Source organism: uncultured Paracoccus sp. (genome assembly GCF_937873615.1).
In the GTDB taxonomy this organism is placed as follows: Bacteria; Pseudomonadota; Alphaproteobacteria; order Rhodobacterales; family Rhodobacteraceae; genus Paracoccus.
In genome coordinates this window covers 1-55768 of record NZ_CALMYP010000036.1, presented here as the reverse complement: position 1 = coordinate 55768, position 55768 = coordinate 1, and the positions used below count along the sequence as shown (strand labels likewise).

The following is a 55768-nucleotide window of genomic DNA, read 5'->3' as shown; positions in this document are numbered from 1 at the left end:
TGTGTCGGCTATATCGACCCAGAGTGTTGATGGAGGCAATCCCGCCATGTCGTTCAAATATGTACGACGGATCAGGCGCTTTCCATCGTCGGAAAATCGCAGTTCACCAGTTGCCAACTTCTTTTCGATTGTATCCCTTGACCACCTCCAACCATTTGGTGGGTGCTTGATTGTATGCCCTTGTGGGCTTGTGATGTTGAATTGAAGCGTCGGACGGAGACCCGGATTGTTAACCGGGTTACCATCGAACCACGGCCCGTTTGGATCATTGTCTGGATTCTTGAAGTGCTTTCGTTTGGAAGGATCGTTCAAAAAGTTTGGACGCCAATCTGCACGGTTTGAGAAAACTTGAATGATGTTGTGGTCTTGAGAAAACTTCGTGACATTGTTGTTGCTGTTATCTGAATTGCGCCAGCTGACTTCAGCTACGAAATTTTTCCGTCCAAAAATTTCATCCATTATTACGCGCAGGTAGTGGCCTTCATTGTCATCTATCGTGACCCAAATCGAACCATCCTCGGCCAGCAACTCGCGCAGCAATTCCAGCCGGGGCCACATCATGGCCAGCCATTGGGAATGCTCCAGATTGTCGTCGTAATGCTCAAACGCCGATCCGGTGTTATAGGGCGGGTCGATATAGATGCATTTCACCTGCCCCGCGTAATAGGGCAGCAGCGCCTTCAACGCCTCAAGGTTATCGCCCTGGATCAGCATATTGCCCAGCGAACGGTTGCCATACCCCAGTTCATCGACCTCCTCCAACAGGCGGTAGGGCACCTTTTCAGCGGCGCGCACATCGTCGTCTCGGGTCAACCAGCGTAGGGTGGGCATCTGCTCAGGTCTCTTTCATTCTTGGGCGCGGCGGCGCCGGGTCGTTATCGGTTGCGGGTCAGATAGGCGAATTGCGCCAGCGACAGCAGGACGACAAGCCCGCTGACGGATGCCACCGAGGCAGTCAGCGGATTGGGTGCATGGCCGTTCAAGCTGGCCAGTGCGGCAAGGGCGAAGGCGTAGCCGATGACAGCACAGGCTGCGAGGGCCTGCGCGGTGGGCCAAAACAGCGCGTCGTGGAATGCCGCCCGTGCGTTGGCCCGAACCTCTTCCAACTTCGGCTTGGGCACAATGTTCACGAGGCGCTGATCTCTGGCCGACATCGTTGCAAGCACCTGAGCGCGCTGCCGTTCGAGGGCCTCGCGCATGATCTGTCTCATCTCTTCCGGTGTGGACATAAGCCCCTCGTCAAATCGCCAGCCTGATAATCTCTTCACACTCCGCTGGGTTCAGCTTGCCCGTCTCGGACATCTTGCGGACCAGGTAGCGGACAATCTTCGCCTCTTTTTCCGGCGGTACTTCCAGCCCGTGTTCGGTCAGGAATTCGCGCGTCACCACAACGGCGCTTTCGATGATCTCGTCTGTCATCTTGGTGGTCATGCCCGACCGCCCAAGTAGCAGCCATTCCGCTGACAGGTCGTATTCCCGGCACAGTTTGACCGCGAGGCTGATCGGTAGATCGGTCGCCTCACGTTCATAGTTCTTGTAGGCCGACTGAGAGATTCCGAGTTCCTCCGCAAAGGGGATCTGCGTTTTGCCAAGGCTTTTTCGGAAATGTGCCAATCGCTCCGCAATCGTCATTGGGCTTGCGTCCTGTATCGAATCGTGTACATTGCTTCGGTGGCGATACATTTCAGATCAGATTCGTCTCGCCTTTTGCAGATTGTCTACGATTTTCCAAGGATTCGCCATGCAAAATAATCTGGAGACGCCAAAGGAGTTGGCCCAGCGTCTGGGTTGGCCTGAGCGCCGCGTCCGGTCGCTGATCACAGCGAAGCAGCTTCGTCACGTGAAGATCGGCGGAATGTACTTCGTTCCTCAAGGGGCATTCGATGAATTCTTGAATGCCAACATGGTTGAACCCGACCAACCGCAGGGAGGACGGGGATGATGGCGAACCGTCCTGCAATAGTGACAAAAGTCGAGGTCGCCCGCAGCATCGCTGCTGCAATTGCGGCGGGGCTGAAAATCGGACGGGTGGAGGTGGACCATCGCGCCGGTCTGGTCGTGATCGTGCCCGAGGGCAGCCCAGATGACAGCGGCGGCAACCCTTGTGACCGATTGTTGAAATGAGCCGCAGGAAAGGGAAGAAGTATCCATATGTTCGGAAAAACATTGTGAAAGGGCGGATTTACTGGCGTTTCGAAAAGGGGGATTTCCGAACGAATATACCCGGGCCCTTCGGATCATCGGATTTTGACTCGGCGTATGAAGCAGCGTTAGAACACGTGAAGCTACCAAAGGTGCGCGCGAAGACGGATACGATTGGCTGGTTGATTGAGCAGTTTCTCTCCAGCGACCGCTACAAATACTCATCGCCGATCCGAAAAGAGACCCTGCGCTACCAGTTCGATTGGCTTCGTGAACAAGCGGGTGACCTGCCCTTTGCGCGGATGGAGGTAGAGCATGTTGAAGCGCTAATGGCTAAAAAGGAAGGCCCATCCGCAGCAAATACTGTGAAGAAGAACCTGTCGATGTTGTATAATTTTGCCGCGAAAAAAAAGCGATACAAGGGGCATAACCCGGCAAAGCTGGCGGATCGGCTTAAGGAAAGCAGGGGTGGCTATCACACTTGGACAGACGCCGAAGTTGCGCGGTTCCTGACGCGCCATGGGCCTGGCACCAAGGCAAGGCTGGCGATCCTAATCGCACTTAACACTGGCATGGCACGACAGGACCTTTGTGGGGCGAATAGGGACATGTTGCGCGTCAAAAATGGCAAGCTGCGCATCGAATATGCACGCGGCAAGACAGGGGTGGCGGCAGACCTTCCTGTGATTCCCGAGCTGGCAGAGGAGCTTGAGCGCCTTCCGCCTGAACAGCACATATTTTTGGCAAAGGATGACCTGCGAGAAGCCTATAAAGTCACGTCCTTTGGAAACTGGTTTCGGGACCGCTGCCGAGAGGCAGAGGTTCCGGGGTCAATTCACGGTCTGCGGAAGGCTGGAGCAACGAGGCTCGCTGATGCGGGGGCGTCAGACTGGGAGATCGCCTCCTATTTGGCGCATACTGATACCACACAGGCCTCCGTCTACACGAGGCGTGCAAACCGTTCGAAGCTTGCGGATAGCGGTTTCAAAAAACTTGGGAAATTGTCCAACTCTTCTGACCCGTTGGACAGCGAGAAGGAATAGTCCATGATTAACAATGTTTTACATGAAAAAGTGGCAGCCCGTAGGGGAATCGAACCCCTCTTTCCAGGTTGAAAACCTGGCGTCCTAACCGATAGACGAACGGGCCAGCATTGGCGGCTGCGAGCTTCACTCGCGGCGTGGAGCGGTGTTTAGGTCAGGCTCGCGAAGGCCGCAAGTCGAAAAATTGCCTCGCACGAAATTATTTTCGATTACAGCGCGGAAGCGTCGTCGAGGCGCAGCCGGACCCGGGCGCGGCCGCCCCAATGCGAGAGTTCCAGCTTGCCGGCAACGTGGAAACGGCGCCCGCGCGCGCCCAGAAGCGCGGGACCGAGCGGGCCCTGCATGGCGCCCCAGGCGACGGCCTCCAGCGGCTTCTGGCCAGCCACCCGGAACGCCGCGCGCAGGTGCCCGTCGCCCATGGTCGCGGCGCTGTCGAGGATCAGGTCCGAGAAGGCATAGCGCGGGGCAGGGGCGGCCTGACCAAAGGGGCCGGCTTGCTCGATCATCTCCATCAGCTCGGGGGTGGCGGCGGCAGGCTCCATCAGGCCGGAGATGCGCAGATCGTTCGCGCCGCTGCGGTTCTGCAATTCGGGCGCGATCAGCGCGGCCAGGCGCTCCATCGCGGCGGCGATCATCGATTCGGCGACGGTCAGGCCGGCGGCCATCTTGTGACCGCCGCCCTTCTCGATCAGCCCTTCGGCCGAGAGGCGATGCACGGCGCGGCCCAGATCGACGCCCGGGACCGAGCGGGCCGAGCCCTTGCCGATGCCGCCCTCGACCCCGATCACCACCGAGGGCAGGCCGGTGCGTTCCTTCACCCGGGCGGCAACGATGCCGACCACGCCCGGATGCCAGCCGTCGCCGGCAGCCCAGCTGAGGGCCGCGTCATTGCGCGCCTCGACCTGCGAGAGCGCCTCCTCGCGGACGGCGGCCTCGATGGCGCGGCGGTCGCGGTTCAATTCGTCCAGTTCCTCGGCCAGTTGGCGGGCCTGCGCCGGATCGGTGGCGGACAGGCAGCGCGCGCCCAGATCGGCGCGCCCGACGCGGCCACCGGCATTGACGCGCGGACCGATCATGAAGCCCAGATGAAAACTGCTGGGTGCCGTGTCCATGCGCGAGACATCGGACAGCGCCACCAGCCCGGGCCTTTCGCGCCGCGCCATGATGCTTAGCCCCTGTCGCACGAAGGCGCGGTTGACGCCGATCAGCGGGGCGACATCGGCCACCGTCGCCAGTGCCACCAGATCCAGCATCGGCAGAAGCGGGGGCTCGGTCTGGCCGCGCGCGCGCAGGACCCGGCCGGCCTGCACCAGCGTCAGGAAGACCACGCCCGCAGCACAAAGATGGCCAAGCGCGCCATCCTCGTCCTGGCGGTTGGGGTTCACCACGGCAAGCGCCGGCGGCAGCGTTTCGCCGCCCAGATGGTGGTCGAGCACCAGGATATCGGTGCCGGCACCGGCTGCCAGCGCCTCATGCGAGAGCGTGCCGCAATCGACGCAGACGATCAGGTCGTGATCCTGCGCCAGCGCGGCGATGGCGGGGGCATTGGGGCCATAGCCCTCGTCGATGCGGTCGGGGATATAGAGCGTCGCCTCGCGGCCCTGATGGCGCAGCCAGTCCAGCAGCAGCGCGGCCGAAGCCCCGCCATCGACATCGTAATCGGCGAAGATGGCGATTTTCTGGCCCTTCACCGCCGCCTCGACCAGCCGTTCGGCGGCTAGGCCCATGTCGCGCAGGTCAAGCGGGTCGGGCAGCATCTCGCGCAGGGTGGGCGACAGGAACCCGGGCACATCCGCAGCCTCGATCCCGCGTTCGGCAAGGATGCGGGCGACCGGCAAGGGCAGGTCGGCGGATTGGGTCAGGGCCTCGGCCCGGCGGTTCAGCATGTCGTCGGGACCGACCCAGCGACGACCGCTCAGCGAGGTTTCGACATTCAGGAAAGCGGCGCGATCTGGCATGGCAGGGTTCTGCGCCAGTGCCGCGCCGCTTGCAAGTCCATCAATGGCTGTCAGCGTCCGCTCACCTGATCGGGTTGCGATAGATCATCCGCCGCACCGAGCCGGTTTTCGAGCGCATGAGGATGGTCTCGGTCTCCAGGAATTTCGGTTCGCGCTTCACGCCGCGCACGATGGAACCGTTGGTCACCCCGGTGGCCGAGAAGATCACATCCGCCGTCACCATGTCGTCGCGCGAATAGATGCGGTCGAAATCGGCGATGCCGGCCTTGCGGGCGCGGCCACGTTCGTCGTCATTGCGAAACAGCAGCCTTCCCCACATCTGCCCGCCCATGCATTTGAGCGCCGAGGCCGCCAGAACGCCCTCAGGCGCGCCGCCGGCACCCATATACATGTCGATCCCGGTCAGGTCTGGTTCGGCGCAATGCATGACGCCGGCCACATCGCCATCGGTGATCAGCCGGATTGCGGCGCCGGTGGCGCGGACCTCTGCGATCAGGTCCTCGTGGCGGGGGCGTTCCAGAATGCAGACGGTGATGTCGGTGGCCTTCACGCCACCGGCCCTGGCCAGTGCCGCCACCCGCTCGGTCGGGGTCATGTCGAGGCTGACCACGTCCTTCGCATAGCCCGGCCCGATGGCCAGCTTGTCCATATAGACATCGGGGGCGTGCAGCAGCGTGCCGCGCGGGGCCATGGCGATCACGGTCAGGGCATTGGGCATGTCCTTCGCGGTCAGCGTCGTGCCTTCCAGCGGGTCGAGGGCGATATCGACCTCGGGGCCCGAACCATTGCCGACTTCCTCGCCGATGAACAGCATCGGGGCCTCGTCGCGCTCGCCCTCGCCGATGACGACGACGCCCTTGATATCCAGAAGGTTCAACTGGTCGCGCATGGCGTTCACGGCGGCCTGATCGGCGGCCTTTTCGTCGCCGCGCCCGATCAGCGTGGCCGAGGCATGGGCTGCGGCCTCGGACACGCGGGCGAGGCCCAGCGAGAGCATACGGTCGTTGAAATCCTTGGACGCGGGCATCTTTTCTCTCCGGAAAGGGGTGGTTGCGGCCTGTCTAGGCGGGGTTCGTGACGGCGGCAAGACTGGGGGCGCTAACGGTGGGCTTGGCAGCGGCGGCGCGATGCGATAAGCGATGCCCATGTTCGCACGCCGCATCACCTGCTGCATTATCCGCTGACGCATTTCTGCGGGGCGAGGTGCTGTGACCGGATCCCCGCAAGGGGGAACCATGGTCGAAATCAGCCTGACCAATACGCGCATCCGCAAGAAGGAACGGTTCGACCCCATCGATCCGAAAAATATCCGCGTCTATGCCTGCGGCCCGACTGTCTATGATCGCGCCCATCTGGGCAATGCGCGCCCGGTGGTGGTCTTCGACGTGCTGTTCCGGCTGCTGCGCCATGTTTATGGCGAAGATGCCGTGACTTACGTGCGGAACTTCACCGATGTCGACGACAAGATCAACGCCCGCGCCGCCGAGACCGGGCGGCCCATTCGCGACATCACCGAGGAGACCATCGGCTGGTATCACGACGACATGGACGCGCTTGGCGCGCTGCGACCGACCCATGAGCCGCGCGCGACCGATTACATCGCCCAGATGATCGCCATGATCGAGGATCTGATCGCCAAGGGTTTCGCCTATGCCGCCGAGGGGCATGTCCTGTTCGAGGTCCGCAAGTTCCCGGAATATGGCAGGCTCTCGGGGCGGTCACTGGACGACATGATCGCCGGCGCCCGGGTCGAGGTCGCGCCCTATAAACGCGATCCGATGGATTTCGTGCTGTGGAAACCGTCGAGCGGCGATCAGCCGGGTTGGGACTCGCCCTGGGGTCATGGCCGGCCCGGCTGGCATATCGAATGCTCGGCCATGTCGGCGGAACTGCTGGGCGATGTCTTCGACATCCATGCCGGCGGTATCGACCTGCAATTCCCCCATCACGAGAACGAAATCGCCCAGAGCCGCTGCGCCCATGGCAGCGAGGTGATGGCGAATGTCTGGCTGCATAACGAGATGCTGCAGGTCGAGGGCAAGAAGATGTCCAAGAGCCTCGGCAATTTCTTCACCGTCCGCGACCTGCTCGATCAGGGCATTCCGGGCGAGGTGATCCGCTATGTGCTGCTGATGACGCATTACCGCAAGCCGATGGACTGGACGGCGGAGAAGGTGCGCGAGGCCGAGGCGACATTGCGCAAGTGGCGCGGCCTGACCGAGGGCATCGAGCCCTCTGCCAGCCCGGCCCCCGCTGTGATCGCCGCACTTGCGGATGACCTGAATACGGCGGGGGCGATTGCGGCGCTGCATGATCTGGCGAAGGATGGGGATATTCCTGCGCTGAAAGCTTCGGCAGCACTTGTCGGACTGCTTGACGACAGGCTTGGCGATTGGGTCGCGGGCGGGCCGGACCTTGCAGGCTTTGCGGCGCAACTGGACGCGCTGCGTATTGCGGCCAAGGCCAGCAAGGATTTTTCGGCGGTGGACGCGATGAAGCAAAAGCTGACGGCTGCCGGTGTCGAAATTCGAATGACCGCGACAGGTGTTGAACTGTCCGCCGGTCCCGGGTTCAGCGCAGCGGAGTTGGAGCAGATATGACCGACCGCCTTTACCTCTACGACACCACGCTCCGCGACGGCCAGCAGACGCAGGGCGTGCAGTTCTCGGCTGCCGAGAAGGTGGAAATCGCGCGGATGCTCGACGCGCTTGGTCTCGACTATATCGAAGGCGGCTGGCCGGGTGCGAACCCGACCGACAGCGAGTTCTTCGACAATCCCCCAAAAACCCGCGCCACGCTGACGGCCTTCGGGATGACCAAGCGGGCCGGACGCTCCGCCGGCAATGACGAGGTTCTGGCGGCGGTGCTGAATGCCGGGACCGGCAGCGTCTGTCTGGTCGGCAAGACCCATGATTTCCATGTGCACGAGGCGCTTCGGATCACGCTGGACGAAAACCTCGACAATATCTCGGCCTCGCTGGCGCATATCGTCGGCCTCGGGCGCGAGGCGCTGTTCGATGCCGAACATTTCTTCGACGGCTGGAAGGCGAATCGCGATTATGCGCTGCAATGCCTGCTGGCGGCGCGCGATGCCGGCGCACGCTGGATCGTGCTGTGCGACACCAATGGCGGCACGCTGCCGCATGAGATCGCGCAGATCGTGGCCGAGGTCATTGCCGCCGGCATCCCCGGCGAAAGGCTGGGCATCCACACCCATGACGATACCGGCAATGCGGTGGCGGGCAGCCTCGCCGCGATCCGGGCGGGCGCGCGGCAGGTGCAGGGCACGCTGAACGGATTGGGCGAGCGCTGCGGCAATGCCAATCTGACCACGCTGATGGCGACGCTGGCCCTGAAGCCGGAATTTACCGCGCTCGTGCCGCAGATCACGGCGGATGCGCTGAAATCGCTGCAGAAGACCTCGCGCCGGCTGGACGAGATCCTGAACCGCGCGCCGGCGCCGAACGCGCCCTATGTCGGGGCTTCGGCCTTCGCGCATAAGGCCGGGCTTCATGCCAGCGCCATCGTCAAGAACCCGACGACCTATGAACATGTGCCGCCCGAAAGCGTCGGCAATGCCCGCATCATCCCGATGTCGAACCAGGCCGGGCAATCGAACCTGCGGGCGCGGCTGAAGGATGCGGGGCTTGAGATCCCCGAAGGCGCGGATCTGGCCGCGATCCTGACCGAGGTGAAGGCGCGCGAGGATCAGGGTTATGCCTATGACGTGGCGCAGGCCAGTTTCGAACTGCTGGCGCGCCGCCATCTGGGCCAGCTGCCGCGCTTCTTCGATGTCGAACGCTACCGGGTCATCGTCGAGCGTCGGCGGAATGCGAAGGGCGCGCAGGTCTCGGTTTCCGAAGCGGTGGTGACGGTGCAGATCCACGGCCAGCGGGTCATGTCGGTCAGCGAATCGCATGGCGAGGCCGATCATGACGATCGCGGCCCGGTCAATGCGCTGTGGCGCGCGCTCGGCAAGGATCTGGGTGCCTATCAGGCCAGCATCGACGACATGCGGCTGGCCGATTTCCGCGTCCGCATCACCGGCGGCGGGGTCGAGGCGGTGACCCGCGTCACCATCGACAGCGAGGACGGGCAGGGCAATCGCTGGTCCACCGTCGGCGTGTCCCCGAACATCGTCGATGCCAGTTTTGAGGCCCTGCACGACGCCATCGTCTGGAAGCTGATCCATGACGGGGCGACGGCGTGACGCCGGAACATTGCGCCGAATTGCTGCGCGGGGCCGATCCCGACCGTTTCGCCAGCACCATGGCCGCCGAGCCGCATGACCGGGCGAAGCTGGCCACGCTTTATGCCGCCAATCTGGAGATCGCGCGTGCCGCCATCGCCTCTCTCGAGCCGCTGATCTGCCAGATGCGCCTGCAATGGTGGGCCGATCAGGTCGCGGCCATGGCCGAGGGGCGCGCGCCCACGCCTCACGAGATCGCCTTGCCGCTGTTCGAGGCCTGGGGGCCGGAGATCGCGCCGCTGGCCGGGCTGATCGAGGCGCGCCAGCAGGACAGCTTGCGCGAACCCTTCGCCGGTCAGGCGGCACTTCTGGCCCATATCGACGGCTGCACCGGCACGCTGATGCGGCTGGCGGCGCGGGGCTGCGGGCTGGACGGGTATGACGCCCTGATCGACGAGCAGGCGCGGGGGGCCGGGCTGGCGGCATGGCTTGGCGCCTATCCACGGCTGCGCGCGATGAATATGGGGCTGGCGGGCGATGCGCCCGACGCCTTGGCGGGGCTGGCCGGGACCGGGCTGGCAGCGCTCGATAGGGCGCGCCAAATGGGCCGGGGGCTGCCGCGTCGCGCGGCGCCTGCGCTTTTCGCCGGGGCCGGGGCGCGGCAGGTGCTGCGCGCCGTCGCTGCCGGGCAGAACGCGGCGATATCGGAGTTTCGGCGCAAGCTCTCCTATGCCGCGCTGGCATTCCGGGGGCGCTGGCAGGGCTGAAAGCGCCCGCCCGGTGCGCCGTGACGCGACGAAACTGTGCCGTTCAGTCGACCTGCGACAACCTGCGCCCGGGCAGCGCCGTTGCAGGATAGATGCCGGCAGGTCATAAACTTGACCGGTCAGAATCGATTTCGGATCAGGAAGGTGCGCCCCAGATGCAATATGAAACTCCGGGTCCGGTAGAGCGGGACTGGTCCGACGCGATCTCCAGCATCGAGGAGATCATCGAGGATGCCCGCAATGGCCGCATGTGCGTTCTCGTCGATCACGAGGACCGCGAGAACGAGGGCGATCTGGTCATTCCGGCGCAGATGGCGACGCCCGATGCGATCAACTTCATGGCCACCCATGGCCGCGGGCTGATCTGCCTGTCGCTGCCGGGCAGCCGGATCGACGCGCTTGGCCTGCCGCTGATGTCGCCGAAGAATTCCAGCCGGCACGAGACCGCCTTCACCATGTCGATCGAGGCGCGCGAGGGGGTGACGACCGGGATTTCGGCCCATGACCGCGCCCGCACCGTGGCCGTGGCCATCGACCCGACCAAGGGCGCGGCCGACATCGCCACGCCGGGCCATGTCTTCCCGCTGCGCGCCCGCGAGGGCGGCGTGCTGGTCCGCGCCGGCCATACCGAGGCCGCCGTCGATATCGCCCGGCTGGCCGGGCTGAACGCTTCGGGCGTGATCTGCGAGATCATGAACGAGGACGGCACCATGGCCCGGCTGCCCGACCTGATCGCCTTCGCGCAACGCCACGGGCTGAAGATCGGCACCATCAGCGACCTGATCGCCTATCGGCGGCGTCACGACAACCTGATCTCGGAACGCGCGCAGCGGCCGGTGCAATCGGTCCATGGTGGCGACTGGATGATGCGCATCTTCGCCGACGAGACCCAGGGCGCGGAACATATCGTGCTGTCCAAGGGCGATATCTCGACGCCCGGGCCTGTGATGGTGCGGATGCATGCGCTCGATCCCTTGCATGACGCGCTGGGCATCGCGCGCGCGGGGGCCGGCGATCTGCCCGCCGCCATGCGCATGATCGCCGAGGAGGGCAGGGGCGTCGTGGTGCTGATCCGCGATCTCAGCCAGAAGATCACGGGCGAGGGCGAGGTCAGCCCGCATACGCTGCGCCAATACGGGGTCGGGGCACAGATACTCTCGACGCTCGGCCTGCGGGAGCTAATCCTGCTGACCAATACCGCACCGCTGAAGATCGTCGGGCTGGACGCCTACGGGCTGTCCATCGCCGAGACGCGCGCCATCGAGAGGGGATGAGAATGGCCGGAACCGCGCATGAAGCCCTTCCGCTGCCGCGTTTCGACACGCCGGTCCGGCTGCTGATCGTGGTCGCGCCCTATTACCGGGGCATCGCCGACGGGCTGATCGCCGGTGCCCGCGCCATGGCCGCGCGGGCCGGCGCCGTGGTCGATCTGATCGAGGTGCCGGGCGCGCTCGAAATCCCCACCGCCATCGGCATGGCCGCGCGCAGCGGGCGCTTTGACGGGTTCGTCGCACTTGGTTGCGTGGTCCGGGGCGAGACCACGCATTACGATACCGTCTGCAATGACAGCTCTCGCGGGTTGACGCTGCTGGGGCTGGAAGGCGTCGCCATCGGCAATGGTATCCTGACGGTCGAAAATATCGAGCAGGCAGAGGTCCGTGCCGATCCTCAGGATCAGGACAAGGGCGGCGGCGCCGCAGCGGCGGCCTTGCATCTGGTCGCGTTGTCGCGCAAATACGCGCCCACCCGCGAACGCTCGGCCCCCGATCCCGGGGCGCATGATCCCATCCGCCTCGCGGGCCGACTTGAAGGACCGACCGGCGCATGAGCAGCCCCAGACGACATGACGAACGACGCCAGCGCAGCACCGCCGCGCGCTTCTATGCCGTGCAGGCGCTGTTCCAGATGGAGGCCGCCGGCCAGTCCGCCGACCGCGTCCGGCGCGAGTTCGAGGATTGGCGCATCGGTCACGAGAGCGAGGACGAAATCTCGGCCGAGGCCGACGAGGCGCTGTTCGCCCGCATCCTCGACGATGCCGTGACCTGGCAGGCCAAGGTCGACCAGATGACCGACCGCGCTTTGGTCGCCCGCTGGCCCATCGACCGGATCGACCCGGTGCTGCGGGCGCTGTTTCGTGCCGCCGGTGCGGAACTGACCGCCGCCAAGGCCCCGCCTCGGGTGATCATCAGCGAATATGTCGGCATTGCCGATGCCTTCTTCCCCGATGGGCGCGAGGCGAAATTCGTCAATGCGGTGCTGGACCACATGGCCCGCGAGGCGGCGCCGGAAAAGTTCGACTAGGCGCGCCAGCCGCGCCGGCTCTGTCAGTTTTCACGTCGCGTTGCGGGCATATTCATCGGCAAGCTTTGGTGCTAGACTGAGTCTCGCATTCCGGAGAATTGCCATGCCCAAGCTCATTCGCCTTTATATCGTCAATGTCGCCATCGGCTTCGGCCTTGCGGTGGCCTTTACCGCCATGCTGATCGGTTTCGATATCGCCAACCTTCGGCACCTTGTCTTCGCGGACCGGATGGGCTGGGTCGCCGTGCTGATGCTGGTGGTGTTTCACACCGTGCTTTTCGCCGGCGTCCAGTTCGCCATTGCGGTGATGCGGCTGGCCTCGGACGATCAGAACGGCGGCGGCGGGCGGCGGGTGCGGATCTTCACCGAACGCGCCCGGGTCACTCAGCCGGCGCGGCGCGCGAATCGGCTGCGCTGATCGCCCCACCGGCTGCATCTGCCAAATGAATGTCAAACGAGCGGCGCCAACGGGCGCCGCATTTCGTTAACGCGATGTGGCAACTCGATCACGGTCGATTCACGTTATTTCGGCCTTGGTAACGGAACTGAAACCTCGGCGCCGACGCCGTGAACGCAGCGTGAACAAACTGATATGTTCAGTGCCGCTGGAATCGAATTGATCGCAAACAGGTTTTGGCCGCGAGCGGCAGATTCGGCACCGATTCCGCCATTGGTTTCCTCTCGCGCCGTCACATTTTCGACATCTGGACAACCGCATCCCGGGTCGTGGAAAGCCCGCCGGACGGGGCGTAGGTGATGCAACGGAGACAGCGCGACGCCGAATGTCGCGCCACCATAAAAAGAGGATGGAGACCATGAAAGCAGTTGCTCTTATTGCTGGCGCCACCGCCATCGCAACCACCCTGTCGTTCCCGGCATTCGCCCAGACCGAAATCACGACCGGTGCGAATATCTCGGGCGTTTCGGATGTGAACGATCGCCTCGACGACGTGCAGGACGCGGTCGAAGACGATTTCGCCCGTTCCAACGATGCCGACCGTTTCGGTCCGAACGATCGCCGTCAGGGCCTGTTCGGCGGCGTGTCGCTGACCTATGCCGGTTCGACCGGCAATGACGAGGGCCAGGACTTCGCCCTTGCCGCCCGCATGGCCTATAATCAGGGCCGGTTCGCACAGTCGGTCGGCCTCGGCATCGAATATGGCGAAGATGATGACGGCGACAAGGACAAGGAAGAAGTCTACGCGATCTATGACGCGCAATACTACTTCAACGACCGTTTCTATGCCTTTGCGCTTGGCCGTATCAACAATGACGGCATGGTGCAGGACGATCTTGACGACTATGCCGATGGCACCCTGTCTGCCGATGACATCGACGATCTGCCGGGTCGCAAGAAGCGGGACGCCTTCCTTGGCTTCGGTCCGGGTTATCGCGTCATCAACACGCCGGACACCACCTGGCGCGTTCAGGCCGGTATCGGTGTCCGTTACACCAAGATGGTCGATATGGATGAGCCCGATTACCTGAAATCGGAAACCGAGACGGGCTATATCCTGTCGTCGCGGGTCTATCACCGGATCAACGAAAACCTGTTCATCACCAATGACACCGATTACCTGACCTCGGATTCGGCCGGTGACGAGATCACCAACGAACTGGGCATGAACGTGAAGATGTCGGACACGCTGGCAACCCGCGTGTCGCTGTCGACCGATTACCAGGAAAACCGTGAGATCCGCACCGACAATACGCTGGGCGTGTCTCTGGTTTACGGCTTCTGATCCTTCCCTCGGATCGAGGCCTCTCGGCGAAGGGCGGTCCTTGGGCCGCCCTTCTACCTTACGAGAAAGCCGCCCCCGAAGGGACGGCTTGTGGCGGGAACCGCAGCGACCGTGGGCGCGCAGGTTTTCCCGAAAGCCTGGAGAACCAGGTGGGCGCCGGGTAACATGACCAGGGCCATGACAGAGCCAGCCCCCATCGAGAAATTATAGGCCAGTGGAAAAAGTGGCCCGCACGAGAAGAGCAGAAACCCGCCGAGGATCAGAAATAGGCGCGTTCCTAGCGCCTTTCAAGACCGCCCGACCGGGGCCGAAGCGGGGCAGGGGCTTGCATGATGTTTGTGCTTTGTTCATGATCTGCCCATGCAAATGACCGAGCCGAACCTTCCCGAGCAACCCGGATTCCGCCTGGCGCGGGGCGTGGCACGGCTGCTGCGCAGTCTCGATCACGCGGTGCTGTGTGAATTCGTGCCCTCGCGCGGGCTGCGGGTCGATGTGATCTCGATCACGCCAAAGGGCGAGATCTGGATCGTCGAATGCAAAAGCGGGCGGGCGGATTTCACCGCCGACCGCAAATGGCAGAACTATCTGGAATGGAGCGACCGTTTCTTCTGGGCCGTCGATACCGATTTCCCCGATGATCTGCTGCCGCCCGATACCGGGCTGATCCGCGCCGACGCTTACGGCGCCGAGATCCTGCGCGATTCGCCGCTGACGAAGATGGCCGGGGCGCGGCGCACGCGGCTGACGCGGGACATCGCCCGGACAGCCTCGATCCGGTTGCAGGCCCTGACCGACCCGGTCGCAGGCGGACAGCCGGAACGCGGCACCTAATCTAACGGCGCGGCTTGCCCTTGCCGGATTTTGGGGCGCTCAGATCGCGCGCCGCCTCGGCTGCGGCCAGAAGCTCCTCGGCGATTTCGGCGGCCTCCTCGGGGTCGAAGTCCAGCGGCAGGTCGATGCCGTCGCCCTCGACATAGATCCGCACCATCCCCTGATCGGTCGGCCCGATCTGGATATTCGCGGAGATATCGCTTTCGCTGTTGATGCCCATGGCGCTGTCCTTTTTTTCCGTCCTAACCCGATGGCGAAATTGCGGCAAGTCCGGCCTTGCATCCTGTGCATTGCGGCGGTAAACGACGCCAACCGTGCCGCCTTAGCTCAGTTGGTTAGAGCGCTGGATTGTGGATCCAGAGGTCCCCCGTTCAAGCCGGGGAGGCGGTACCATTTCCCAAATCTGCGAACGCGCGCCCCGGTTGTCAAAGATTTATGGCATCCGCCGGAACGGGTCGCCGCCGGCCCGCGTTTTGCCTTGCAACCCTGAACTCACCTCGGAAGGAAGACTGCCATGCCCCGCAACGATCAGAATGCCGAGACGAAGAAGGAAGAGATCAAGGCCGCCGCCGAAGCCGCCGCCGGAAAGGCGCAGGAGGCTGCCCGTCAGGCGCGCGAAAAGGCCGGGGAATACGCCGAATCCGCGCGCGAGCTGGGCCATGAATATGCCGAGGCCGCCCGCGACGAGACCCGCCGGCTGTACCGTCGCGGTCAGGACGGGGCGCATCAGATCGCCTCTCATGCCGAGGATTACTATGACGATCTGTCGGCGGCGGTGCGCCGCAACCCGGCTCAGGCGCTTGGCATTGCCGCCGGCGTCGGCTTTCTGGTCGGCCTGCTGATCGCGCGTCGCTAAGCGGGCAGGGGTCGGATGTTCGATTACCTCGACCGGCTGCAACTCGCGCTTGGCGACAAGGCGCGCCGGACCGGGATGAAATCCGGTGCCGGTGCCGTGGCCGGGATCGGCGCGGGTTTCCTTCTGGCCGCCTTGTGGAGCTGGCTGACCTGGGGGCTGGATCTTGGCCCGACCGTCGCCTCGCTGATCATCGGCGTGGCCTTCCTGATCGTCGCGCTGATCATCTGGCTGGCCGCGTCAAAGCACAGCCATCCCATGCCCACGGGCGAGGAATTGCGCAGCGAGATCGAGGCCCGGCTGAGCGGCATGGCAGATGCCGCCATCGACAAGGCGAAATCCCGGGCTGAGGCTGCCGTGGACGGGGCCCGAAGCCGGGTCTTTTCGATCTTCGGCTCGGCCGGCGATACGGTAAAGGACACCGAAGCGGCCATGTCCGACATCGCCCGAGAGGGCGGCGAGGCGCTGAAGGATGCGCGCGAGACATTGGACCGCGCCGTCGGGACCAAGGCCGGGCCGGCCATCGGTCTGGCCGGGGCCTTCGCGCTTGGGGTGGTCATCGCCTCAACGTTAGGGCGCAGTCGTGGCAAGGACGACTTTTACTATGACGATTGGGACGAGGACGATTATTACTGATCGCCAGACAGGTCCGCCAGATTGGCGGGCCTTTTCGCATCAGGGGCAGGGTTTGATGGTGATCGCCTCGCCCGGCTCCGCCCCAAGATCGCGGCAATCCTCACCATCGCAGAAACGCCAGGCCGATGGGGTCGCACCCGATGCGGCCAGCACCAGTTCCGGGATCGGTGGCAAGCTCGGGCGCCAGATCCACCAGCCGTTTTCCAGCTTCGCATTCGGCCCCGGTTCCATGCCCGCCCCCGATCCCTTGATCGCGGCCTTGGTCAACTGCAATCCGGCATCATTGACGGTCCATTCCTCGTGCCATTCGACCTTCTCGACCGAATGGGTCCATTCCAGCGAGAATCTGTCGCCCGACAAGGCAAGGGCGACGGCGCCGATCAGAAGGCAGCTCATTCAGGCTTTCTTCTCATCCACCAGACGAAGCCGAAGACCGCCGTCAGCGCCAGCCCGATCTCGTCGGTCAGGGGCAGGGCTGCAACCAGGGTAAAGGCGGCGACCATGGCCAAAGCGCGTTCCCAGATGGCCAGCCGGTGCCCAAGCCAGCCGATCACCGCCACGCCCCAAAGCCCGATGGCGATCACGCATTTCAGCACGATATAGGCCACGGCCAGCGGAAAGCCCACCGCCTCGGCCAGCGGCCCGCCGGTCTGCAGCATCAGGGCGGGCGTATAGACGGCCATATAGGGGATGACGAAGCCTGCGGCGGCGACCTTGATCGCCTCCAGGCTGATCTTGAAGCCCGATTCCCGCGCGATGGGGGCGGCGGCGAAACAGGCAAGCGCCACCGGCGGGGTCAGGTCGGCGAGAATGCCGAAATAGAAGACGAACATATGGCTGACGATCAGCGGCACCCCCAGTTCCAGCAGCGCGGGGGCGGCGATGGAGGAGGTGATGATGTAATTCGGGATCGTCGGGATCCCCATGCCCAGCACGATGCAGGTGATCATGGTCAGCAGCAGCGACAGCAGCAGCGAGTTCTCGCCCACGCTGACGATGAAGATGCCGAAGGTGTTCGCGGCCCCGGTCAGGGTCATGGTGCCGATGATGACGCCCACAAGCGCGCAGGCGACGCCGACGGGCAGGGCGGTCTTGGCCCCCTCGGCCAGGCTGTCGATCACCTGCCAGATGGTCGCCTGCCCGCCATTACTGAGCGTGCTGACAAGCAGCAGCACAGCGACAAGCGCCCAGAGCATCACCTCCTGCTTGCCCTGCAGCAGATAGCCGACCAGAAGCCCAAGCCCGATCCAGAAGATCGCCCGGATCGCCATCGAGGGCAGGCCCAGCATCAGCGAGGCGCCGAGGATCAGCATGATCGTCAGCGCAAGGCCGACCGCACCCGCATAAAGCGGCGTATAGCCGGAGAACAGCAGGAAAACGAGGACTGCCAGCGGCAGGATCAGATACCAGCCCTCGCGCAATGCCTTGCGGGCCGAGGGCAGGTCCTCGACCGCCATGCCGCGCAGATCGCGGCGTCCGGCCTCCAGATGCACCATCCAGAAGGCCGAGGCGAAATAGAGGATTGCCGGGATGATCGCGGCGCGCACCACTTCGACATAGGCGACGCCAAGCGTCTCGGCCATGATGAAGGCCACAGCCCCCATGACCGGCGGCATGATCTGCCCGCCCATCGAGGCGGTGGCCTCGACGCCCCCGGCGAAGGCCGGGCGATAACCGAAGCTTTTCATCAGCGGAATGGTGAACTGCCCGGTGGTGACGACATTGGCGACGCCGGAGCCCGAGATCGTGCCCATCAGACCGGATGACACGACGCTGACCTTGGCCGCGCCGCCCATCTTGTGACCGACCATGCCAAGCGAAACATCGGTGAACAGCTTGATCATCCCGGCTTTCTCAAGAAACGAGCCGAAAAGGATGAACAGGAAGATATAGGTGGCGCTGACATAAAGCGGCGTGCCGTAGATGCCTTCGGTCCCGAAGGCCATCTGCTCGACCACCTGTTCCAGCGAATAGCCGCGGGTCTGCAGCGCGCCGGGGAAATACTGCCCGAACAGCGCATAGATCAGGAAGACGCCGGCCACGACGGGCAGGGCAGGGCCCATGACCACCCAGGCGGCGGCGAAGACGGCGATCAGGGTCAGGATGCCGACCATGGTATCCAGACCGTTGATATCGCCCGCGCGCATCATCAGCGGGACGTATTCGACCCATTGATAGGCGGCGATGCCGACCCCGATCAGCCCCATGACCCAGGACAGCGCCTGCCAGGGCTTTGCGCGCCCGCGTAGCAGCGCCAGCAGCGGAAAGCCCAGAAGCAGCAGGAAGCCCAGATGGATGGCGCGCTGGATCTGGCTGTTGAGGTTCAGCAGATGCGCCGCCGTCGCGATCTGGTACAGCGAGAAGGCGACCGCGATCCAGAACAGCAGCCGGCCTTGCAGATTCTGCGGAAAACTTTCGGCCAGCGGATCGTGCAGGCCGAGATCGGCCGTTTCGGCCGGGTGGGTATCGACGGTCATCTTGGCGCTTTCACTGGCAGGATCGGGCCGGAACGCGGGTTCTCGCGCGCCCCGGCCCGGACAGCATCACTCGGCCTTTACGCCGACCTCGTCATAGTATTTCTGCGCACCGGGATGGACCGGGATCGGCATCCCCTGCAGCGCATTCTGCACGTCGATCGCATTGGCGGCGGCATGGGCGGCCTTCATCTCGTCGAGATTTTCGAACATCGCCTTGGTCATCGCATAGGCGGTGTCGTCGCTGACCGCATCCGAGGTCACCAGATAGTTGCGCACGGCGACGGTGGTGACCGCCTCGTCCTGGCCCTCATAGGTGCCGGCCGGGATTTCGCCGGTGGTATAGGGCGCGCCAAGGGTTTCCGCCACCTCGGCCGGAACCGAAACCACGGTGATCGGGATCGAGGTCGACAGGTCCTTCAGCGAGGCCACGCCCAGACCCGCCGATTGCAGCGTCGCGTCCAGCTGGCGGTTCTTCATCAGTTCGACCGATTCCGCGAAGGGCAGGTATTCGACCTTGCCGAGATCGTCATAGCTCATCCCGGCGGCGGCGAGGATCGCCCGCGCGTTCAGCTCGGTCCCCGATTTCGGCGCCCCGACCGAAACCGACTTGCCCTTCAGATCGGCCAGCGTGGTGATGCCCGAATCCGCACTGGCGACGATCTGGATATAGTTCGGATAGATCGCGGCAATCCCGCGCAGCTTGTCCAGCGGCGCATTGAACCCGGCATCGGCATTGCCTTCCGCCGCCAGCTTCACCGAATCGCCAAGCGAGAAGCCGATCTCGCCCTTGCCCTGCTGCAGCAGGTTCAGGTTCTCGACGCTGGCCTTGGTCGATTGCACCTGGACCTTGGCATCGGGCAGGGCCTCGGAATAGATCTTCGACAGCGCCACACCCATCGGATAATAGACGCCCGAGGTGCCGCCGGTCAGCACATTGATGAAATCCTGAGCCTGCGCCCCAAGCGGCGCGGCGGCGGCCGAAAGACCAAGCAGCATGGCTGCGACGCGGTTGCGAATGGTCATCTGGTTCCTCCCGTTATTGGTTTTGACTGCCGACAGGTTAGGTGCGAATCCGGGCGGCGTCAAAAGCAAAAGCCCCGCATTGCGGCGGGGCTTCACGCGTCGGGAATGCCGAAAAATTATGCCTTCGGATCAGGCGTTTGCTTCGCGGATCTTGTCCGCCGCTTCCTTGTTGAAGACGATGTCCTTCTGCTCGAACAGCTGGTCCAGCTCGCCCGAAAGGGTCATCTCGGTGACGATGTCGCAGCCGCCGATGAACTCTCCCTTGACGTAAAGCTGGGGGATGGTCGGCCAGTCCGAGTAATCCTTGATGCCCTGGCGGATACCGTCATCGGCCAGCACGTTCACGTCGCGATAGGCGACGCCCATATAGTTCAGCACCCCGGCGACGCGGCTGGAAAACCCGCATTGCGGCATTTCCCGGGTGCCCTTCATGAACAGCACCACGTCGTTTTCGTCGAGTGCCTGCTGGATCTGCGCGCGCGCATCTGTCATCGGAATATCCTCAATCGGGGGCTTTGGTGGTCAGGGCGAGCGCGTGAAGCTGGCCCGAGGGCCCGTCCATCTTGCCGTTCAGCGCCGCATAGACTGCGCGCTGCTGCTGGACCCGGTTCTGGCCGCGAAAGGATTCGTCGATCACCTCGGCGGCGAAATGATTGCCGTCGCCGGCCAGATCGCGGATGGTGATCTGCGCATCCGGGAATGCCGCGCGGATCAGGGCTTCGATTTCGTGGGCTTCAATGGCCATGCAGTCGTCCTTCTTTCGTAGAAGATGTAGGCGAAGGGCAGGCGGCTCGCAAGGGCAGGGACGGGTTCCTGCGTCGTTCAGGGGCGCGGCCATTGCCACCAATGGGCCTTGAGCGGCTGGCTGCGGTCGAAGGCTTTCGGGTCGTCTTGCGGCAATTCCCGCATCTGCGGCGCGCCGGGATCGGGCAGGCGGATGTCGTCCTCGGTCAGGCCGGTGCGGTTTCTGTGCCAGTTCCGCGCCAGTTCAGCCGCAGCAAAGCGCCTGCCGACATATTTCTGCCGCGCGGCCTGCTGACTGAGGGCGATGTAATGGCGCAGATTATGCGAGACCGGCGCCACCCGCAGCGGCCCCGACAGGCGATGCCCGGCACTGTCGAGATTGGACAGGCCAAGCCCGTGGCGCCACATGCGGATCAGCCGATAGGGCATCGGCTCGAAGAAATAGTAATGCCGCATTTCCTGTGCGTAATCCTGTCCGCCGTGATCCTCTCCGGGTCGGGGCAGGAAGACAAATTCATTGAAGTTCAGGGCATTATAGCCGTGTCTTTCAGCGTCGCGCGCCATGTCCAGGATGCTTGCGCCGGGATCGCGATGTTCGGGAATCTCGTCGGCATCCATGTTCAGCACCCAACGGGGCGCGTGATGCGCGATCAGTTTCTGTTTCAGACGAAGCTGCGCCTCGACCGAGAAGCTGCCATCATAGGGCAGGTGGTGCAGCTCCGCGATCCCCCGACCGACCAGCCCGGCGGCGATTTCGGCGGAGCCGTCATCCGATCCATTGTCGATATAGATCAGTGGAATGCCTTCGTCAATATATTTTTTAATAAAAACAGATAGATATGAGGAAGCATTGCGCCCACAGACAAAGGCCATGACCGGAGACGAAGCGCGCTGCGTGATCCCCGGCAAGGGCGGCAGAACCACGCCCGGGCTGGCAATACGGGCGTTGCGGATCAGTATCACCGTCGCTTCGGGATCCTCGGTGAGGGCCGAGAACGGCTCTGCTTCAACCGCAGGCAAGGGGGGCAGGTCAGGAATATCCAGATCGACCTCATCGCCGCAATCCACGGTGATCCGGCGCGGTGAAATCCCCCGCAGGGCAGCGTCCAGAATCGTCCTTCCTATCTGAACTTCATGGATCAGGTTATTGAAACGGTTTGCATTCACGGAAATGCGGAACGTTGCCTCATCCGGGATCGGCAGCAACGCATCGACACCTTTTGAGCGCGCTTCGGTCATCCATGCCTCGTTACGCAAGGCGCGCAGGGCTGCGCGTGCCGGGTCGGCGCTGTCGAGCCTGACGATCTGGCTGTCCTGCAATCCCAGCGTCGCGAGCGCTGGCAAGTCGTGCAGGCCTGCCGCCGATAGCAGCACCACGCGATCGGCATCTGCGACAAGCGCCGCCAGACGCTCGGCACGCGCTGCCACATCGTCGATCCCGGCCAGCGGATCGGTGACGATCTGTCTGCCGCTCTGGTGCAGCGTCTGCATCAGGCGCAAGGGCAGAACGATCATGGAGGGCACGGTGATCAGCACCAGCCGGCGGTGAGGCATGAGAACTCCGGTTGTCATGGCGACATTTCGTCCCGAAGCGCCACAGGGGGACAGCCATCGGAACATCGATCCAAAATATTAATAATCGGTATTATGTAACCAACCGGCAACCAGAAACCAGCCAAGCTTGCACGCAGCACCACATTGGCGCATCACGGATGCCTCATAACTATCGAGGCTGACATGGCTGTGACAACACCCGTTTGCGATTACGACGCCGCGATGCCGGATTTCGCGCTGCCGGATCCCGATGGCAGGATCTTCCGGCGTGATGACCTGCGCGGGCCGCGCGGCACGCTGGTGATCTTCATCTGCAATCACTGTCCCTATGTGCAGGCGGTGCTGGACCGGATCGCCCGCGACGCGGCAGAACTGCAGCGCGATCACGGCATCGGCGTGGTCGCGATCTCGGCCAATGACATCGCGGATTATCCGCAGGACGCGCCCGAATTCATGAAGGCCGAAGCCGAGAAGCACGGCTTCAGCTTCCCTTATCTCTACGATGAAAGCCAATCCGTCGCGCGGGCCTATGGGGCCGAATGCACGCCGGATTTCTTCGGCTACAATGCCGAGGGCAAGCTGCAATATCGCGGCAGGCTGGATGCGTCGGGCCGGCAACCGGGACCGCCGGACGCCAAGCGCGAGCTTTTCGAGGCCATGATCCTGATCGCCCGGACCGGTCAGGGTCCGCGTGATCAGACCGCCTCGATGGGCTGTTCGATCAAGTGGAAGGCCTGATCAGGGGTCGATCCCGAAGGCGCGTTTGACATTGGCGGTCCAGCCCAGGAAATGCTGGCCATCATGCTCGATCGCCGGGCGTTTCATCAGCGCGGGCTTGGCAGCCAGCATCGCCACGGGCGCGGCGGCACGTTCCTCTTCGGACATGCCGCGCCAGGTCAGGCTGGCGCGATTGACCAGCTTTTCGCCGAACGCATCCAGCATCCGCGTCCATTCGGCCTTGTCCGGCGTGTCTTCCTTCACATCGCGGAACTCCACCGTCCAGCCGGCCCCTTCCAGCGCCTTGCGCGCCTTCTGGACGGTCGAGCAATAGTCGAGCCCATACATTTTCAGTGTCTTGCTCATGATCAGATCAACGGCACCAGCGGCACATTGCAGGCGGAGAGCGCCAGAATGGCGGCGAGGGCGAGGACGAATTTCATATCTGCTCCTGTGTTTTAAGGGCGTTTATCGCCGCCCTGCCCCGGCGCGTCCAGTCACGAATGATCAATCGCGGCTTTCAGCCGCTTCAGTCCGGTCCAGGCCAGCAGCAGCACGACCGGCACCGCCGCCGCCATCAGCAGCATCTTGTCGACCCCAAGGGATTTCGCGACCGGCGCCAGAACATAGCCCAGAAGACCCAGGGCGTAATAGCTGATCGCGACCACCGACAGCCCTTCGACCGTGTGTTGCAGCCGCAATTGCAGCTCGGCCCGGCGGTCCATGCTTTGCAGCACCTGCTGGTTCTGGGTGCTGCGATCCACCTCGACCCGGGTGCGCAGCAATTCGGCGGCGCGGCCGGTGCGTTCCAGCATCCGCCCAAGCCGCCCCTCGGTCGAGCGCACGGTGCGCATGGCCGGGTCGTAGCGGCGGATCATGAATTCCGAGAATAGCTGGTTTTCCTGAAAACGGTCCTCGCGCAGCGCCCGGATGCGGTCGTTCACGATGGCCTCATAGGCGCGGGTCGCGCCGAAGCGGAAGGCACTTTGCGTCGCCAGCGCCTCCAGCCGGGATGCGACCGACAGAAGCTGCTGCAGCGTGCCTTCGGCGGGGCCGTCCTCCATGTCCTCGACCATGGCGGCCAGTTCCGGCTCCAGCGCGTTCAGGCGCGACGACAGGTCGCGGGCCCGGCCCAGCCCCAGCATCGACATGGCGCGGTAGGTCTCGATCTCGCAGAGCCGCTGGATGATGCGCCCTGTCCGCCCCGATCCGACGCTGTCGCGGACGAAGACGGCGAAACGCATCCAGCCGTCGGGGTCGATGCGGAAATCCGATGCGACCAGTGCCGAGCGTTCGAGCACCCAGCAGGCCGCGAGGCTGTCCTTGCTGAACCATTCGGCCAGGCTGTCATCCACCTGCGAGAGGTCTTCGGGCAGGTGCTCGACCCGGATCATGACGGCGGTGACGCGCTTGCCGAGCGCATCGCGCTGCCAGTCTTCGGCGAAGATGGCGGCTAGGTTGGGATCGAAGGGCTGGCGCGGCACGCCTTCGGCAAGGGCGGTATAGCTGACAAACTCGGTATGGCTTTCCCAGATCACCCGGTGCCGGCCAAGCGTCGCCGAATAATGGCTGTCCCCCAGTGTCGGCTTCGGCGCGCCGTGGCGATCTGCCAGCGCCTGCAAATGCCCGATATCCCGGGCCCGGTCGCGGCCAGCGGTCCCGCCCGGTTCCTTGAAGGCCAGATAGATCGCATGGCAGGGCGCATGAATGCGCGGCGAAGGCCGGGCGTGAAGCTCGTTCACCAGGGTCGTGCGCAGGGGATGATCGAGGCTGCGGTCCATGTCGCGATGCTAGCGAAGCGAAACGGCTTGTGGAACAGCGAGCAGGCGGCGACGTTCAAGCCGACGTGAAGCGTGGCACCATTGCACCGCCCTGCCCCGACGGTCACAATGGACAAAACGCGAATAAGGGCGAGGGACAGCGATGCGGCGGGACTTCCTGAAACTGATGCTGGGCGGGGCCAGCCTTCTGGCCATGGCGGCCTGTTCGGGCACCGATTCCAGGTTCAAGACCTATCGCGGCCCGCGCGTCACGCGGATCGACGTGTTCAAGTCGCGCCGGGTGATGACCTTCTATTCCGGCACAAAGCCGATCAAGAGCTATAATTTCGGCCTTGGCTATGCGCCCATCGGCAACAAGGAATACGAGGGCGACGGCAAGACCCCCGAAGGTCTTTACTATATCGACCGCCGCAATCCGAATTCGCGCTATCACCTCTCGGTCGGGATTTCCTATCCGAACGAGGCCGACAAGGCGCGGGCGCTCTCGCAGGGCGTGCAGGTCGGCAGCGACATCTTCATCCACGGTCAGGGCCCCGAGGGACGGGTGGCGACTAAGCGCGACTGGACCGTCGGCTGCATCGCTGTCACCGACGCCGAGATCGAGGATATCTATGCCATGGTCCCGGACGGCACGCCGATCATGATCTATCCCTGAGCGGATCGGCTGGGCACCGCCCTGCCCCACATCGCTCAGCGCCAGGGCGCGCCGTCTGCCAGCGAAGCCGCCAGATGGTCGATCAGCGCCCGCAACTTGGCCGGCAGCGGCGAAACCGGCGGCCAGACCGCCATGATTGGCAGCGCCCGGGTTTCGACCTGATCCAAAATCTCGACCAGCCGGCCCGCCCGCCTTGCCTCGGCGATGATGAAGCCCGGCAGGATGGCGATGCCGAGGCCGGCGATTGCCATATCCCGGATCGCCTCGCCATTGTTGAAGGTCAGCCGGGCGGCAACATCGGGCGAGACATTGCGGCCGTTCAGCCGGAACTGCCACAGCGCCGAATCGGACAGATGCGCATAGCTGATGATCTGGTGATCGCGCAGCGCCGCTGGGCTTTCGGGGGTGCCATGGCGGGCCAGATAGTCGGGGCTGGCGACGACATATTGTCGATCCTCGCAGAGCTTGCGCGCCATCAGCGCCCCGTCGCGGGCCTTGCCGATCCGGATGCCCAGATCGTAACCCTCGCGGGCAAGGTCCCGGGACCGGTCGTCGTAATCGACGCGCAGTTCCAGCCCCGGATGTCTGGCGGCGAAATCGGCCAGCATGGGCGAAAGATACATGGTCCCGAAGCTCATCGGCGCGGCAATCGACAGGGCGCCGCGCAACGGCGTGGCCCCGTCCATCCCCCAGGCGGCGCTTTCGGTGGCCGCAACCAGTTCGCCCAAAGCCGGGCGCAGCCGCTCGGCCAGCCGGTCGGCCGCCTCGGTCGGGGTGATCCGGCCGGCATTGCGCCGAAACAGCGCCGCCCCCACCACCGCCTCGAAATCCGAAATGCGCTTGCTGACCACGGATTTCGACAGGTTCAGCCGGGCGGCGGCGGCGGTCACCGTGCTGAGTTCCATCACCGCCAGAAAGGTCTCGATTTCGTCCAGAGAATAACGCATGGGCCATGTCTATCAGCCCCGCCGCCGTTCGCAAGGGCCGAACGCCGCTTCCGAAAAGCCCGCTCTGGTGTTCGCCTGAGCCGCCTCCGATATTTGCCCCAAGCACATCAAAGGAGGCCAAAGATGAACCTTACCGGCATTCACCACCTGACCGCGATCACCGCCGACGCGCCCGCCAATAACCGCTTCTATACCGAAGCCCTGGGGCTGCGCCGGGTTAAGAAGACCGTCAATCAGGACGACACATCCGCCTATCACCTGTTCTTCGCCGATGGCGCGGGCAGTCCGGGCACCGACCTGACCTTCTTCGACTGGCCGGTCGCGCCCGAACGTCGCGGCACCCATTCGATCAGCCGCACCGGGCTGCGCGTGAACGAGGCCAGTCTGGATTACTGGGCCGGGCGGCTGCGCGATCTCGGTGTCGCAACGGGCGACATTACCACGCTCGACAGCCGCGCCAGCCTCGATTTCGAGGACCCCGAGGGGCAGCGCTTCCGCCTGACCGCCGATCAGCCCGGCGTGACCCATCCCTGGGATCGCAGCCCGGTTCCGGCCGAGCATCAGATCCGCGGCCTCGGCCCGATCACGATTTCGGTGCCCGACCTCGCCCCGACCGAGGCGGTGCTGACCAGCGTCATGAACATGCGCCGGCTGCGCGACTATCCCAGCCCCGACGGTTCGGGTCAGGTCCATGTCTTCGGCATGGGCGAAGGCGGTCCCTCGGCGGAACTGCATGTCGCCGTCCAGCCCGATCTGCCGGTTGCGCGTCAGGGCGCGGGCGCGGTTCACCATGTCGCCTTCCGCACCCCGGACGTGGCCTCGATTCATGCCTGGGCGCAGCGCCTGAACGAGTTGCGCATCCCCTCCTCGGGCGAGGTCGAGCGTTACTATTTCCGCTCGCTCTATTTCCGCGAGCCGGGCGGCAACCTGTTCGAGATCGCCACCGACGGCCCCGGTTTCGCCGTCGACGAACCCGCCGAGACCATGGGCGAGGCGCTGTCCCTGCCGCCCTTCCTGGAGCCGCGCCGGGCGCAGATCGAGGCCGGGCTGAAACCGCTGGACTGATCCCCGGGCAGACAGACCGAAAGCCGCCGGCACCCGCCGGCGGCTTTTTCATGTCGTCAGCCGGACCGCAACAAAAAACGGGCGATCCCGAAGGATCGCCCGTTCCGTTACTCGTTACACAATTCAGGCGGCGCGGGCGGCCATGGTGGCCTTGGCCCACCAGGCCAGTTCGTCCAGCAACGCGTTAAGCGATGGTTGCAGCACCTCGTCGACCTCGGCCATGTCGCCGTTCTGGCCAAGCGGGCTGACCTTCATGAATTCACCCCCACCCAGGTGCACCGCATTGCGTGTGGGCACCATCTGCAATTCGACCGCGATGCCGCGCAGATGCTCGATTGCACGCGCGGCACCGACGCCACCGTATCCAACGGCGGCCATGGGCTTGTGGTTCCATTCCTTGTAGGCCTGATCCAGCGCATTTTTCAGCGCCCCGGTGATCGAATGGTTATATTCGGCTGTCAGCACGATATAGCCGTCGAATTCACCGACCTTGTTCTGCCAGGCAACGGCCTTGGGATCGCTGCTCGGCATCCACAGATTCGAGGCCATCTCGTCGAAGAACGGCAATTCGTAATCGCGCAGGTCGACCAGTTCGAATGCCATGTCGTCGCGTTTTGCGACCTGCTCCATCAGCCAGGCGGCGGGTTTGTCGGCAAAGCGGGTCTTGCGGGTCGAGCCGATGATGACGGCGATCTTGGGTTTGCTCATCCTGTCATATTCCTTTTGCTGAGATGTCCGGCATAACCGGAGGCTTCTTCAATCCGAGGCAGAGGCTAGTTTATTGCCGGATAACCATCCAGAGCGCCGCAGCAAAACCCCGTGTTCGAAAATGTGGAACGACATTGCTCATGCCGTTTCCATCACGCAACCTCATCAAGCCATTCCAAGGGCAGAAGCAGCCCACCTTCCATGCCCGCACGCGCGAAAAAAGGGGCCGCGTCAGACGCAGCCCCTTGTCCTTGTAGCGGCATTTTCGAATTTCAGCGGGTAACTATCTGGATAAACGCGAAACCGTTCGGGCCAAGCGTCAGGCTGCGGCCCGAAAGCCCTGCCGCCTGCGACGGCCCGACCAGATGCCCGCCGCGCCCTTCGGGGGGCAGGTTCGTCTCGACCGTATCGGGGCCAAGGTTGAAGGCACAGATCAGCGCGCCGCGCTGGAACATCAGCACCGGGTCCGGGCGGTTGAAGAAATGCGCCATGCCGCGCCCATGCAGGTCCGCGCGTTCGGAGCGGAATTCCAGCATGTGGCGATAGAAATGCAGGACCGATCCGATATCGGCCTCCTGCCCGGCGACATTGCGCGCCAGTTGCGGTGCCTTCACCGGCAGCCAGGGCGTGCCGGTCGAAAAGCCGCCATGGGTATTGCTGCCGGCATCTTCCCAGACCATCGGCGTCCGGCAGCCGTCGCGGCCCTTGTAATCGGGCCAGAAGCGGATGCCGGGCGGGTCGGTCAGTTCGGAAAACTCCAGATCCGTCTCGGTCTGGCCCAGTTCCTCGCCCTGATAGAGGCAGACCGAGCCGGGGAAGGACAAGAGCATCGCGCAGGCCAGCTTCGCCAGGCTGTCCTGATCGGCCGCGTGGTCCTGCCAGCGGGTCATGTGCCGGATCACGTCGTGATTGGAAAACGCCCAGGTCGGCCAGCCATCCGGGGCCTTCTTGAAGAAGGTCTCGATCTTCGAGCGGAAATGCTTCGGGGTGAATTCCGGGCCGAGCATGTCGAAACTATAGGCCTGATGAAGATGTTCCTCGCCCGAGGTGTATTCGGCCATGATCTCGACCGCGCGGGTCGAATCGCCGACCTCGCCCACCGTCGAGGCGCCGTATTCGTCGGTCAGCGCCCGCAGCCGGGCCAGAAAATCCAGGTTCTCGGGCCGGGTCTTGGAATAGCGGTGCAGCTGCATTTCATAGGGGTTCACCTGCGGCTCGCCCCGGCGCGGCGGGTTCTTGCGCAGCTTCGCGTCGTGGAAATAGAAATTCACCGTATCCAGACGGAAGCCGTCGACGCCGCGATCCAGCCAGAAGCGCATGGTTTCCAGCAGCCAATCCTGCACTTCCTTGTTGTGGAAGTTGAAATCCGGCTGCGAGGTCAGGAAATTGTGCAGGTAATATTGCTTGCGATGCCCGTCCCATTCCCAGGCCGAGCCGCCGAAGACCGAGGCCCAGTTATTCGGTGGGCTGCCGTCGGGCTGCGCATCGGCCCAGACATACCAGTCGGATTTCGGATTATCCCTGCCCTTGCGGCTTTCGACGAAGAAGGGATGGCGGTCCGAGGAATGGCTCAGCACCTGGTCGATGATCACTTTCAACCCGAATTCATGGGCCTTGGCGACCAGCCGGTCGAAATCGGCCAGCGTGCCGAAAAGCGGGTCGATATCGGTATAATCCGACACGTCATAGCCCATATCGGCCATGGGCGAGGTGAAGACCGGCGACAGCCAGACCGCATCGACGCCGAGGCTCGCGATATGGCGCAGCCGCTCGGTGATCCCGTTCAGATCGCCGATTCCGTCGCCATTGCTGTCCTGAAAGGACCGCGGATAGACCTGATAGGTCACCGATCCGCGCCACCAGCCATTCACCATCGTCATACCTCCTTCGCAATCCACGCCATTGAACACCGGGCACGATCACCGTAATGTTGCCGCTAACATGCCGCTATCATCATAGACATACGGAACGCAACGATGACTCTGCCCGCGACCGCCGCCAGCCCTGCCGCATTGGCCCAGTCCATTCGTGACCATCTTACCTATTCCATCGGCAAGGACGAGGCCCATGCCTCGGTCCATGACTGGCGCGTGGCGCTGTCGCTGGCGATTCGCGATCGCATCGTCGAGCCGTGGTTCGCCTCGACCCGCGCCACCTATGACCGCAAGCTGAAGCGCATCCATTACCTGTCGATGGAATTCCTGATCGGCCGGCTGCTGGAGGATTCGGTCGTGAACCTGGGCCTCGACGATGCCGCGCGCGAGGCGCTGCACGGCTTTGGCGTCAGCTATGACGAGGTCATCCATGACGAACCCGAAGCCGCGCTCGGCAATGGCGGGCTGGGCCGTCTCGCGGCCTGTTACATGGAATCCATGGCTACGGTGGGTTGCCCGGCCTACGGCTATGGGTTGCGTTACGAACACGGGCTGTTCCGGCAGCGCTTCGATCATGGCCGCCAGGTCGAGACCGCCGACAGCTGGCTGAAATCGCGCAACCCCTGGGAGTTCGAGCGCCCCGAAGCGGCTTACGAGATCGGCTTCGGCGGCTGGATCGAGGGCGACGGCGCCAAGAAGATCTGGCACCCCTCGGAAAGCGTGATCGCGGCCGCCTATGACACGCCGATCATCGGCTGGCGCGGGCGTTGGGCCAATACGCTGCGGCTCTGGTCGGGCAAGGCGGTGGCGGAATTCGACCTCGCCCGGTTCAACCGGGGCGAATATGTCGCCGCCGGTGCCGCCGAATCGCTGGCCCGGACGATCAGCCGCGTGCTTTATCCCGACGATTCGACCGAGGCCGGCAAGGAACTGCGCCTGAAGCAGGAATATTTCTTCACCGCCGCCTCGGTGCGCGACATCATGCGCCGCTTCGTCTCGGAAGGCGAAACCATCGCCAAGCTGCCCGAACGGGTCGCCATCCAGATGAACGACACCCACCCCGCCATTGCCGGCGCGGAACTGGTGCGGGTGCTGATCGACGATTTCGGCCAGGAGTTCGACGCCGCCGCCGACATGGCCGAACGGGTGCTGAACTATACCAACCACACGTTGCTGCCCGAGGCGCTGGAGGCTTGGTCGGAAGGTCTGTTCCGCAAGGTCCTGCCGCGCCATATGGACCTCGTCGAGCGGATCGACGACCACCACAAGCGCCGCCACCCGACCCGCCCGTGGGAGCTGTCGGCCATCCATCACGGTCAGGTCCATATGGGCCGGCTGGCCTTCATGCAGTCGGGCCATGTGAACGGGGTTTCGGCCCTGCATTCCGAACTGATGAAGGAATCGGTCTTTCACGACCTGAACGCATTGCATCCGGGCCGGATCGAGAATGTCACCAATGGCGTGACCCCGCGCCGCTGGCTTTATTCCGCGAACCCGGCGCTGTCGGGGCTGATTACGGAAACCCTCGGCGGGGATGAATGGGTCGATCACCTCGACCAGTTGACGGGGTTGGAGCCGCATGTGACCGACAAGGCTTGGCTCGACCGTTATGCGGCGGCCAAGCGCGACAACAAGGTGGCGCTGTCGAACTGGCTGGGCCAGACTTTGGGCATCACCCCCGACCCGGACGCGCTTTATGACGTGCAGATCAAGCGCATCCACGAATACAAGCGCCAGCTTCTGAACGTGCTGGAAACCATCGCCCGCTGGGACGAGATCCGCCAGAACCCGACCGCGAACTGGCAGCCGCGGGTCAAGATCTTCGGCGGCAAGGCCGCGCCGGGCTATGCCGTTGCCAAGGAAATCATCAACCTCATCAACGACGTGGCCGAGGTCGTCAACAACGACCCGCTGATGAAGGGCCGCCTGATGGTCGCCTATCCGCCGAATTACAACGTCTCCATGGCGGTCAGGCTGATCCCGGCGGCGGATCTGTCGGAACAGATCTCGACCGCCGGCAAGGAAGCGTCCGGGACCGGCAACATGAAGCTGTCGCTGAACGGCGCGCTGACCATCGGCACGCTCGACGGCGCCAATGTCGAGATCCGCGAGCATGTCGGGCCGGAGAACTTCTTCCTGTTCGGCATGACCACCGAGGAGGTGGAGGCCCGTCGACAGGTGCCCGACCATGCCCGCAAGGCCATCGCCGATTGCCCGTCGCTGTCGCGCGCCATCAGCCTGATCGCGCTTGGCACCTTCGGCGGCGATCCGGCGCGTTATGGCCGGCTGGTCGATATCCTGACGAATTGGGACACCTATCTCGTCTGTTCGGATTTTGCCGATTACCAATCTGTTCAGAAACGGATTGATGCGGCCTATGGAGATATGCAGGACTGGAACCGAATGGCCGCGCTGAATACGGCACGGATGGGCTGGTTCTCGTCCGACCGCTCGGTTCGCGACTACATGGACCGGATCTGGAAAATGGGGGAGGCAGGCAATGAACGACCGGCAGAAAGATCCAGACGCGTTGCAAGCTAAGGACGATCGCGGGCCGGCCCTGCCGCCCGATCGCGCGCAGGCACTGTCCGACGGGCGCGAGGCGGAGCCCTTCTCGCTGCTCGGGCCACAACCCTATGGCGATGGCTGGCGGATCGCGGCACTCGATCACGGGGCCGAGGAAATGGCCCTCGCCACCGTTGGCGGCGTCTATCCGATGGATCCCGTCGATGGCGCGCCGGGCCTGTTCATCGGCGTCATGCCCCTGCTTTCGCCCTATCTTCTGCGCGGCAGCAATGCCGGGGCGGAATGGGAATACGAAGACGCCTATCGCTTCGGTCCGGTGCTGGGCCAGATCGACGAACATCTGATCGGCGAGGGCACGCATCGCCAGCTCTGGCGCGTGCTGGGCGCGCATGTGATGACCCATCAGGGCGTCGAGGGCACGCATTTCGCGGTCTGGGCACCGAATGCCCGCCGCGTCGCCCTGCTGGGCGATTTCAACAGTTGGGATGCGCGCCGGCACGGGATGCGGCGGCGCGGCTCGACCGGGGTCTGGGAAATTTTCATCCCCCATATCGGCGAAGGTGCGTCCTATAAATTCGCCATTACCGGCGCGCATGGCGAACCGCTGCCGCAGAAGGCCGACCCGGTCGGTTTCGGGGCCGAACATCCGCCGGCCACGGCCTCGGTCGTGCGCGGGATCGAGGGGCATGACTGGCATGACGGCGCCTGGATGCAGACCCGGCAGGAGGCGCAGAACGTCGCCGCCCCGATATCGATCTACGAGGTCCATCTGGGCAGCTGGCGCCGCGTCGCCGAGGACGGCAATCGCCCGCTGTCCTATCTGGAACATGCCCGTGACCTGATCCCCTATGTCGTCGAGATGGGCTTTACCCATCTCGAACTGATGCCGGTCTCGGAATTTCCCTTCGACGGTTCCTGGGGTTACCAGCCGGTCGGGCTTTACGCGCCGACCATCCGTTTCGGCACGCCCGACGAATTCCGCGCCCTGATCGAGACCGCGCATGAGGCCGGGATCGGCGTTCTGCTGGACTGGGTGCCGGGCCATTTCCCGTCCGACCCGCATGGGCTGGCGCGTTTCGACGGCACCGCGCTTTACGAACATGCCGACCCGCGCGAGGGGTTCCATCAGGACTGGAACACGCTGATCTATAATTACGGCCGGCGCGAGGTCTCCAACTACCTGACCGCCAATGCGCTCTACTGGCTGCAGGAATACCATATCGACGGGCTGCGCGTGGATGCGGTCGCCTCGATGCTCTATCGCGACTATTCGCGCAAGGAAGGCGAATGGGTCCCGAACATTCATGGCGGGCGCGAGAATCTGGAAGCCATCGACTTCCTGCGCGACGTGAATACCGTGGCTTATGGCGAGGTGCCGGGGATCATGACCGTGGCCGAGGAATCGACCGCGTTCCCGGGCGTCTCGCGCCCCGTCGATACCGGCGGCCTCGGCTTCGGCTTCAAGTGGAACATGGGCTGGATGAACGACACGCTGGACTACATCAAGCGTGAACCCGTCCACCGCACCCATCACCACAGCCAGCTGACCTTCGGGCTGGTCTATGCCTTTTCCGAGAATTTCATCCTGCCGATCAGCCATGACGAAGTGGTTCACGGCAAGGGCTCGATGATCGAGAAGATGCCCGGCGACGCTTGGCAGAAATTCGCCAATCTGCGCGCCTATTACGGCTTCATGTGGACCCATCCGGGCAAGAAGCTGCTGTTCATGGGCTGCGAATTCGCCCAGTGGAAAGAGTGGAACCACAACGCTTCGCTGGACTGGCACCTGCTGGACGATCCCAGCCACAAGGGCGTGCAATCGCTGGTCCGCGACCTGAACCATCTTTACCGCGAACTGCCGGCGCTGCATCGGCGCGACAATGCGCCCGAGGGCTTCGGCTGGATCGAGGGCGGGGCCTCGCAGGAATCGGTCGTCGCCTATGCCCGCTATGGCGAGGCGGGCGATGCGCCGGTCGCGGTGATCTGCAACTTCACACCGGTGCCGCGCCATGGCTGGCGGCTTGGCCTGCCGCGCGACGGCAAGTGGAAGCTCAGGCTGAACAGCGATGCCGGCGTTTACGGCGGATCGGACATGCCGACCGCCACCGTGATCACCGCCGATGGCGATGAATGGCAGGGCTACGACCAGTCGGCACTGATCGACCTGCCGCCGCTTTCCGTCCTCGTTTACGAGGCCGTTTGACGATTTCACCCTGGGGGAGGAACCCATGACCTTGCAAAGACCTCAACGCCTGTCATCCCGCGCCATGGCCTATGTGCTGGCCGGCGGCCGCGGCTCTCGGCTGAAAGAGCTGACCGACCGGCGCGCGAAACCGGCCGTCTATTTCGGCGGCAAATCGCGGATCATCGACTTCGCGCTGTCCAATGCGCTGAATTCCGGCATCCGCAAGATGGCGGTGGCCACGCAATACAAGGCCCATAGCCTGATCCGCCACCTCAATCGCGGCTGGTCCTTCTTCCGCTCGGAGCGCAACGAATTCCTGGATATCCTGCCCGCCTCGCAGCAGATGGACGAGGAAAACTGGTATCGCGGCACCGCCGATGCGGTGACCCAGAACATCCATATCATCGACAGCTACAACGTCGATTACCTGATCGTTCTGGCCGGCGATCACATCTACAAGATGGATTACGAACTCATGCTGCAACAGCATGTCGAATCCGGTGCCGATGTGACCGTGGGCTGCCTGACCGTGCCGCGCGCCGAAGCCTCGGCCTTCGGGGTGATGGATGTCGATGCCGACGGGCGCATCATCTCGTTCCTCGAAAAGCCGAAGGACCCGCCGGGGATGCCCGACGATCCGAATTCGACGCTGGCCTCGATGGGGATCTATGTCTTCGACTGGAAATTCCTGCGCGAATTGCTGATGAAGGACGGGGCCGATCCGAATTCCAGCCACGATTTCGGCCATGACCTGATCCCGGAACTGGTCAAGCATGGCAAGGCCGTGGCGCATCGCTTTGCCGATAGCTGCGTGCGCTCGGACCCGTCCGCGCCGGCCTATTGGCGCGATGTCGGCACCATCGACGCCTTCTGGAAGGCCAATATCGACCTGACCGATTTCTCGCCCGAGCTGGATCTTTACGACAACAGCTGGCCGATCTGGACCTATGGCGAGATCACGCCGCCGGCGAAGTTCATCCATGACGACGAGGATCGGCGCGGCCATGCCATCAGCTCGATGGTCTCGGGCGGCTGCATCATCTCGGGCTCGCAGGTGCGCAACTCGCTTCTGTTTACCGGGGTGAAGGCCAACAGCTATTCGACGCTGAAATCGGTGGTGGCCCTGCCCTATGTCAATATCGGCCGCCATGCCGAACTGACCAATGTCGTCATCGACCGTGGCGTCGAGATCCCGGAAGGGCTGGTCGTGGGTGAAGACCCGGCCGAGGACGCGAAATGGTTCCGCGTCAGCGAGGGCGGCGTGACGCTGATCACGCAGGAGATGGTCAACCGCATGTTGGCCTCGAAATGAAGCCGGCGGCGACCGGGGCGGCAAAGCCCGTGAAAAAGGTTGCGGCGAAAGCCGCCGCCAAACCGGGGGCGAAGGCCAAGGCAAAGCCTGCGGGCAAGGCCAGTGCCAAGCCTGCGGCGCAGGCCGGGGCGGGCCGCATCCTCTCGGTCGCCTCGGAATGCGCACCGCTGGTGAAGACCGGCGGTCTTGCCGATGTGGTGGGCGCCCTGCCCGCCGCACTGGCCCCGCTTGGCTGGCAGTTGCGCACCCTGATCCCGGCCTATCGCGGGCTCATGGCGCGGCTGGAGAACCCCACCGAGCTTTGGTCCGATCCCGATCTTTACGGCGGCCCGGCCCGGGTCATGGCCGGTCAGGTCGCGGGGCTGGAGATGCTGCTGCTGGATGCGCCGCATCTGTTCGACCGCCCCGGCTCGCTTTATATCGACGAATCCGGTGCCGACTGGTCGGACAATCCGCGCCGTTTCGCGGCGCTCAGCTGGGCGGCGGCGGCAATCGCGCGCGACGGGCTGGCGGATGGATGGGTGCCGGATGTGCTGCATTGCCACGACTGGCAGGCAGGGTTCGCGCCGCTCTGGGCGCGCCAGACCCCTTCGATCATGACCATCCACAATATCGCCTTCCAGGGCATCGCCCCGGCCCGCGCGGTGGACGAATTGCGCCTGCCGCATGACGGCTTCAACCCGCAAGGTTACGAATATTGGGGCCAGATCTCGGCGCTGAAGGCGGGGCTGGTCTATGCCAGCGCGATCTCGACCGTGTCGCCGACCTATGCCGCCGAACTGACCACAGCGGAATTCGGCTTCGGGCTGGAAGGGGTGATCCGGTCGCGCGCCGAGGTGCTGTCAGGCATCCTGAACGGCGTCGATCTGGGCGTCTGGAACCCGGCCACCGATCCGCTGATCGGGGCCAATTACTCGGCCGCCGACATGGCCGGCAAGACCGCCTGCGCCAAGGCCCTGCGCGACGAATTCGGGCTCGATGCCGAAGGCGGGCCGCTCTTCATCGTGGTCAGCCGGCTGACCCGCCAAAAGGGCCTCGACCTGCTGCTGGAGGCCCTGCCCGGCCTGATCGCGCGCGGCGGACAGCTGGCGGTTCTGGGCACCGGAGAGCCGGATCTGCAGGAGGGCTATCTGCGCGCCGCCGCCCATTGGCCGGGCCGGATCGGCGTTCATATCGGCTATGACGAGGCGCTGTCGCATCGCATGTTCGCCGGCGGCGATATCGTGCTGGTGCCGTCGCGATTCGAGCCTTGCGGGCTGACGCAGATGTATGGGCTGGCCTATGGGACGCTGCCGCTGGTGGCGCAGACCGGCGGGCTGGCAGATTCGGTCATCGACGCCAATGTCGCGGCTTTGCGCGATGATGTGGCAACCGGGCTGCAATTCGCGCCAGTCACCGCCGATGCGCTGAACCTGGCGCTGCAGAAGGCCGCGACCCTTTACGCCCGGCGCGATATCTGGCAGCGAATGACAGCCCGGGCGATGGCCCATCCGGTCGGATGGGACGCCTCGGCCCGCGATTACGCGGCGCTCTATGACAAGCTGACCGGACGCTGACGATTCCATGACCGACCCGACCTATGCCATCACGGCCGGCAGTGCCGACCTGCTCGGCGCGCATCCCCTTGGCGATGGCGTCAGCTTCGCCGTCTTCTCGGCCCATGCCGAAAAGATCGAGATCTGCCTGTTCTCGCCCGATGGCGCGCGAGAGATCCAGCGCCTGACCCTGCCCGACCGGCTGGGCGATATCTGGCATGGTTTTGTCCCCGGCCTGCCCGAAGGCGCGCTTTACGGGCTGCGCGCCCATGGCCCCTACGAGCCGCAACTGGGCCACCGCTTCAACCCGGCCAAGCTGCTGATCGACCCCTATGCGCGGCGCCTCTCGGGGCGGGTGATCCCTGACGATGCGCTTCTGGGCTATGACAGCCACACGGCGCAGGCCGACATGTCCATCGACCACCGCGATTCGGCGCGTTTCATGCCGAAATGCGTGGTCACCAGCGATCCGCCCGCCCTGCCGCGTGGCCGGCGCGTGGCGCGCGACCGCGTGGTCATCTACGAGGCCCACCCCAAGGGCCTGACCGCCGCCCATCCCGGCGTGCCGGAAGGCCTGCGGGGCCGTTTCGCCGGCCTCGCCTCGGATGCGGTGATCGAGCATCTGCTGCGGCTCGGCATTACCACGCTGGAACTGCTGCCGGTGCAGGCCCATGCCGACGAGCCGTTTCTGCTGCGCAAGGGGCTGACCAATTACTGGGGCTATAACACGCTGGCCTTCTTCGCCCCCGAGACCGGCTATACCGCCCATGGCGACCCGGCCGAGTTCCGCGACATGGTCACGCGCCTGCACGAGGCCGGGATCGAGGTGGTGCTGGACGTGGTCTATAACCACACCGCCGAGGGCAATGAACTTGGCCCGACGCTGTCCTTCCGGGGCCTCGACAATGCCAGCTATTACCGGCTGTCGGCGGATAATCCGCGCTATTACGTCAACGATACCGGCACCGGGAACACCGTCGATTGCGCGCATCCGATGGTGATGCGCATGATCCTCGATTCGCTGCGCTACTGGGTCGAGCAGATGGGCGTCGACGGGTTCCGCTTCGATCTGGCCCCGGTTCTGGGGCGCGAACCTTCGGGCTTCATCCGCGACGGCAGGTTCCTGTCGGCACTGCGTCAGGACCCGGTTCTGGCCAATACGCGCCTGATCGCCGAACCCTGGGATGTCGGCCCCGGCGGCTATCAGCTGGGGAATTTCCCGCCGCCCTTTCTGGAATGGAACGACCGCTTCCGCGACGGCGTGCGCCGCTTCTGGCGTGGCGAGGGCAATATCGCCGATCTGGCCGAACGCGTCACCGGATCGGCGCCGACCTTCGATCATCACGGCCGCGCGCCGCAGGCGACGGTGAATTTCGTCACCGCCCATGACGGCTTCACCCTGGCCGACGTGACCGCCTATGAGCACAAGCACAACCTGCCCAATCACGAGGGCAATCGCGACGGTCATAACGAAAATTACTCGGACAATCTGGGCCATGAAGGCCCGACCGAGGATCCGGCCATCAACGCCGCCCGGGCCCGGCGGCGGCGCAACATGCTGGCCACGCTGATGCTGTCTCAGGGCACGCCGATGCTGCTGGCCGGCGACGAGATCGCCAATTCCCAGCAGGGCAACAACAACGCCTATTGCCAGGACAACCCGACCGGCTGGATCGACTGGCAGGCCCCCGATCAGGCACTTGCGGATTTCACCGCCAAGCTGATCGCGCTGCGCCATGCCCATCCGGTCCTGCATCAGCGGCGCTTCCTGCATTCGCTGCCGATCCCCGAAGGCGGGCGCGATCTGGTCTGGCACCTGCCGAATGGGGCCGAGCCGTCCTCGACTGACTGGCAGCGCAGCGACCTGCGCGCCCTGGCCCTTGAAATCCGCATGGCCGCCAATTCGCCCGAGCGCGTGGCCGACCCGAAGGACGCCGCCTTCATCGCCATCAATGGTGGCGCGGGTCCCGTGCAGATGATCCTGCCCGCATTGCCCCAGGGGGGCTGGATGCGGGTTCTCGACTCGGCCGATCCGCTGGCGCAGGATCGCGCGGAAAGCGGCACCTCGGCCGAGGTCGCGCCCGAGTCCATCGCCGTATTCATGCCAGAGGAGGGACGTGCATGACCATCTCGACCATCTCCACCCAGCCCATCGAGGGCCAGAAGCCCGGCACATCGGGCCTGCGCAAGAAGACCCGCGTCTTCATGCAGCCGCATTATCTGGAGAATTTCGTTCAAGCGATCATCGACGCCATCGGCGGCGTCAAAGGCAAGACACTGGTTCTGGGCGGCGACGGGCGTTTCTTCAACGACCGCGCCGCCCAGGTGATCCTGCGCATGTGCGCCGCGCAAGGGGCCGCGAAAGTCATCGTCGGCACCAATGCGCTGATGTCGACGCCGGCGGCCTCGAACCTGATCCGTCAGCGCAAGGCCGATGGCGGCTTCATCATGTCCGCCAGCCACAATCCCGGCGGCGAGAGCGAGGATTTCGGGCTGAAATTCAACGGCGCCAATGGCGGCCCGGCCCCGGAAGGCGTGACCGACCTGATCTTCGCGCGCACGAAGGAGTTGACCGAATACCGCATTCTGGAAACGCAGGACGCCGATCTGTCGAAACCCGGCACCACCCGCATGGCCGAGATGGAGATCGAGATCGTCGATCCGGTCGCCGATTACGCGGCGCTGATGGAGAGCCTGTTCGATTTCGCCGACATCCGCGCGCTGCTGGCCAGCGGCTTCCGGCTGCGCTTCGACGCCATGCATGCGGTGACCGGCCCTTATGCGCGCGAAATCCTTGAAAACCGTCTCGGCGCGGCGGCGGGCAGCGTGGTGAACGCTAGGCCCCTGCCCGATTTCGGCGGCGGTCACCCCGACCCGAACCCGGTCTGGGCGCATGAGCTGATGGATGTCATGACCGGCCCCGACGCGCCCGATTTCGGCGCCGCGTCCGATGGCGACGGCGACCGCAACATGATCGTCGGGCGCGGTGCTTACGTCACGCCCTCGGACAGCCTTGCGGTGCTGGCGGCGAATGCACATCTGGCGCCGGGCTATGCGAAGGGTCTGGCAGGCGTTGCGCGCTCCATGCCGACCTCGCGCGCCGCCGATCTGGTGGCCGAGAAGGCCGGGATCGGCAGTTACGAGACCCCGACCGGCTGGAAGTTCTTCGGCAACCTGCTCGATGCCGGCAAGGCGACGCTCTGCGGCGAGGAATCGGCGGGAACGGGCTCCGACCATGTCCGCGAGAAGGACGGGCTCTGGGCGGTGCTGCTGTGGCTGAACATCCTTGCGGCGAAGAAGCAGTCGGTGCAGCAGATCATGGCGGATCACTGGGCCGAATACGGGCGCAACTATTACTCGCGCCACGATTACGAAGCGGTGCCGAGTGCCGATGCCAATGCGCTTGTCGACCGGCTGCGCGACATGCTGGACACGCTTCCGGGGCAAAGCTTCGCCGGGCTGACCGTCGAAAGCGCCGACGATTTTGCCTATCTGGACCCGGTCGATGGCTCGACCTCGAAGAACCAGGGCCTGCGCATCGCCTTCACCGATGGCTCGCGCATCGTCATGCGGCTGTCGGGCACGGGAACCGAGGGCGCGACCCTGCGGGTCTATCTGGAACGCTACCAGCCCGCAGACGGCAAGCTGAACATGCCGGTCGAGGAGGCGCTGTCCCCGGTCGTGCAGGCTGCCGAGGAGATCGCCCTGATCCGCCAGCATACCGGCCGCGACAAGCCGGACGTGACCACCTGAACCACGCGCGACCTGCCCGTTTCCCGAAAACCGGGCAGGTCGCCGCCCGAACCCGCCGCCTGACCCTTCCTTAAGGCGGCGAAATCTGGCACAGGCCCCGCATCCCCAGTTGCGGAGCCTGTCCATGAACCCCGATCTCGTCACCACCATCAGCACCTATATCTGGGCGCTGGATTACGGCTCGGTTCTGGTCTTTGCGCTGACCGGGGCGCTTGTCGCCTCGCGCCAGCAACTCGACATCATCGGTTTCATCTTCATGGCCTCGCTGACGGCCGTGGGCGGTGGCACGCTGCGCGATCTGGTGCTGGGCCGCGCGCCGGTCTTCTGGGTCGCCCAGCCCGAACTGATCGTGATCGCGGCGGCTGCGGCCTTTCTGGTCTTCTGGACCGCGCATCTTCTGGAAAGCCGCTATCGCTGGCTTTTGTGGCTGGATGCCATCGCGCTTGGCGTGGCTGTGCCGGCGGGTGTGGGCGTGGCCATGGCCGGCGGCTTCGGGCCGGTCATCATCGTCATTGCGGGGGTCATCACCGGCACCATGGGCGGGCTGATGCGCGACGTGGTCGGCAACGAGGTGCCGCTGATCCTGAAAGGCCGCGAGCTTTACCTGACCTGCGCCTTCGGCGGCGCGGTCATCGCGCTGCTGTTGGCCTGGCTTGGCCTGCCCCGCGCGCTGGCATTGACCGGCGGCGGGCTTGCCACATTCCTGTTGCGCGCGGGCACGCTGATCTGGGGCTGGTCTCTGCCCGTCTATAAACCGCGCCCGCCCCGCACGCGGGGCTGAGCCGCCCTATGTCGCGTCGGACAGATGCGATTCCGGGTCGTGATCGACCTTCTGCGCGATTTCCTTCGTCCAGGCGCTGACCGCCGGCACCCGGCTCCGGTCGATGCGATGGGCGTATTTCTTCGCCACCTCGACCACCTCGCCCAACAGCCCGTCGGCCAGCGTGATCGGATTGAGCCCGAGCGCGAGGAACTGATCGTTCTTCACGATCAGCTCGTTCTCGTCGGCCTCCTTGCGCGGGTTGGGCAGGTTCATCACCTTCGCCCCGGTCAGCCGCGCCACCAAAGCCGCAAGATCGCGCACCCGGTGGGTTTCGGTCATCTGGTTGAAGATCTTCACCCGCTCGCCCGCCTTTGGCGCATCGGACAGCGCCAGTTCGATGCAGCGCACACAGTCCTGGATATGGATGAAGGCCCGCGTCTGCCCGCCCGAGCCATGGACGGTCAGCGGATAGCCGATCGCCGCCTGGATCAGAAAACGGTTCAGCACCGTGCCGTAATCGCCATCGTAATCGAAGCGGTTGATCAGCTGTTCGTGCCGCCGGGTCTGGTCGGTATGGGTGCCCCAGACGATGCCCTGATGCAGGTCGGTGATCCTGAGGGCGTCATTCTGGGCATAGAACTGGAACATGATCTGATCGAGGCTCTTGGTCATGTGATAGACCGAGCCGGGCCGCGTCGGGTAAAGCACCTGCTGGGATTTCTTGCCGGTGGGCGTGTCGATCTCGATATCCAGATAGCCTTCCGGGATCGGCGCGCCGACGCTGGAATAACCATAGACGCCCATCGTGCCGAGATGGACCAGATGCGCGTCGATGCCGGTTTCCACCAGGGCCGCCAGCACGTTATGCGTCGCATTGGTGTTGTTGTTGACGGTATAGACCTTGTGGCGGTCGGATTTCATCGAATAGGGCGCGGCGCGCTGTTCGGCGAAATGGATCACCGCGTCGGGCTTCATTTCGGCAAACCATTGCTTCAGACGCTCGAATTCTTTCGACAGGTCCAGCAGGTGGAAATGGATCTGCCGACCGGTTTCCTGCTTCCAGATCCGGCAGCGTTCCTGAATCGAATCCATCGGGGTCAGCGATTGCACGCCCAGTTCGGTGTCGATCCAGCGCCGCGAGAGGTTGTCGATGATATGAACCTCGTGCCCCAGATTGGACAGATGAAGCGAGGTCGGCCAGCCGACAAAGCCGTCGCCACCAAGAACCGCAATACGCATGAAGAAGCCTTTCCTTACCGCATGTTCCGGCCCCGATGGCCGGTCGGCGCTGTCATTCGCACCGATCAGTAATCGCCGCCTATCACCGTCGCAAGACAGTTATGTGACGCAGCCGCGACAGGGCGGAATGGTGCTCAGCCGATCAGCAGGACATGGACGAAGCCGGGGCCATGGGCGCCGCGCACGAAATAGCCCTCGATGTCGGTGGTGCCCGAGGATCCGGTGATCAGTACCGCATTGCGCGGGCGCAGGCTGGCAAAGGTGGCGTAATCGTCGAGGAAGGGCAGGATCTTCGCCGCCTCGACCACGACCAGCCAGTGACGCGGCAGCATGGCGTTCAGGATCGGCTGATCGGGTGCCGAGTGGATGACGACCGAGCCGGTCTCGGCCACGCCCCAGCTGGCAATACTGATCGCGGCGGCCTCATCCGGGGCGCAGGGGGCATGGGTCTCGATCCCCGGACCAAGGGCCGAAAGGCGCGGATCGCCGCTGACGGCAAGGCGATGCGGCAGCTCGTGGCGGTCCAGATATCCCGTCACCGCCTGCGGCAGCGCCGCCCAGCCCGCGACCCGGTCCAGCGTCACGCCAAGCGCGGGGTTGGCGCATTTCTGGATAAAGGCTTCGACCGGATCGGGCGTAACCAGGCTCGGCCTGATCTCGTCGAGGCCGGCCAGAAGCGCCGCCGCCTCGGCCCTGATCTCTGCGGGAGCGCGGCGCGGCAATGCCCCACCCTGCCCGCGCTTCAGCCCCTCGCGGACGGCGGCAATGATATCGTCGCGCGCGCTCATTTCGGGCCACCATTTCCGTATTTCGCATGTTGCGACATGAAGCTGCGCGCGGCGGGCTTCGGCAGGTCGCGGGTCTCGGTCCAGCCGCCGGCCAGGGGCATCTTCCTGATCCAGCCGCCCTTGCCGAACAGCCGCATCACCGGCAGCGCCAGCCTTGTGCCGAAATGGTAAAGCCGGGGCCGGCGCGCGGCAAAACCCCAGATGCCGAGGCCCATGCGCACCGCGCCGACCTCCTGCTGGCTGTCCCAAGATCTGACGCGCCATGCCTTCAGAAGCGTTTTCAGCGGGATGCGGACCGGGCAGACTTCTTCGCAACGGCCATTCAGGGTGCAGGCATGAGGCAGGTCGCGGCTGGCCGCCAGCCCGTCCAGCACCGGGGTCAGCACCGCGCCCATCGGCCCAGGATAGGTGCCGCCGTAAGCGTGGCCGCCGATCTGGCGATAGACGACGCAATGGTTCATGCAGGCCCCGCAGCGGATGCAGCGCAGCATCTGGCGGAACTCGTCACCGACCATCCGGCTTCGCCCGTTATCGACCAGCACAATATGCATTTCCTCGGGGCCATCGGCATCGCCCACCCGCTTCGGTCCGCAATGGAAGGTGGTGTATTGCGTGACCTCGCCGCCCGTGGCCGAGCGCACCAGCAGCCGCAGCAGCGCCATGGCATGATCGGTCGAGGGCACCAGCTTCTCGATCCCCGCCGTCACGATATGGATGCGCGGCGGCGTGGTCGAAAGTTCGGCATTGCCCTCGTTCGTGACCGTACAGGTCGCGCCGGTATCGGCGACCAGAAAATTCGCACCGGAAATCCCGACATCGGCGGCCATGAACTTCTCGCGCAGCACCCGCCGGGCCGAGGCCACCATCGAGGCCGGATCGTCGGCATCGGGCGGCGGCTGGTGGTCCTTGAAGAACAGTTCCGCCACATCCTCGCGGGTGCGGTGCATGGCCGGCCAGATGATATGGCTGGGGCGTTCATGGGCAAGCTGGATGATATGTTCGGCCAGATCGGTCTCGACCCGTTCGATCCCGGCATCTTCCAGCGCATGTGGCAGGCCGATTTCCTCGCCCAGCATGGATTTGGCGCGGGTGACGATCTTCGCCTCGGCCTCGGTGCAGATGCGGGTGACGATCGCGGCGGCTTCCTTTGCGTCGCGCGCCCAATGGACATGGGCGCCGGCCTCGGTCGCGTTCCTTTCGAACTCGATCAGGTAATGGTCGAGATTGGCGATGACGTGATCCTTGATCGCCGCGCCGCGCACCCGCGCCGCCTGAAACTCCGGGAAGGCGCCGATGGCCGCCGCGCGCTTGGTTTCCGCCGTGCCGGTGGTGCGCTCGATGGCGGTCTTCAGGTTCGGATCGGCAAGCGCGTCATGGGCGCGCTGCTTGAAATTTTCCGATTTTTCGGGGGCCCCCATCAGGCGTCCTCCCCGATGGCCGGGCCATCGGCCATGCCGGCCAGCACCTCGGCGGTGTGGAAGCAGCGGGTGGCGGCGCCCTCGCGGTGCAGCCGCCCGGCCATGTTCATCAGGCAGCCGAGATCGCCGGCGAGCAGGATATCGGCCCCGGTCGCGGCGATATTCGCGGTCTTCTCGCTGATGATGGCAGTCGAGATTTCGGGGTATTTCACGCAGAATGTGCCGCCAAAGCCGCAGCAGACATTGGCCCCGTTCAAAGGCCGCATCTCCAGCCCTTCGACGGCCTCCAGCAGCGCGCGCGGCTGCGCCTCGATGCCGAGTTCACGCAGGCCCGAGCAGCTGTCGTGATAGGTCACCGAGGCGTTCAGCCCGACGCCTTCCGGCTGCCAGCTCATCACGTCATGCAGAAAACCCAGGATTTCAAACGACTTCGCGGCCAGATCTTCCGCACGTTTCCGCCAGCCCGGATCGCTGAACAGCGTCGGATAGGACCGGATCTGCCCGACGCAGGACCCCGAAGGCCCGACGAGGTAATCGTAACCCTCGAAGGTCTCGATCACCTGCTGCGCCAGTGCCGCCGCCCCCCGCTTGTCGCCGCTGTTGCCGGCGGGTTGGCCGCAGCAGGTCTGGGCGCGCGGCACCTCGACCTCGCATCCTGCCTGTTCCAGCAGTTTCAGCGTCGCCCAGCCGATCTGCGGGCGCATGGCATCGACAAGGCAGGTCACGAAAAGACCGATTTTTGGCTTGCTCATCTGGCCCTCCCCGCTGGACAGGCCGAGCCTGCCGGAAAATCGCGCGCGGTTCAACGGTCGGCTTGGATCAGAGGTCCAGCCGGCCACGTTCTCCGGCTGCGAAACGGCGCAACACGGCGGGGTAAAGCCGATGCTCCTGCACCAGCACCCGCGCCGCCAGATCATCGGGTGTGTCGCCCGCCAGCACCGGCACCCGCACTTGTCCAAGGATCGGCCCGGCATCGAGATCGGCCGTCACCTCGTGCACGGTGGCGCCGGCTTCCCGGTCGCCGGCCTCGATGGCGCGGGCATGGGTGTGCAGCCCGGGATATTTCGGCAGCAGCGAGGGGTGGATGTTCAGCATCCGACCTTCGAAATGGCGGATGAAATCCGGCGTCAGGATGCGCATGAAACCGGCCAGTGCGACGATATCGGGTTGCGCGGCATCGAGATGGCGCAGCAATTCGGCCTCGAACGCGGCGCGGTCGCGACCGAAGGGGCGGTGATCGACGGCGAAGGTCCCGATGCCCAGATCGCGGGCCCTGGACAGCCCGCCCGCGCCCGGATCGTTCGCACCGACCAGCACCGCGCGCGCCGGATGATCGCCGGTCATGCTCTCGACCAGCCGGACCATGTTCGACCCGCCGCCCGAGATCAGGATGGCGACACGTTTCACGCCAATTCGCCGCGATAGCGGATGCCCTTGTCCCCGCCCACTTCGCCCAGCCGGAAGACGGTCTCGCCCGCCTCGCCCAGCAAGGCTGCCAGCGCCTCGGCGCGCTCGGGGGCGACGACCAGCACCATGCCGATGCCGCAATTGAAGGTTTTCAGCATTTCCGGCGCGGCGATCCGCCCGGCTTCGGCCAGCCAGCGGAAGACCGGCGGCAGCGACCATGCGGAAAGGTCGATCTCGGCCCCGAGGCCTTCGGGCAGAATGCGCGGCAGGTTCTCGGTCAGCCCGCCGCCGGTGATATGGGCAAGGCCACGCACACCGCCGGCGCGGATCGCCGCCAGCGCCGGCTTGACGTAAAGCCGGGTCGGGACCAGCAACCCCTGCCCCAGCGTGCCCGCCCCGAAGGGCGAGGCATCGCCCCAGCCGAGCCCCGCAGCTTCGGCAACGCGGCGCACCAGCGAAAACCCGTTCGAATGCACCCCGTCCGAGGCGAGGCCCAGAAGCACATCGCCCGCGCTCACGCCCTGCGGCAATTCGGTGCCACGCTCCATCGCGCCGACGGCAAAACCGGCAAGGTCGAAATCGCCATCGTGATACATGCCCGGCATTTCCGCCGTCTCGCCCCCGATCAGCGCGCAGCCGGACCGCCGGCAGCCCTCGGCAATGCCGGTCACGACGCGCGCGCCCTCATCCACCGACAGCTTGCCGGTGGCGAAATAATCTAGGAAGAACAAGGGCTCCGCCCCCTGGCAGACCAGATCGTTGACGCACATCGCCACCAGGTCGATGCCGAGCCCATCAGGCTCGCCCGTGTCGATGCCGATCCTCAGCTTGGTGCCGACGCCATCGGTCGCGGCAACCAGCACCGGGTCATTGAAGCCCGCCGCCTTCACATCGAAAAGCGCCCCGAACCCGCCGAGGCCCGACATCACGCCGGGCCGTTTGGTGGCGGCAGCGGCAGGCTTGATCCGCTCGACCAGCTCGTTGCCGGCGTCGATATCGACGCCTGCATCCGCATAGGAAAGACCCTTCTTGTCCTCGGCCATCGCCATTCCTTTCGTGAAGTTGCCCCCCGATAACGCAAGCCCAGCTTGCTGGCAATCACCGAGCCGGACGCGTTTGTTCTTCCAGGTTGGCGAAGGTGATTCACATGGCGCGTCAGTCCTGTGTCAAACCGTTACCACCGATCGTTGCCGTGACAGACATTCCTGCCTGCGAGCAAGACCCAAGACGATCCTCGATATCGAGAACCAACCGCACCGCGCACTCACCTATCTCGGAAGAAATCCCGTTCGAGAGTTGAAGCCTCAGGCAAATCCGGCACGGACCATTCGCCGCCCGTCGGCAGGTGTCCTTGAGACGACCCCTTCAGCCGTCGACTTGCCAGCCCCTGATGATCACCGCGCTGCGGGCCGGGCGGGCGGATTGCAATGTCCCGAGAATCAGGCGCCGGTTCAGGAAAGCCCATTCGCCTTCGGGCGCGGTGATCTGGATGCGTGACATGGCGTAGCGCGGCTGGTCGCCCGGATCGTCGATCAGCACGCGGTTGCGCACCGTCAGGATGGTGCCGTTCTCGGCCTTCAACTCGTATAGCGCATCCAGTTCCTTGACCCCGTCCTGGCGTAACTGCTGCCGGTCGGCACCGCCGGGCAGGACCTTTCCGCGCAGGGTTTCCAGCCCCGGACCACCGCGAAAGATGCCGCCAGTGATTGGCACGATGAAGCGCGGGCCAAGCGGGCCAGTGCCAAGATCAATGCGATCAGTCACATCGACGAGGGCTTCAAAAACCAGCCGCAAGCTGGGGTGTTGCGGGGGCGTCTGGTTCAGGATGGTTTCCGCAATTTGATCAGCGGCTTGTTCAGGACTCTGGTCGGACATGTCGGTTGTCTCCGGGTTGAGGGGGTGGGTCCTGTGACTGTTCCATGAATGCCTCGGCCAACAGTCTGGTGGCGAGGCCCGCGCGGTCGGGGCGCCAATAAAAGCCCAATGGCGCCAGCGGCAGCGTCATTGGCGTATCCAGCCGGACCATCTGCCCTTTCGAGGTCCACAACTCGACCACGCTGTCGGGTAGAAGCGAAACCGCGTCGCTGGCATCCAGCATGATCCAGACCAGTGCCGGGATGCGGCTGATCACCTGCAATTCGCGAATTCTGGTCCAGCCGGCCTTTCGCCGCATCTCGTCGAAATGATGGCGGGCGATGGTCGCGACATGGTTTAACAGCCAGCGTTCGTTGGCCAGTTGGGCCATGCTGGCGCGCCCCGTCGGGGCCAGGGGATGCGAGGCATTGCAGAAAACCGACAGGGCGTCCTCGCGGCAATAGACCCAGACCCATTTATCGGGCACGACCTCGCGACGGCGGCAGCAGACCAGATCGAACTCGTCATTGCCGAAAGAGGCATCTAGCGACTGCCCGACGACAGATTCCAGTTGCAGCTGGATGTCCGGATAGGCTTCGGCAAAGCGCGGCACGACCTGCGGGATCATGCCGCCCTGCGCGGCGACCGTGCTGGCGATTCGGACAAGGCCACCGTCGCGGCGATTATGCGAGGCGATGACCTCCGCCCCTTCTTCGGAGGCACCGATGATACGACGAGCCACCGGCAAGAGCGCCAGTGCCGTCGACGTCGGCTCGACCCCCCGGGCATGGCGCAGGAACAGGTTCGCATCCAGCAATTGTTCAAGTTCGGCAACCAGTTGCGTCATACCGGGCTGGGTCATGCCCATGGCATCGGCGGCGCGGCTCATGCTGCGCAGGTCATCCAGCATGACCAGGGCCTGCATATGTCGCAGACGTCCGCGCGCCATCAGCCGGCGCAAGAGGGTCAGGGAATCGGTGGCCATCTCAGGTAAAAGCTTAACTTATACATCGGGGTTATTTCTTATTTCTTCATTATGCCAAATTCCTCTTAACCTCAATGAAATGAAGTTCTGGGAGGAGATTTCATGACAGCCAATCAACCTTTCGGTCACAGTCGGCGCGGCGTGCTGGCACTGGCCCTTGCCACGGCATGTATCGCCCTTGGCACAACCGGGGCGCAGGCACAGGCCGAGTGGCCTCAGGGCTCGGTTCAGTTTCTGGTTCCGGCCAGCCCCGGCGGCGGCACCGATGCCGTGGCGCGGATCGTCGCCGAGGCCCTGCAACAGGCAGAGGGCGCGCCCTTCGTCGTCGTCAATGCGCCCGGTGGTGGCGGTGCAGTGGCCGCCGAACAGGTTCGCAATGCCGACCCCGACGGGCAGACGCTGTTGTTCTTTCATACCTCGCTTCTGACCGCCTATCACACTGGCGCTTATCCAAATAACCCGCTGGAGGTCTTTACCCCGCTTGCGGTGATGTCGGTGGGCGGCAGCTATGCGCTCGCGGTGCCAGCGGATTCCCCCTATCAGAGCGTGCAGGATCTGGTCGATGCGGCCAAGGCTGAACCCGAGAAGATCAGTCTTGGCGTGCAGATCCGCGGTTCGACCCATTTCATGGGCGGGCTGTTGGAGAAGGACAGCGGTGCGAAATTCCGCTTTGTCGAGGCAGGCAGCGATGCCGACAAGCTGGTGCAGCTTCAGGGCAAGCAGATCAATGCCGCGCTGATCAACACGCCCGGCACCAAGCAATATGTCGAGACCGGCGCCTTGCGGGTGCTGGGAACGATCGCGGGCAATCCTGAACGTGACCCCGCCATGCCAGAGGTCGCCTCGGTAGCCGAACAGGGCTTCCCCAGCACGATCTTCGGGTTTGATTTCCTTGTGCTTGGTCCAAGGGACATGGATCCGGCGCTGGTGACGACCATCCATGATGCGGTCGGCGCGGCGCTTGGCAATCAGGCGGTGGCCGATCAGTTAAACAAGATGGGAATGCCGGTGACGCCGCTGACCGAGGCCGACATGACCAGGCAGTTGACGGATGCCGATGCCCGTATCGGCGAGACCGCGACTGCATTGGGCCTGAACTGAGCCCGCAAAGAGAATGGTGATCGCGTTACCGGTGCCCCGAATCGCGGCACCGGGCGGTCGCCTCATGCAAGACCAACAATCAGGAGCCTGCCGATGACCCGCAAGCCGCTTCCGCCGCTGCCGACCGATCCCTATGAATGCCTGTGCCAGGGCTGCGAGCGGCCCTGGGAGGTCGCGAACGAACCGTTCCAGGTGGCCAAGGATACCTTCTATGTCGGCAATAACTGGGTCGGCGCCTATCTGCTTGCCTCGGATGATGGGCTGGCGCTGATCGACACCACGATGCAGCCGCAGGTCTATCTGGTGCTGGAGAATATCCGCAAGCTGGGCTTCGACCCGGCAGACATCCGCAAGATCCTGATTTCCCATATGCATTACGACCATATCGGCGGCGTGCGCAGCTTGCTGGAACACTCTGGCGCCGAGGTCATGATGAGTCGCGAGGACTGGCAGTTCATGAATGACCGCCCGGACCAGATTTTCAACGAAGGCTATCCCTTTGGCAGCTTTACGCCGGACGGGTTCTTTGACGATGACGTGCCGGTCCAGTTGGGAAGCCGTCGCATCCGCACCGTGCTGTCGCCGGGGCACACGCCGGGGACGACTTCGTTCTTCTTCAAAACCGAGGGCGAGGATGGCGAGGCCCTGCTCTGCGGGATGCATGGTGGCGTGGGGTTGAACACGCTGAGCGACGCGGCGCTTGCAGGCTCGGGCCAGCCGGCGTCGATCCGGCAGGATTTCCTGAACTCCATGCTGAAGCTGCGCGAGATCCCGGTGGATATCACGCTTGGCTCGCATCCGAAGCAGGTCGAGATGATGGAGAAGGTCGATCAGATCCGTCCCGGGCATAACCCGTTCCACGACCGCGCGATCTGGACTGGCCTGATCGATGGACGGATCGCCCAGATTCGCAAGTTGCTGGAGGAGGCCGCATGATCGACGAATTCAACTGGAGCCAGGAAGAACGTGCCGCGATGGCGGTCGAGCTACGTGCCGGTTCCCTGGTGCCGACGCAACTGACGCCAGAAATGAAGGCCGATCTGGAACTGGTCACGGTCGAGGAACTCGCCGTACCGACTCGTGTGGGCGATGCACGGGTGCTGAAGCTGGTGCCGAAAGCTGCGGCAGAGGGGCTGCGTCCGCTGGTCATCAATGTGCATGGCGGCGGCTTCGTGCGCGGCTATCAGGAGCGCGATACGGTGTTCTGCGCACATCTCTCCAGCCAGCTTGGTGCGGTGGTTCTGGATGTCGATTACCGGCTTGCGCCCGAACATCCCTTTCCGACCGCGCTGCATGAATGCCACGATATCGCGGTCTGGACCTTCGATCAGGCGGCCGTGCTTGGCGTCGATCCGGCGCGGATTGCAATGGGCGGGCATAGCGCGGGTGGCAACCTGACGGCAGCGACCTGCCTGATGGCCAGACGGTCGGGCGCCTTCCGGTTCTGTGCGCAGTTCATGAGCTATCCCTTTCTGGACGGCGTCACGCCGGTCGAGGACAAGCTGGAGCCGCACAGCATCTTTCCGGCCTCGCGGCTGCGGGCCTTCAATGCGCTTTACGCGGCTGATCCGACGCGCCTGTCAGACCCGCTCTTGTCGCCGGTGCTGGCTGATCCGGCCGATCTGGACGGCCAGCCGCCCGCCTTTATCCTCACTGCCGGACTGGACCCGCTGCGCTTCGAGGCGCAGCGCTATGCCGGCAGGCTGATCCTCGCGGGGGTCGATGTGACCGTGCACCAATACCACGATTGCGACCACGGTTTCCTGATCGCGGGTCACGCCCGGCATCTGAAGGCCCGGCAGGCGCTTGTGGGGTGGCTGCGCACGGCACTTGCCCCCTGATCGCACCGCCCAGAACCAATCAACGGAGGAGAGATTATGCGTTTTCCCAAGTCAGCCGGCCTTGCCGCCACCATGTGCCTCAGCGTCCTGCCCCTGTCGGCGGGGGCTGCCGACTGGCCCTCGGGGCCGATCGAACTGGTGATCCCGTCACGGCCCGGCGGTGGCACCGATATCATGGGCCGGATTGTCGCGGATTACCTGCAACAGAAGCTGGAGGTGCCTGTGGTCGTCATCGACCAGCCGGGCGGTGGCGGCACCATCGCCTTCGAACAGGTGCGTACCGCGACGCCCGACGGTCAGACCTTGCTGTTCATGCATACCGGCCTGCTCGTCAACGCCCATACCGGAAAATACGATCACCAGGTTGGCGATTTCACCACGACGGCCATCGCCCAAAGCTATCCGCCGCAGGTCTTCGCGGTCGGGGCGAATGCGCCCTGGCAGACGCTGCGCGATTTTGTCGAGGATGCCCGCGCCCATCCGGGCGAGCGGACAGTCGGTGTCTCGCTTGGCGGCAGCACGCATTTCATTGCGGGCGCATTGATGGCCAATGAGGATATCGACCTGCGACTTGTCGAAGCTTCCGCCGAGGTCGACAAGGTTGCCGGTGTTCAGGGGGGCCATATCGATATCGGCAATCTGGGCGCCGCCTCGGCCAGGCAGTTCGAGGAAGCCGGGCAGATGCGCGTGCTGTGCATGATCGATCCGCAGCCTGATCCGGACTATCCCGATCTCGAAACCTGTCAAAGCCAGGGCGTCGATATCACCTGGCTGGCGCCGCTGGTCATCTGGGGACCGCCGGGAATTCCGGATGAAACGGTGCAGGCAATCAATACGGCCATCGCCGGCATGGCCGATGACCCGACGGTTCAGGAACGGCTGAACGCCGCCGACAGCACGTTCCGCGCATATAGCGTCGAGGAGGCCCAGGCACTGGTCGCGGACGAGGATGCCAAGATCGCCGGTCTGGCCGATAGCCTCGGGCTTGCGCCTTAGGCCGATCGGATCAAGGGGTCGTTTGACCGAGGGAGGAGAGGACAGATGAATACCGACAAGCCACTTGGCGCTGTACTGCTTGCGATTGGCGCGGGCGGGGTCATTGCCGCGTCCCAGTTCAACGTGCGCACCTTCAACAACGATCCCGGCCCGAAGCTGTTTCCGATGCTGGCCTGTGCGATCCTGGTGATCTGCGGGCTGGGGCTGCTGCTGCGCCACGCAGCGCGGGAGCAGCCCGCGATCCCGTCCGGGGAATGGCAGCGCGGGCTGGTTATGGCTGGGCTGCTGGTCGGCTATGCTCTGGGGCTATGGCTGGTCGGGTTCCATATCGCGACGCTCGCGGGAAGCTTTGCACTCTATTGGGTCATTGCCGGGCCAGAGCGCCGGAACGCGCTTCATGGCGCGGTCTATGCCGCGCTGTTGACGCTGGCCGTACATCTGATCTTCAAGACCATGCTGGGCGCCTTTCTGCCCCATGGCATTCTGGTCTGAGGAGGAAGGATCATGATCGACAGCTTCCTTATGCTGCTTCAGCCCCTGACCTTCCTCATCATTCTTCTGTCCACCGCGATCGGCATCATTCTGGGCGCGATCCCCGGCCTGTCCGGCGGTCTTGGCGTGGCCCTGCTGCTGCCGGTGACCTTCGGCATGCCGTCGGAGGTCGGGCTTGCCATGCTGGTGTCGATCTGGGTGGGAGGCGTCTCAGGGGGGTTGATCGGATCGATCCTGCTGGGCATTCCTGGATCCCCATCATCCATCGCCACCACCTTTGACGGCTACCCGATGACTCGCAATGGCCAGGCGGTCAAGGCGCTTGGCGCCGGGATCACAGCGTCTTTCGTGGGCACGGTTCTGTCCATTCTGATCGCCATGTTCCTCAGCCCGATACTGGCGCGACTGGCGTTGAAACTGGGACCGTGGGAGTATTTCTCGCTTGGCTTCTGCGCAATCTCTCTGGTCGCGGCGCTATCGAGGGGCAGCATCTTCCTGGGCATGGCCTCGGCCGGGTTGGGCCTGCTGCTCAGCACCATCGGTTTCGCGCCCATTGACGGCTATCCGCGCTTTACCTTCGGCAGCATTTATCTGGGCGGCGGGTTGGACCTGATCGCGCTGATGCTCGGGCTTTTCGCGCTGAAACAGGTGGTTGCGGATTACGCGCGTGGCCAACAGCAGGTGCCGGAAATCGACATGAAGGATATTCGCGGCTTCGGCGTCAGCCTGCGCGAGTATCGCGACAATGCCTGGAACATCATCCGTTCGTTCTTCATCGGCTTGTGGATCGGCTTTCTGCCTGGCATGGGGGCGGGCCTGTCAAACATGGTCGCCTACGCACAGGCGAAATCGGCATCGCGCCACCCCGAGCAATTCGGCAAGGGATGCATTGACGGCGTGTTCGCCTCCGAGACCTCGAACAATGCTTCGGTTGGCGGGTCGCTGATCCCGATGGTGGCGCTTGGAATTCCGGGTGACGGCACGACCGCAATCCTGCTGGGCGGGTTGATGATCCACGGGATTCAGGCCGGGCCGCTGCTGTTCACCAACAATCCCGGCGTGGTCTATGCGCTGTTCCTGACGGCCATGATCTCGGCGGTGCTGGTGCTGTTGCTGCAATATTTCGGGATGCGGTTGTTTCCGGCGATCCTGAAGATCCCCTATCACTATCTTTACCCGGCGGTGGTTGTTCTGGGTTTCGTGGGTGTCTTCGTCGGCTCCAGCACGGCCTTCAACTATGTGCTGCTGCTGGCATTTGCCGGTCTTGGCCTGATCATGGATCGCTGCCGCCTGCCGGTCGGTCCCTTCATCCTCGCCTTCATCCTTGGCCCCATGCTTGAGCTGAACCTGCGCCGGGGCATCACCTATGCCGATGACGGGACCTGGATGTTCTTCACCCGTCCTGTCTCCGGGCTGCTGCTGGCCGTCGCGATGTTCAGCATTATCTGGCCCTATCTGGCGCCCCGGTTCGGAAAGCGAGCAGGCAATGAGGACGAGGCATCAACGAAATACTAGAGCATTTCGATTTTAACTTGATGCATATCCGGTGGCGGTGAAGTAGTTTGA

55 protein-coding genes, 2 tRNA genes and 1 other RNA gene (1 of these 58 cut by a window edge) are annotated in these 55768 nt (G+C 64.2%); 31 read left to right on the top strand and 27 right to left on the bottom strand.

Annotated elements, in window-relative coordinates; translation table 11 throughout:
* From Q0330_RS10255 to Q0330_RS10245, 3 genes are all read right to left on the bottom strand, one after another.
* On the bottom strand, positions 1 to 813 hold the 5' portion of the coding sequence (locus Q0330_RS10255) for a site-specific DNA-methyltransferase (RefSeq protein ID WP_299478284.1). The gene continues 702 nt to the left of window position 1, outside the view; the window shows 813 of its 1515 coding nt (coding positions 1-813); the start codon lies at positions 811 to 813; its stop codon lies off the left edge, out of view.
* 62 nt (positions 814 to 875) lie between these two features.
* Positions 876 to 1211: a hypothetical protein gene (locus tag Q0330_RS10250; protein ID WP_299478281.1), complete on the bottom strand. Its 336-nt coding sequence runs from the start codon at positions 1209 to 1211 to the stop codon at positions 876 to 878.
* A gap of 28 nt (positions 1212 to 1239) precedes the next feature.
* Entirely contained in the window at positions 1240 to 1632 is a 393-nt protein-coding gene (locus tag Q0330_RS10245; protein WP_299478278.1) for a helix-turn-helix transcriptional regulator, read from the bottom strand.
* A gap of 109 nt (positions 1633 to 1741) precedes the next feature.
* Between Q0330_RS10245 and Q0330_RS10240 the strand changes: the two genes are divergently transcribed.
* From Q0330_RS10240 to Q0330_RS10230, 3 genes are read left to right on the top strand one after another with little or no spacing between them, the layout of a single operon-like run.
* Positions 1742 to 1942: a helix-turn-helix domain-containing protein gene (locus Q0330_RS10240; RefSeq protein WP_299478275.1), complete on the top strand. Its 201-nt coding sequence runs from the start codon at positions 1742 to 1744 to the stop codon at positions 1940 to 1942.
* Positions 1939 to 2124: a hypothetical protein gene (locus tag Q0330_RS10235; RefSeq protein ID WP_299478272.1), complete on the top strand. Its 186-nt coding sequence runs from the start codon at positions 1939 to 1941 to the stop codon at positions 2122 to 2124. Before Q0330_RS10240 ends, Q0330_RS10235 begins: the two co-directional genes overlap by 4 nt.
* Positions 2121 to 3185, top strand: coding sequence for a tyrosine-type recombinase/integrase (locus Q0330_RS10230; protein ID WP_299478269.1), 1065 nt, complete (start codon positions 2121 to 2123; stop codon positions 3183 to 3185). Before Q0330_RS10235 ends, Q0330_RS10230 begins: the two co-directional genes overlap by 4 nt.
* A 31-nt stretch (positions 3186 to 3216) precedes the next feature.
* On the opposite strand, the gene Q0330_RS10225 is transcribed toward Q0330_RS10230, so the two are convergent.
* The 3 genes from Q0330_RS10225 to glpX all read right to left on the bottom strand — a co-directional run bounded on the left by Q0330_RS10225 (position 3217) and on the right by glpX (position 6170).
* Positions 3217 to 3291 (bottom strand) — tRNA-Glu (locus tag Q0330_RS10225).
* A gap of 103 nt (positions 3292 to 3394) precedes the next feature.
* Complete coding sequence (gene recJ, locus Q0330_RS10220; protein ID WP_299478266.1) at positions 3395 to 5143, bottom strand: single-stranded-DNA-specific exonuclease RecJ; 1749 nt, start codon at positions 5141 to 5143, stop codon at positions 3395 to 3397.
* 61 nt (positions 5144 to 5204) lie between these two features.
* Positions 5205 to 6170 (bottom strand): class II fructose-bisphosphatase, encoded by a 966-nt coding sequence (glpX, locus tag Q0330_RS10215; protein WP_299478263.1) that lies wholly within the window; start codon positions 6168 to 6170, stop codon positions 5205 to 5207.
* A 208-nt stretch (positions 6171 to 6378) separates the two neighbouring features.
* Between glpX and cysS the strand changes: the two genes are divergently transcribed.
* From cysS to Q0330_RS10175, 8 genes are all read left to right on the top strand, one after another.
* On the top strand, positions 6379 to 7743 hold the full coding sequence (gene cysS, locus Q0330_RS10210; protein WP_299478260.1) for a cysteine--tRNA ligase: 1365 nt from the start codon (positions 6379 to 6381) through the stop codon (positions 7741 to 7743).
* On the top strand, positions 7740 to 9353 hold the full coding sequence (gene cimA / locus Q0330_RS10205; protein ID WP_299478256.1) for a citramalate synthase: 1614 nt from the start codon (positions 7740 to 7742) through the stop codon (positions 9351 to 9353). The genes cysS and cimA overlap by 4 nt, the downstream gene beginning before the upstream one ends.
* Entirely contained in the window at positions 9350 to 10099 is a 750-nt protein-coding gene (locus Q0330_RS10200) for a squalene/phytoene synthase family protein (protein ID WP_299478253.1), read from the top strand. Before cimA ends, Q0330_RS10200 begins: the two co-directional genes overlap by 4 nt.
* Positions 10100 to 10254: 155 nt before the next feature.
* Positions 10255 to 11373 (top strand): 3,4-dihydroxy-2-butanone-4-phosphate synthase, encoded by a 1119-nt coding sequence (gene ribB, locus Q0330_RS10195; protein WP_299478250.1) that lies wholly within the window; start codon positions 10255 to 10257, stop codon positions 11371 to 11373.
* A gap of 2 nt (positions 11374 to 11375) precedes the next feature.
* Positions 11376 to 11927 carry a 6,7-dimethyl-8-ribityllumazine synthase gene (locus tag Q0330_RS10190; RefSeq protein WP_299478247.1) on the top strand — a complete coding sequence of 184 codons (552 nt, stop codon included), beginning with the start codon at positions 11376 to 11378 and terminating at the stop codon, positions 11925 to 11927.
* Complete coding sequence (nusB, locus tag Q0330_RS10185) at positions 11924 to 12400, top strand: transcription antitermination factor NusB (RefSeq protein ID WP_299478244.1); 477 nt, start codon at positions 11924 to 11926, stop codon at positions 12398 to 12400. Before Q0330_RS10190 ends, nusB begins: the two co-directional genes overlap by 4 nt.
* 103 nt (positions 12401 to 12503) lie before the next feature.
* The gene (locus Q0330_RS10180; protein ID WP_299478241.1) at positions 12504 to 12818 is read left to right on the top strand and encodes a hypothetical protein; all 315 of its coding nucleotides are present in this window, start codon (positions 12504 to 12506) and stop codon (positions 12816 to 12818) included.
* Positions 12819 to 13215: 397 nt separating this feature from the next.
* On the top strand, positions 13216 to 14142 hold the full coding sequence (locus Q0330_RS10175) for a DUF481 domain-containing protein (protein ID WP_299478238.1): 927 nt from the start codon (positions 13216 to 13218) through the stop codon (positions 14140 to 14142).
* 93 nt (positions 14143 to 14235) lie between these two features.
* Here the strand turns inward: Q0330_RS10175 and ssrS are convergent.
* Positions 14236 to 14393, bottom strand: a non-coding RNA gene (ssrS, locus tag Q0330_RS10170) — 6S RNA.
* Between the two features lie 109 nt (positions 14394 to 14502).
* Between ssrS and Q0330_RS10165 the strand changes: the two genes are divergently transcribed.
* A complete protein-coding gene (locus Q0330_RS10165; RefSeq protein WP_299478235.1) occupies positions 14503 to 14973 on the top strand; it encodes an MmcB family DNA repair protein in 471 nt (156 codons plus the stop codon).
* A 1-nt stretch (position 14974) separates the two neighbouring features.
* Here the strand turns inward: Q0330_RS10165 and Q0330_RS10160 are convergent, their stop codons facing one another.
* Positions 14975 to 15193, bottom strand: coding sequence for a DUF6324 family protein (locus Q0330_RS10160; protein WP_299478232.1), 219 nt, complete (start codon positions 15191 to 15193; stop codon positions 14975 to 14977).
* A 96-nt stretch (positions 15194 to 15289) separates the two neighbouring features.
* Between Q0330_RS10160 and Q0330_RS10155 the strand changes: the two genes are divergently transcribed.
* From Q0330_RS10155 to Q0330_RS10145, 3 genes are all read left to right on the top strand, one after another.
* A tRNA-His gene (locus Q0330_RS10155) sits at positions 15290 to 15366 on the top strand.
* 121 nt (positions 15367 to 15487) lie between these two features.
* Entirely contained in the window at positions 15488 to 15829 is a 342-nt protein-coding gene (locus Q0330_RS10150; RefSeq protein ID WP_299478229.1) for a DUF883 domain-containing protein, read from the top strand.
* A gap of 15 nt (positions 15830 to 15844) precedes the next feature.
* Positions 15845 to 16462: a phage holin family protein gene (locus tag Q0330_RS10145; protein ID WP_299478224.1), complete on the top strand. Its 618-nt coding sequence runs from the start codon at positions 15845 to 15847 to the stop codon at positions 16460 to 16462.
* A gap of 39 nt (positions 16463 to 16501) precedes the next feature.
* Here Q0330_RS10145 and Q0330_RS10140 read toward each other — a convergent pair whose 3' ends face one another.
* The 6 genes from Q0330_RS10140 to Q0330_RS10115 form a co-directional block, all read right to left on the bottom strand.
* Positions 16502 to 16858 carry a DUF1850 domain-containing protein gene (locus Q0330_RS10140; RefSeq protein WP_299478221.1) on the bottom strand — a complete coding sequence of 119 codons (357 nt, stop codon included), beginning with the start codon at positions 16856 to 16858 and terminating at the stop codon, positions 16502 to 16504.
* On the bottom strand, positions 16855 to 18939 hold the full coding sequence (locus Q0330_RS10135) for a TRAP transporter permease (RefSeq protein ID WP_299478218.1): 2085 nt from the start codon (positions 18937 to 18939) through the stop codon (positions 16855 to 16857). Before Q0330_RS10135 ends, Q0330_RS10140 begins: the two co-directional genes overlap by 4 nt.
* A gap of 66 nt (positions 18940 to 19005) precedes the next feature.
* Entirely contained in the window at positions 19006 to 19935 is a 930-nt protein-coding gene (locus tag Q0330_RS10130; RefSeq protein ID WP_299478299.1) for a TAXI family TRAP transporter solute-binding subunit, read from the bottom strand.
* 156 nt (positions 19936 to 20091) lie between these two features.
* On the bottom strand, positions 20092 to 20454 hold the full coding sequence (gene grxD, locus Q0330_RS10125; RefSeq protein ID WP_299478215.1) for a Grx4 family monothiol glutaredoxin: 363 nt from the start codon (positions 20452 to 20454) through the stop codon (positions 20092 to 20094).
* A gap of 10 nt (positions 20455 to 20464) precedes the next feature.
* Complete coding sequence (locus tag Q0330_RS10120) at positions 20465 to 20707, bottom strand: BolA family transcriptional regulator (RefSeq protein WP_299478212.1); 243 nt, start codon at positions 20705 to 20707, stop codon at positions 20465 to 20467.
* Between the two features lie 77 nt (positions 20708 to 20784).
* The gene (locus Q0330_RS10115; RefSeq protein ID WP_299478209.1) at positions 20785 to 22278 is read right to left on the bottom strand and encodes a glycosyltransferase family 2 protein; all 1494 of its coding nucleotides are present in this window, start codon (positions 22276 to 22278) and stop codon (positions 20785 to 20787) included.
* Between the two features lie 165 nt (positions 22279 to 22443).
* On the opposite strand from Q0330_RS10115, the gene Q0330_RS10110 reads away from it, so the two are divergent.
* Positions 22444 to 22998 carry a thioredoxin family protein gene (locus Q0330_RS10110; protein WP_299478206.1) on the top strand — a complete coding sequence of 185 codons (555 nt, stop codon included), beginning with the start codon at positions 22444 to 22446 and terminating at the stop codon, positions 22996 to 22998.
* On the opposite strand, the gene Q0330_RS10105 is transcribed toward Q0330_RS10110, so the two are convergent.
* Together Q0330_RS10105 and Q0330_RS10100 are read right to left on the bottom strand one after the other, a co-directional pair.
* A complete protein-coding gene (locus tag Q0330_RS10105; RefSeq protein ID WP_299478203.1) occupies positions 22999 to 23343 on the bottom strand; it encodes an ArsC/Spx/MgsR family protein in 345 nt (114 codons plus the stop codon).
* Positions 23344 to 23474: 131 nt separating this feature from the next.
* A complete protein-coding gene (locus Q0330_RS10100) occupies positions 23475 to 24758 on the bottom strand; it encodes a DUF3422 domain-containing protein (RefSeq protein ID WP_299478200.1) in 1284 nt (427 codons plus the stop codon).
* Between the two features lie 142 nt (positions 24759 to 24900).
* On the opposite strand from Q0330_RS10100, the gene Q0330_RS10095 reads away from it, so the two are divergent.
* Positions 24901 to 25413: a L,D-transpeptidase family protein gene (locus Q0330_RS10095; protein ID WP_299478197.1), complete on the top strand. Its 513-nt coding sequence runs from the start codon at positions 24901 to 24903 to the stop codon at positions 25411 to 25413.
* A gap of 35 nt (positions 25414 to 25448) precedes the next feature.
* Here Q0330_RS10095 and Q0330_RS10090 read toward each other — a convergent pair whose 3' ends face one another.
* Positions 25449 to 26360 carry a LysR family transcriptional regulator gene (locus Q0330_RS10090; protein WP_299478194.1) on the bottom strand — a complete coding sequence of 304 codons (912 nt, stop codon included), beginning with the start codon at positions 26358 to 26360 and terminating at the stop codon, positions 25449 to 25451.
* 123 nt (positions 26361 to 26483) lie between these two features.
* Between Q0330_RS10090 and Q0330_RS10085 the strand changes: the two genes are divergently transcribed.
* On the top strand, positions 26484 to 27425 hold the full coding sequence (locus Q0330_RS10085) for a ring-cleaving dioxygenase (RefSeq protein WP_299478191.1): 942 nt from the start codon (positions 26484 to 26486) through the stop codon (positions 27423 to 27425).
* Between the two features lie 123 nt (positions 27426 to 27548).
* Here Q0330_RS10085 and Q0330_RS10080 read toward each other — a convergent pair whose 3' ends face one another.
* Positions 27549 to 28133 (bottom strand): NAD(P)H-dependent oxidoreductase, encoded by a 585-nt coding sequence (locus Q0330_RS10080; RefSeq protein ID WP_299478188.1) that lies wholly within the window; start codon positions 28131 to 28133, stop codon positions 27549 to 27551.
* 272 nt (positions 28134 to 28405) lie between these two features.
* Positions 28406 to 30004 (bottom strand): alpha-amylase family glycosyl hydrolase, encoded by a 1599-nt coding sequence (locus tag Q0330_RS10075; protein ID WP_299478296.1) that lies wholly within the window; start codon positions 30002 to 30004, stop codon positions 28406 to 28408.
* Between the two features lie 105 nt (positions 30005 to 30109).
* Here Q0330_RS10075 and Q0330_RS10070 point away from each other — a divergent pair, with 105 nt between their 5' ends.
* The 7 genes from Q0330_RS10070 to Q0330_RS10040 all read left to right on the top strand — a co-directional run bounded on the left by Q0330_RS10070 (position 30110) and on the right by Q0330_RS10040 (position 42099).
* The gene (locus tag Q0330_RS10070; RefSeq protein WP_299478185.1) at positions 30110 to 32548 is read left to right on the top strand and encodes a glycogen/starch/alpha-glucan phosphorylase; all 2439 of its coding nucleotides are present in this window, start codon (positions 30110 to 30112) and stop codon (positions 32546 to 32548) included.
* A 19-nt stretch (positions 32549 to 32567) separates the two neighbouring features.
* A complete protein-coding gene (gene glgB, locus Q0330_RS10065) occupies positions 32568 to 34736 on the top strand; it encodes a 1,4-alpha-glucan branching protein GlgB (RefSeq protein ID WP_299478293.1) in 2169 nt (722 codons plus the stop codon).
* 25 nt (positions 34737 to 34761) lie between these two features.
* The gene (gene glgC / locus Q0330_RS10060; protein ID WP_299478182.1) at positions 34762 to 36030 is read left to right on the top strand and encodes a glucose-1-phosphate adenylyltransferase; all 1269 of its coding nucleotides are present in this window, start codon (positions 34762 to 34764) and stop codon (positions 36028 to 36030) included.
* A 137-nt stretch (positions 36031 to 36167) separates the two neighbouring features.
* The gene (gene glgA / locus Q0330_RS10055; RefSeq protein WP_299478290.1) at positions 36168 to 37586 is read left to right on the top strand and encodes a glycogen synthase GlgA; all 1419 of its coding nucleotides are present in this window, start codon (positions 36168 to 36170) and stop codon (positions 37584 to 37586) included.
* A gap of 7 nt (positions 37587 to 37593) precedes the next feature.
* Complete coding sequence (gene glgX, locus Q0330_RS10050; protein WP_299478179.1) at positions 37594 to 39690, top strand: glycogen debranching protein GlgX; 2097 nt, start codon at positions 37594 to 37596, stop codon at positions 39688 to 39690.
* Positions 39687 to 41318, top strand: coding sequence for an alpha-D-glucose phosphate-specific phosphoglucomutase (locus Q0330_RS10045; RefSeq protein WP_299478176.1), 1632 nt, complete (start codon positions 39687 to 39689; stop codon positions 41316 to 41318). The genes glgX and Q0330_RS10045 overlap by 4 nt, the downstream gene beginning before the upstream one ends.
* A 124-nt stretch (positions 41319 to 41442) precedes the next feature.
* Positions 41443 to 42099, top strand: a complete 657-nt coding sequence (locus tag Q0330_RS10040; RefSeq protein ID WP_299478173.1) for a trimeric intracellular cation channel family protein — start codon at positions 41443 to 41445, stop codon at positions 42097 to 42099.
* 6 nt (positions 42100 to 42105) lie between these two features.
* Here Q0330_RS10040 and Q0330_RS10035 read toward each other — a convergent pair whose 3' ends face one another.
* The 8 genes from Q0330_RS10035 to Q0330_RS10000 form a co-directional block, all read right to left on the bottom strand.
* Positions 42106 to 43320 (bottom strand): NAD-dependent epimerase/dehydratase family protein, encoded by a 1215-nt coding sequence (locus tag Q0330_RS10035; RefSeq protein WP_299478170.1) that lies wholly within the window; start codon positions 43318 to 43320, stop codon positions 42106 to 42108.
* 134 nt (positions 43321 to 43454) lie between these two features.
* A complete protein-coding gene (locus Q0330_RS10030) occupies positions 43455 to 44108 on the bottom strand; it encodes an LUD domain-containing protein (protein WP_299478167.1) in 654 nt (217 codons plus the stop codon).
* The gene (locus Q0330_RS10025; RefSeq protein ID WP_299478163.1) at positions 44105 to 45526 is read right to left on the bottom strand and encodes a LutB/LldF family L-lactate oxidation iron-sulfur protein; all 1422 of its coding nucleotides are present in this window, start codon (positions 45524 to 45526) and stop codon (positions 44105 to 44107) included. The genes Q0330_RS10030 and Q0330_RS10025 overlap by 4 nt, the downstream gene beginning before the upstream one ends.
* Positions 45526 to 46278 (bottom strand): (Fe-S)-binding protein, encoded by a 753-nt coding sequence (locus Q0330_RS10020; protein ID WP_299478160.1) that lies wholly within the window; start codon positions 46276 to 46278, stop codon positions 45526 to 45528. Before Q0330_RS10020 ends, Q0330_RS10025 begins: the two co-directional genes overlap by 1 nt.
* 67 nt (positions 46279 to 46345) lie before the next feature.
* Positions 46346 to 46933, bottom strand: coding sequence for a phosphoribosylglycinamide formyltransferase (purN, locus tag Q0330_RS10015; RefSeq protein ID WP_299478158.1), 588 nt, complete (start codon positions 46931 to 46933; stop codon positions 46346 to 46348).
* Entirely contained in the window at positions 46930 to 47976 is a 1047-nt protein-coding gene (purM, locus tag Q0330_RS10010; protein WP_299478155.1) for a phosphoribosylformylglycinamidine cyclo-ligase, read from the bottom strand. Before purM ends, purN begins: the two co-directional genes overlap by 4 nt.
* Positions 47977 to 48298: 322 nt before the next feature.
* Positions 48299 to 48808, bottom strand: a complete 510-nt coding sequence (locus Q0330_RS10005; protein ID WP_299478152.1) for a DUF3237 domain-containing protein — start codon at positions 48806 to 48808, stop codon at positions 48299 to 48301.
* Positions 48789 to 49772 carry a LysR family transcriptional regulator gene (locus Q0330_RS10000; protein ID WP_299478149.1) on the bottom strand — a complete coding sequence of 328 codons (984 nt, stop codon included), beginning with the start codon at positions 49770 to 49772 and terminating at the stop codon, positions 48789 to 48791. Before Q0330_RS10000 ends, Q0330_RS10005 begins: the two co-directional genes overlap by 20 nt.
* A 102-nt stretch (positions 49773 to 49874) precedes the next feature.
* On the opposite strand from Q0330_RS10000, the gene Q0330_RS09995 reads away from it, so the two are divergent.
* The 6 genes from Q0330_RS09995 to Q0330_RS09970 all read left to right on the top strand — a co-directional run bounded on the left by Q0330_RS09995 (position 49875) and on the right by Q0330_RS09970 (position 55717).
* Positions 49875 to 50873, top strand: a complete 999-nt coding sequence (locus Q0330_RS09995; protein ID WP_299478146.1) for a tripartite tricarboxylate transporter substrate binding protein — start codon at positions 49875 to 49877, stop codon at positions 50871 to 50873.
* Between the two features lie 93 nt (positions 50874 to 50966).
* On the top strand, positions 50967 to 51809 hold the full coding sequence (locus Q0330_RS09990) for an MBL fold metallo-hydrolase (protein WP_299478143.1): 843 nt from the start codon (positions 50967 to 50969) through the stop codon (positions 51807 to 51809).
* On the top strand, positions 51806 to 52714 hold the full coding sequence (locus Q0330_RS09985; protein ID WP_299478140.1) for an alpha/beta hydrolase: 909 nt from the start codon (positions 51806 to 51808) through the stop codon (positions 52712 to 52714). The genes Q0330_RS09990 and Q0330_RS09985 overlap by 4 nt, the downstream gene beginning before the upstream one ends.
* Before the next feature lie 36 nt (positions 52715 to 52750).
* Entirely contained in the window at positions 52751 to 53710 is a 960-nt protein-coding gene (locus tag Q0330_RS09980; RefSeq protein WP_299478137.1) for a tripartite tricarboxylate transporter substrate binding protein, read from the top strand.
* Between the two features lie 45 nt (positions 53711 to 53755).
* Positions 53756 to 54202, top strand: a complete 447-nt coding sequence (locus Q0330_RS09975) for a tripartite tricarboxylate transporter TctB family protein (protein WP_299478134.1) — start codon at positions 53756 to 53758, stop codon at positions 54200 to 54202.
* 12 nt (positions 54203 to 54214) lie between these two features.
* Positions 54215 to 55717, top strand: coding sequence for a tripartite tricarboxylate transporter permease (locus Q0330_RS09970; RefSeq protein ID WP_299478131.1), 1503 nt, complete (start codon positions 54215 to 54217; stop codon positions 55715 to 55717).
* Positions 55718 to 55768 lie beyond the last annotated feature (51 nt).

Bases quoted from the DNA above. Each gene is read 5' to 3' on its own strand.
- Q0330_RS10245 (WP_299478278.1), bottom strand. From the start codon at position 1,632: ATGACGATTGCGGAGCGATTGGCACATTTCCGAAAAAGCCTTGGCAAA.
- Q0330_RS10145 (WP_299478224.1), top strand. From the start codon at position 15,845: ATGTTCGATTACCTCGACCGGCTGCAACTCGCGCTTGGCGACAAGGCG.
- Q0330_RS10005 (WP_299478152.1), bottom strand. From the start codon at position 48,808: ATGTCCGACCAGAGTCCTGAACAAGCCGCTGATCAAATTGCGGAAACC.
- glpX (WP_299478263.1), bottom strand. From the start codon at position 6,170: ATGCCCGCGTCCAAGGATTTCAACGACCGTATGCTCTCGCTGGGCCTC.
- nusB (WP_299478244.1), top strand. From the start codon at position 11,924: ATGAGCAGCCCCAGACGACATGACGAACGACGCCAGCGCAGCACCGCC.
- Q0330_RS10000 (WP_299478149.1), bottom strand. From the start codon at position 49,772: ATGGCCACCGATTCCCTGACCCTCTTGCGCCGGCTGATGGCGCGCGGA.
- Q0330_RS10070 (WP_299478185.1), top strand. From the start codon at position 30,110: ATGACTCTGCCCGCGACCGCCGCCAGCCCTGCCGCATTGGCCCAGTCC.
- Q0330_RS10230 (WP_299478269.1), top strand. From the start codon at position 2,121: ATGAGCCGCAGGAAAGGGAAGAAGTATCCATATGTTCGGAAAAACATT.
- Q0330_RS09995 (WP_299478146.1), top strand. From the start codon at position 49,875: ATGACAGCCAATCAACCTTTCGGTCACAGTCGGCGCGGCGTGCTGGCA.
- Q0330_RS10025 (WP_299478163.1), bottom strand. From the start codon at position 45,526: ATGGGGGCCCCCGAAAAATCGGAAAATTTCAAGCAGCGCGCCCATGAC.
- Q0330_RS10120 (WP_299478212.1), bottom strand. From the start codon at position 20,707: ATGGCCATTGAAGCCCACGAAATCGAAGCCCTGATCCGCGCGGCATTC.
- cysS (WP_299478260.1), top strand. From the start codon at position 6,379: ATGGTCGAAATCAGCCTGACCAATACGCGCATCCGCAAGAAGGAACGG.
- Q0330_RS10140 (WP_299478221.1), bottom strand. From the start codon at position 16,858: ATGAGCTGCCTTCTGATCGGCGCCGTCGCCCTTGCCTTGTCGGGCGAC.
- Q0330_RS10020 (WP_299478160.1), bottom strand. From the start codon at position 46,278: ATGAGCAAGCCAAAAATCGGTCTTTTCGTGACCTGCCTTGTCGATGCC.
- grxD (WP_299478215.1), bottom strand. From the start codon at position 20,454: ATGACAGATGCGCGCGCGCAGATCCAGCAGGCACTCGACGAAAACGAC.
- Q0330_RS10130 (WP_299478299.1), bottom strand. From the start codon at position 19,935: ATGCTGCTTGGTCTTTCGGCCGCCGCCGCGCCGCTTGGGGCGCAGGCT.
- Q0330_RS10175 (WP_299478238.1), top strand. From the start codon at position 13,216: ATGAAAGCAGTTGCTCTTATTGCTGGCGCCACCGCCATCGCAACCACC.
- ribB (WP_299478250.1), top strand. From the start codon at position 10,255: ATGCAATATGAAACTCCGGGTCCGGTAGAGCGGGACTGGTCCGACGCG.
- Q0330_RS10135 (WP_299478218.1), bottom strand. From the start codon at position 18,939: ATGACCGTCGATACCCACCCGGCCGAAACGGCCGATCTCGGCCTGCAC.
- Q0330_RS10085 (WP_299478191.1), top strand. From the start codon at position 26,484: ATGAACCTTACCGGCATTCACCACCTGACCGCGATCACCGCCGACGCG.
- Q0330_RS10115 (WP_299478209.1), bottom strand. From the start codon at position 22,278: ATGACAACCGGAGTTCTCATGCCTCACCGCCGGCTGGTGCTGATCACC.
- Q0330_RS10190 (WP_299478247.1), top strand. From the start codon at position 11,376: ATGGCCGGAACCGCGCATGAAGCCCTTCCGCTGCCGCGTTTCGACACG.
- Q0330_RS10090 (WP_299478194.1), bottom strand. From the start codon at position 26,360: ATGCGTTATTCTCTGGACGAAATCGAGACCTTTCTGGCGGTGATGGAA.
- cimA (WP_299478256.1), top strand. From the start codon at position 7,740: ATGACCGACCGCCTTTACCTCTACGACACCACGCTCCGCGACGGCCAG.
- Q0330_RS10105 (WP_299478203.1), bottom strand. From the start codon at position 23,343: ATGAGCAAGACACTGAAAATGTATGGGCTCGACTATTGCTCGACCGTC.
- Q0330_RS10250 (WP_299478281.1), bottom strand. From the start codon at position 1,211: ATGAGACAGATCATGCGCGAGGCCCTCGAACGGCAGCGCGCTCAGGTG.
- recJ (WP_299478266.1), bottom strand. From the start codon at position 5,143: ATGCCAGATCGCGCCGCTTTCCTGAATGTCGAAACCTCGCTGAGCGGT.
- Q0330_RS10150 (WP_299478229.1), top strand. From the start codon at position 15,488: ATGCCCCGCAACGATCAGAATGCCGAGACGAAGAAGGAAGAGATCAAG.
- Q0330_RS10235 (WP_299478272.1), top strand. From the start codon at position 1,939: ATGATGGCGAACCGTCCTGCAATAGTGACAAAAGTCGAGGTCGCCCGC.
- Q0330_RS10100 (WP_299478200.1), bottom strand. From the start codon at position 24,758: ATGGACCGCAGCCTCGATCATCCCCTGCGCACGACCCTGGTGAACGAG.
- Q0330_RS10165 (WP_299478235.1), top strand. From the start codon at position 14,503: ATGCAAATGACCGAGCCGAACCTTCCCGAGCAACCCGGATTCCGCCTG.
- Q0330_RS09980 (WP_299478137.1), top strand. From the start codon at position 52,751: ATGCGTTTTCCCAAGTCAGCCGGCCTTGCCGCCACCATGTGCCTCAGC.
- Q0330_RS09975 (WP_299478134.1), top strand. From the start codon at position 53,756: ATGAATACCGACAAGCCACTTGGCGCTGTACTGCTTGCGATTGGCGCG.
- Q0330_RS10035 (WP_299478170.1), bottom strand. From the start codon at position 43,320: ATGCGTATTGCGGTTCTTGGTGGCGACGGCTTTGTCGGCTGGCCGACC.
- Q0330_RS10240 (WP_299478275.1), top strand. From the start codon at position 1,742: ATGCAAAATAATCTGGAGACGCCAAAGGAGTTGGCCCAGCGTCTGGGT.
- Q0330_RS10040 (WP_299478173.1), top strand. From the start codon at position 41,443: ATGAACCCCGATCTCGTCACCACCATCAGCACCTATATCTGGGCGCTG.
- Q0330_RS10095 (WP_299478197.1), top strand. From the start codon at position 24,901: ATGCGGCGGGACTTCCTGAAACTGATGCTGGGCGGGGCCAGCCTTCTG.
- Q0330_RS09990 (WP_299478143.1), top strand. From the start codon at position 50,967: ATGACCCGCAAGCCGCTTCCGCCGCTGCCGACCGATCCCTATGAATGC.
- Q0330_RS10160 (WP_299478232.1), bottom strand. From the start codon at position 15,193: ATGGGCATCAACAGCGAAAGCGATATCTCCGCGAATATCCAGATCGGG.
- Q0330_RS10080 (WP_299478188.1), bottom strand. From the start codon at position 28,133: ATGAGCAAACCCAAGATCGCCGTCATCATCGGCTCGACCCGCAAGACC.
- Q0330_RS09970 (WP_299478131.1), top strand. From the start codon at position 54,215: ATGATCGACAGCTTCCTTATGCTGCTTCAGCCCCTGACCTTCCTCATC.
- glgC (WP_299478182.1), top strand. From the start codon at position 34,762: ATGACCTTGCAAAGACCTCAACGCCTGTCATCCCGCGCCATGGCCTAT.
- Q0330_RS10030 (WP_299478167.1), bottom strand. From the start codon at position 44,108: ATGAGCGCGCGCGACGATATCATTGCCGCCGTCCGCGAGGGGCTGAAG.
- Q0330_RS09985 (WP_299478140.1), top strand. From the start codon at position 51,806: ATGATCGACGAATTCAACTGGAGCCAGGAAGAACGTGCCGCGATGGCG.
- Q0330_RS10180 (WP_299478241.1), top strand. From the start codon at position 12,504: ATGCCCAAGCTCATTCGCCTTTATATCGTCAATGTCGCCATCGGCTTC.
- glgX (WP_299478179.1), top strand. From the start codon at position 37,594: ATGACCGACCCGACCTATGCCATCACGGCCGGCAGTGCCGACCTGCTC.
- Q0330_RS10045 (WP_299478176.1), top strand. From the start codon at position 39,687: ATGACCATCTCGACCATCTCCACCCAGCCCATCGAGGGCCAGAAGCCC.
- Q0330_RS10110 (WP_299478206.1), top strand. From the start codon at position 22,444: ATGGCTGTGACAACACCCGTTTGCGATTACGACGCCGCGATGCCGGAT.
- purM (WP_299478155.1), bottom strand. From the start codon at position 47,976: ATGGCCGAGGACAAGAAGGGTCTTTCCTATGCGGATGCAGGCGTCGAT.